This is a genomic window from Streptomyces sp. NPDC048275, from assembly GCF_040652275.1.
Lineage (GTDB): Bacteria > Actinomycetota > Actinomycetes > Streptomycetales > Streptomycetaceae > Streptomyces.
Genome location: NZ_JBEZLR010000082.1, coordinates 1 through 42,870, shown reverse-complemented (window position 1 = coordinate 42,870; position 42,870 = coordinate 1). Strand labels below are relative to the sequence as shown.

The window sequence follows — 42,870 nt, the reverse complement described above, 5'->3', positions numbered from 1 at the left end:
TCACGGAACCAGCGGTACGCAGTACGCGGGGCGATCCCCTGCGCGCGAGCCCATTCCGTCAGGTTCATGCACCTGATCATACATCACTCATGACATCTAAAGGACACTTATGGACACTCATTGGAGAGCAGCTCGAACCCTTTACCCCTTCAGCGCGTCGTACGTGACTCCCGTCAGCCGCTCCGACGCCGCCCAGAGCCGCTCCCCGGCCGTGTCGTTCACGGTCCACCCGGCCCGCCAGGACGTCGCGGGCGAGCCGCGCCACATCGCGAACGAGGGCCCGGTGAAGGAATCGGGCAGCACGCCGGGCGCGGTGGCGGCGTAGAGCGTAGGCAGCGCTCCGGCATCGGCGCTCTGTCCGAAGAACCGATTGCCGATCTCCATGAACCGCTCAGTACCCCTGCGGCCCGCCATCCTCGGCCCGACGGTCTGGAGGTTGGTGGAGGCATACCCCGGATGCGCGGCCGCCGCCACGACATCGGACCCGATACCGGCCAGCCGCCGCGCCAGCTCATGCGTGAAGAGGAGATTGGCGGTCTTGGACCGCGCGTAGGCAACCCAACGCCGATACGCATGCCGCTCGCAATTGAGATCGTTGACATCGATGTTGGCGGCCACATGGACCATGCTCGACACCGTCACGACCCGCGCACCGGGGGTCTGGAGCAACGCCGGGAGCAACAACCCGGTGAGCGCGAAGTGCCCAAGATGATTGACCCCGAACTGCGTCTCGAACCCGTCGACGGTCCGCCCCCGCGGCAAGGCCATCACACCGGCGTTGTTGACCAGCAGATCGAGCCGGCCGTACGCGTGCTCATACGCCACCGCGAATTCCGCCACCGACTCCAGATCCCCAAGATCCAGCCGCAAGAACTCGACATCCGCGCCGGGCACTTCGGTAACGATCCGATCCCCCGCCCCGGCCCCTTTCACCTCACTCCGACAGGCAAGCACCACACGGGCGCCACGCCGGGCGAGCTCACGCGCGGTGACATATCCGATCCCGCTGTTGGCTCCCGTGACGACGACGCTACGCCCACGCTGATCAGGAATGTCGCTCAAGTCCCAGCCGCCCACACCAAGCCCCTCTCCTTTTCATCTGTCACCTCTCGTGAACCCGACGACCGCACCGACCACCGGATATCACACACCGTAGTTGATCAATTGCGATCCGAACCTTTGGTCCATGGATCGCCATCCCATCAGGTGATCCGCAAGCACAAGAAGCACGAGCAACAGGGCCTCGTTACGGTGGGACGCATGAAGCTCTCGCCGCTCGACGCCCGGGAACGTTTTGTTTCCTCGCCCGTCGCTCGGCTGGCGACAGCTGACGCCCACGGGGTTCCCCATGTGGTACCAGTGACCTTCGCCGTCCTGAATGACGTCGTGTATTTCGCGGTCGACCACAAGCCCAAGAGCACATGGGCGCTGCGGCGGTTGCGCAACATCGAGGAGAACCCCTCGGTGACGGTGCTGGTCGATCACTACGACGAGGACTGGTCGACGCTGTGGTGGGCCCGTGCCGATGGCCGTGGGGAAGTGCTGCCGGAGGACGGGCAGGAGCGGCGCGGCGCGGTGGGGTTGTTGTGCGGCAAGTACCAGCAGTACAAGGACTCCCCTCCCCAGGGCCCCGTGGTCGCCGTTCGGGTCGAGCGGTGGAGCGGCTGGGCCTTCACCCAGCCGGCCTTGGCGGGACGGCCGAATGCGAGATGACGTACAGGAAAGAAGCCCAAGAGGGCGGCACCCCCCGCACAGGGGTGCCGCCCTCTCTTGGTGCGCCGGGGCTGTTGCCGTGTCGGTGAGGGTCGGGGTGACCCGGCGACAGCCCCGGGGTTTCGTGAGGCCCTAGCGGTGGTCGCTGCCCGCCGACGAGGACGCCGCGCGGCCCGCCTCCAGGCGAGCCACCGGGATACGGAAGGGGGAGCAGGAGACGTAGTCGAGTCCCACCTCGTGGAAGAAGTGGACCGACTCGGGGTCGCCGCCGTGCTCGCCGCAGACGCCGAGCTTCAGGTCGGGACGGGTTTCGCGGCCGGCCTTGGCGGCGGAGCGGACCAGGGAGCCGACGCCGTCCTTGTCGATGGTCTCGAAGGGGCTGACTCCGAAGATGCCCTTCTCCAGGTACGCGGTGAAGAAGCTCGCCTCCACGTCGTCCCGGCTGAAGCCCCACACCGTCTGCGTGAGGTCGTTCGTACCGAAGGAGAAGAACTCCGCCGCCTCCGCGATCTGACCGGCGGTCAGCGCGGCCCGGGGCAGTTCGATCATCGTGCCGATGGCGAGTTTCAGGGCCGTGCCCGTCGTCGCCTGGACCTCCGCGATGACCTGGTCGGCCTCCTCGCGGACGATCTCCAGCTCCTGGACCGTTCCGACGAGCGGGATCATGATCTCGGCGCGCGGGTCACCCTTGGCGTTCTTGCGTTCGGCGGCGGCCTCGGCGATCGCCCGTACCTGCATGGTGAACAGGCCGGGGATGACCAGGCCCAGGCGCACACCGCGCAGGCCCAGCATCGGGTTCTGCTCGTGCAGGCGGTGGACCGCCTGGAGGAGGCGCAGGTCGTTCTCGTTGGCGTCGCCGCGCGACTCCGCCAGCGCCACTCGTACCGACAGTTCGGTCACGTCGGGCAGGAACTCGTGCAGCGGCGGGTCGAGGAGACGGATCGTCACCGGGAGGCCGTCCATCGCCTCGAAGAGTTCGACGAAGTCCTTCTTCTGGAGGGGCAAAAGCTCCTTCAGGGAGTCCTCGCGCTCCGCGTCCGTGTCGGCGAGGATCAGGCGTTCGACCAGTTCACGGCGGTCGCCGAGGAACATGTGCTCCGTGCGGCACAGGCCGATGCCCTGGGCGCCGAAGCGGCGGGCGCGCAGGGCGTCCTCCGCGTTGTCGGCGTTGGCGCGGACTCGCAGACGGCGGACCCTGTCCGCGTACGCCATGATCCGGTGTACGGCGGCGACCAGTTCGTCCGCGTCGTCGGCACCCGCGTGCATCCGGCCCTCGAAGTACTCGACGACCGGGGACGGGACGACCGGGACCTCGCCCAGGTACACCTTGCCCGTCGAGCCGTCGATCGAGACGACGTCGCCTTCCTCGACCACCAGGCCGCCCGGTGCCGTCAGACGGCGGCGCTTGGTGTCGACCTCCAGCTCCTCCGCGCCGCAGACACAGGTCTTGCCCATGCCGCGCGCGACCACGGCCGCGTGGGAGGTCTTGCCGCCCCGCGAGGTCAGGATGCCCTCCGCCGCGATCATGCCGTCGAGGTCGTCGGGGTTCGTCTCGCGGCGGATCAGAATGACCTTCTCGCCCGAACGCGACCACTTGATCGCCGTGTACGAGTCGAAGACCGCCTTGCCGACCGCCGCACCCGGCGACGCCGCGATGCCCCGGCCGATCTGCTCGACCTTCGCCTCGTCGTCGAAGCGCGGGAACATCAGCTGGGCGAGCTGGGCGCCCGTCACACGCTGGAGCGCCTCCGCCTCGTCGATCAGGCCCTGGTCCACCAGCTGCGTCGCGATACGGAAGGCCGCGCCCGCCGTACGCTTGCCGACACGCGTCTGCAGCATCCACAGCTGCCCGCGCTCGATGGTGAACTCGATGTCGCAGAGATCCCTGTAGTGGTTCTCCAAGGTCTCCATGATCTGCATCAGCTGGTCGTACGACTTCTTGTCGATCGACTCCAGTTCGGCGAGCGGGACCGTGTTGCGGATGCCGGCCACCACGTCCTCGCCCTGGGCGTTTTGGAGGTAGTCGCCGTACACGCCCTGGTGGCCACTGGCCGGGTCACGTGTGAACGCCACGCCCGTACCCGAGTCGGGGCCCAGGTTGCCGAAGACCATCGAACAGATGTTGACCGCCGTGCCGAGGTCGTGCGGAATGCGCTCCTGGCGGCGGTAGAGCTTGGCGCGGTCGGTGTTCCAGGAGTCGAAGACCGCGTGGATGGCGAGGTCCATCTGCTCGCGCGGGTCCTGCGGGAAGTCCCGCCCGGCCTCGGTCTTGACGATCTTCTTGAACTTGGTGACCAGCTTCTTCAGGTCGGCCGCCTCGAGGTCGGTGTCGACCGTGACCTTCTTGGCGTCCTTCGCCGCTTCCAGCGCGTCCTCGAAGAGCTCACCGTCGACGCCGAGGACCGTCTTGCCGAACATCTGGATGAGGCGGCGGTACGAGTCCCACGCGAATCGATCGTCACCGGCCTGCTTGGCGAGGCCCTGGACCGACTTGTCGGAGAGCCCGATGTTCAGCACGGTGTCCATCATGCCCGGCATGGAGAACTTCGCACCGGAACGGACGGATACGAGCAGGGGGTCGTCGGCCTGGCCGAGCTTCTTGCCCATCTTCTGCTCGAGCGCGTCGAGGTGTGCACTCACCTCGTCACGCAGTGCCGCCGGCTCCTCGCCACTGTCGAGGTAGGTCTTGCACGCCTCGGTGGTGATCGTGAAGCCGGGAGGGACGGGAAGGCCCAGGTTGGTCATCTCGGCGAGGTTCGCACCCTTGCCGCCGAGGAGGTCCTTGAGGTCCTTGTTGCCCTCGGTGAAGTCATAGACGAACTTCACGCCCTCCACGCCGCTCTCAGCTACGTGGGGATCTTTGTTTTCCGACACGGGTCTCGACTCCTCGAGGACGCGGTGGCTGCCCTGACGGCCAGGAACATACCCAGATCGAAGGCGCCTGGGTACGTCCACTTGCGCGTCATGCGCCTGTAACCACCCGTCCGCCACTGGATCGAAAGTCAAAGCTTGGCAAGCGTCGACCTGCGGATGTTTTCACTTGTTGAACGAATCAACGCCCACAGATCGCCACATGCGCTCACATGAGCGGGCGTCGGCACGCCTGAGTTCACCCGGTGAACGATCAAGGGGTGGCACTGAGTGCCACCCCTTAGGGAAGTGCACCCGCCCAAGATCCGCTCATCTGAGCATCAACCTTATCAAGCGTGGCGAGAATCACGTCGTGTGGGGCGGCCAGATTTCACCATGCGGACCACGCCGCGGACACGACACACGGATGTCACACGCCCGGCGCCGTCACACACCCAGCGCCGCCACACGCCCGGCGCCGTCACACACCCAGCGCCGTCAGTCGCTGCTCCACCCGCTCCGGCGCGTACAAGTACTCCACGACCAGCGCCCCCGCCCCGACCAGCCCCGCCCGGTCGCCGAGGCGCGAGGTCACTACGTCCAGATGAGCGGTCGAACGGGGCAGCGCCCGCTGGTACAGCAGCTCCCGCACGCCCGTGAGGAAGGGTGTTCCGGCCAAATCCCCGGCGATCATCAGGACGCCGGGGTTGAGCAGCGTCACGACGGTCGCGAGGACGTCACCGACCTGCCGCCCGGCCTCCCGCGCGAGCGCCATCGCTTCCGGATGCCCGGCGGTCAGCAGGTCGCGCACATCCGAGCCGGACGTGGCCCGCACCCCGGACTCGGCCAGCCGACGCGCCACCGCGCCACCGCTCGCGACGGCGGCCAGACAGCCGTACGAACCGCACCTGCACAGCGCGTCGGCGCCGACCCGGATGTGCCCGATGTCGCCGGCACCACCGTCCACGCCCCGATAGATGGCGCCGCCCACGACCATGCCCGCGCCGATACCGGTGGAGACCTTGACCAGCGCGAACGCCGAGCAATCCGGATAACCGGTGCGCTGTTCGCCGTACGCCATGAGGTTGGCGTCGTTGTCGACGAGTACGGGGATCCCGGCGCCGCTCCGGGTTTCGGTCCGGGTTCCGGTGTGCTCCTCGAACGCCCTGCCCAGGCGTCCCCGTATGTCGTAGCCGTCCCAGCCCGGCATGATCGGCGGCTGGACGACCCGGCCGGTGTCGCTGTCGACGGGGCCCGGCACCGCGAGCCCGATGCCGCACACGGAGTCCGCGCTCTGCCCGGCCTTCTCCAGCAACTCGGCGAACCAGTGACCGAGCTCGCCCAGAACGGCGTCGGGGCCGTCCTCGATACGCAGGGTTCCATGGTGCTCGGCCAGGATCTCGCCGGTCAGCGACACGACGGCGGCCCGGCCGTGCCGGGTGTCGAGGTCCGCGGCGAGGACGACGGCGTGCGCGTCGTCGAACTCGAGGGTGATGGAAGGACGCCCGCCCAGCGGCGAGTCCACCGGGCCTCCCGCACCCTCGCGCAGCCAGCCCGCGCGGAAGAGCCGGTCCAGGCGCTGGCCGACCGTGGCCCGTGACAGACCGGTGGCCTGCTGCAGCGCGCCGCGTGTCGTGGCACGGCCGCTGCGCACCAGCTCGAGCAGATCTCCGGCGCTTGCCTGATTCCCGGCCCTCATGGCCTTCGCCGCCCTTCCCGTCATGCGCACCCTCTTGCGTTAACCAACTCTGCATTACATATTGAGTTTTGCGTGTTAAATAGACGTAACCCTACGGTAGCTACTGCCGAACCGGCCGACCGCACGTCTTCGGGGAGACCTGAGTGGACAGCACAACCCAACTCACCGTTCGCCGCACGGGGATCACCACCCCCGTGCGCACCTCGGGCTCACCCTCTCCGCCCGGCTCGCGTGAGATCACCCACTCCGGCGCACATGTATACGATCCCGCCGAATCCACCGGGTCGCTGCACCTCAGGGCGGCCCGCACCCTCGAGGGCAACTGGACGGGAACGTCCACGGTCCCCTCGCGCGGCCTGTACCCGCACCAGTGGTCCTGGGACTCCGCCTTCATCGCGATCGGCCTGCGCCACCTGTCCCCGTTGAGGGCGCAGACGGAGCTGGAGACACTGCTCGGCGCCCAGTGGGGCGACGGTCGGATCCCGCACATTGTCTTCAACCCCTCCGTACCACTGGACGCGTACTTCCCGAGCCCCGACTTCTGGCGCTCCTCCACCGCGGGGCGCGCCGCGGGCGCCCCGCGCACCGTACAGACGTCGGGCATCGTGCAGCCGCCGGTGCACGCGCTCGCCGCCTGGCTGGTGCACCAGGCCGACCCCGGCCTGTCGCGGGCCCGCGCCTTCCTCCCCCGTATGTATCCCCGGCTCGCGGCCTGGCACCGCTATCTCCTGCACCGCCGGGACCTGGGCGGCGGCGGGCTCGCCTCGGTGGTCCACCCCTGGGAACAGGGTATGGACAACAGCCCCTGCTGGGATGCCCCGCTCAGCCGGATCACCCCGGCCGAGCCGCGCACCTTCCGCCGCGCCGACCTCGACCACGGGGCTGCCGAGGACCGGCCGACGGATCTCGACTACGGGCGGTACGTGCGGCTCGCGACGGACTACCGGGACGGGGGGTACGCCGACGGGGGCGGCGAGTTCGCCGTCGAGGACCCGGCGTTCAACGCGTTGCTGATCGCCTCCGAGCACGCACTGGCGGCCATCGCGCGGGAGCTGGGCGCGGCCGGGACCGCACGGCACGCGCGCGCGGAGCGGCTGACGGCCGCGCTGGTGGAGCGGCTGTGGGATCCGGCGGAGGGGATGTTCTTCTGCCGGGATGTGTACGGCGGGGGCGAGAGCGGTGCTCTCGATTCAGAGCGGCGCCCTCGGAGCGGTGCTCACGCTTCGGAACAGCGCTCCCAGGAGCGGCGCCCTCGGAGCGGTGCTCACGCTTCGGAGCAGCGCTCCCAGAGCACCGCTCGCACATCGGAGCAGCGCTCCCAGAGCACCGCTCGCACATCGGAGCAGCGCTCCCAGAGCGGTGCTCTCATTCCCGAGCGCAGTGTCGCCGGGCTCCTTCCGCTCATCCTCCCCGCGCTGCCCCGCGACATCGCCGCCACCGTCGTACGCACGGCGAGCGGGCCGCACTTCGGGCTCGGCGACGTAGCCCGGCTGGTGCCGAGCTACGACCTGACCGGACACGCCTTCGATCCGCACCGCTACTGGCGCGGCCCGGCCTGGTTCAACACGAACTGGCTGCTGGAGCGCGGACTGCGGCTCCACGGGGAACACGGCCGCGCGGAGGAGTTGCGGGCCGCGCTGCTGGAGACCGCCGACGCGTCCGGGTTCGCGGAGTACGTGGATCCGTACACCGGCGAGGCCTGCGGAGCGCTCGGTTTCAGCTGGACGGCCGCGCTGACGCTGGACCTGCTGCACGAGCCCTCCGGGACGGACCAGGCGGACCATGCGGACCAGGTCGTGTCCCACTCGAGGCACGACACTTTGTTCGACACATCACACAGCACCACACCACACAGCACATTCGAGACGGGCGCCAAGGGAGGGGACCGGGGATGACGGACCGGCATCATCTGCTCGTGCACGGAGGGACGTTCGCCGCCGTGGGCGACGGCGGCGACATCAGCGGAGTGCGGGGCGGCAGTTCCCCGGACGGGTTATTCGTACGGGACGCCCGGCACCTCAGCCGCTGGCAGCTGACCGTCGACGGAGCGGTGCCCGAGGCGCTCACTCCGGTCACGGACGGCGACACGGCGCGCTGTGTGCTCGTGCCACGCGGCGGCCGCAACGAACCGCCCGCGTACACGCTCTTTCGTGAACAGGCCGTCACCGACGGCGCGTTCGTGGAGGCGCTGCGCGTCACCAGCAACCGTCCGGCGCCCACCACGGTGCGGATCGCGGTCACGGTGGACGCCGACTTCACGGACCAGTTCGAGCTGCGCTCCGACCACCGTACGTACGCCAAGATCGGCGTCGTACGCAGGCGCCAAGTCCTCGACGACGGGGTCGAGTTCAGCTATCAGCGCGGGGAGTGGCGGTCCTGTACGACGGTCACCTCCGAGCCGCCGCCGGACGGAGTCGAGGAGACCGGCACGGGCGCCCGTCGCCTCGTCTGGACGCTCGACCTCGAACCGCACGCCTCCGCCGAGCTGTCGCTGCGCGTGGCGGCCCGCCCGCACGGCGCCCTGAAGGACCCGGAAGTACCGCTCTCCCCCGCCGCCGCCAACGAGCAACTCCTCGCGTTGGAGGGCGAGTTCGCGGAGGGTGTGCCCTTCCCGACCGGCTGGCCGGAGCTGGCCGCGGCCTGTGCGCGAGGCCTGTCGGACCTCGCGGTGCTCCAGGTTCCGGCGCGCGGCCCGGACGGCGAGGAGCTGCGTGTTCCCGCGGCCGGAGTGCCCTGGTTCCTCACTCTGCTCGGCCGCGACGCCCTCCTCACCTCCCTCTTCGCGCTCCCCTACCGCCCCCAGCTCGCCGCAGCCACGCTGCCCGCGCTCGCCGCGACCCAGGCGGTGGAGGTGGGAGCGGGCGCGGTGGCTCAGCCGGGCAAGATCGTGCATGAGGTGCGGCACGGCGAGCTGGCGCACTTCGGGCAGGTGCCGTACGGGCGTTACTACGGCTCGGTGGACGCGACGCCGCTGTTCCTGGTGCTGCTCGGCGCGTACACGGAGCACACCGGTGAGGTGAGCCTGGCCCGGCGTCTGGAGGCCAACGCCCGCGCGGCGATCGGCTGGATGCTGGACCACGGCGGCCTGACCTCCCGCGGTTATCTCGTCTACCGGGCGGACGGCGGCGGTCTCGCCAACCAGAACTGGAAGGACTCCCCGGGCGCGATCTGCTCGGCCGACGGCAGCCGCCCCACCGGGCCGGTGATGGCGGCGGGCGCGCAGGGATACGCGTACGACGCACTGCGCCGCACCGCGCATCTGGCCCGCACGGTCTGGGACGACGAGGTCTACGCGGCCCTTCTCGAACAAGCCGCCGCCGACCTCCGCGACCGCTTCCAGCGGGACTTCTGGATGACCGAACACGCCTTCCCTGCCCTGGCGTTGGACGGCGACGGCAACCAGGTCGACGCCCTCGCGTCGGACGCGGGCCATCTGCTCTGGTCGGGGCTGCTCGACAAGGAGTACGGCGAACTGGTCGGCCGCCGCCTGCTCGAGCCGGACTTCTTCTCCGGCTGGGGCGTGCGCACCCTGGCCGCCGACCAGCCGGCGTACCACCCATTGTCGTACCACCGTGGCTCGGTCTGGCCGCACGACAACGCGCTGATCACCCTGGGCCTGTCCCGCTACGGCCTGCACGACGAGGCTCGTACGGTCGCCCACGCGCTGGTGGACGCGGCCACCGCCGCCGGTCATCGCCTCCCCGAGGTCCTCGCGGGCTACGGCCGTGACACCCACCGGGAGCCGGTGCCGTACCCGCACGCGTGCGTACGGGAGTCACGCTCGGCGGCGGCTCCACTGGCGCTGCTCACGGCGGTGGGGGGCGCGTAGGTCCTGTCGGTGGTTCCTACGAGGCGGTCATGGCGTCGCGGGCCGCCTCGATGAACTCCGCCAGTCTGCGGCGGAACACTCCGTGGGCCTCGTCGAAGCGTTCGCGGGCGCCCGGGTCGCCCTCCGTGACCCGCCACAGCGCGCTGTTGGCGTCCGCCGCCGCCCGCTGAACGGCTTCGGCCGCGGCACTCCCGGCCGTGTCACCCGCCGGACGTGTCCAGCTCCGCGTCCTCGCTCACGCCCGCGCAGTCGTACGGGTCCTTCAGCCAACCGTCCGGCAGGACGACCCTGTTGTTGCCGGAGGTACGGCCGCGGGGCCCGTCCGCGCCGAGCGGCCACGGCTGGTCGAGGTCCAACTCGGCCAGCCCCTCGGACAGTTCGGCGAGCGATGAGGTGATCGCGAGACGCTTGCGCATCTCGGAGCCGACCGCGAAGCCCTTCAGATACCAGGCCACGTGCTTGCGGAAGTCGATGACGCCGCGCGCCTCGTCGCCGATCCACTCGCCGAGCAGGGTGGCGTGCCGGACCATGACGGCCGCGGCCTCACGCAGCGTCGGACGCGCATAGTCCGTACGCCCCTCGAAGACCGCCACCAGATCGCCGAACAGCCACGGCCGCCCGAGGCACCCGCGCCCGACCACGACCCCGTCGCACCCGGTCTCCCGCACCATCCGCACCGCGTCCTCGGCGGACCAGATGTCGCCGTTGCCGAGGACGGGGATCTCCGGCACATGCTCCTTGAGGCGTGCGATCGCATCCCAGTCGGCGGTGCCGCCGTAGTGCTGGGCGGTGGTGCGCCCGTGCAGCGCGATGGCCGTGACCCCCTCCTCTACGGCGATCCGCCCGGCGTCGAGGTACGTGAGGTGGTCGTCGTCGATGCCCTTGCGCAGCTTCATCGTCACGGGGAGGTCGCCCGCCCCGCTGACGGCCTCGCGCACGATCGCCCGCAGCAGGTGCCGCTTGTACGGGAGGGCGGAGCCGCCACCCTTGCGGGTCACCTTCGGGACCGGGCAGCCGAAGTTCAGGTCGATGTGGTCGGCCAGTCCCTCCTCCGCGATCATGCGGACGGCCTTGCCGACGATCGCCGGGTCCACGCCGTACAGCTGGATCGAGCGCGGCTTCTCGGTCGCGTCGAAGTGGATCAGCTGCATGGTCTTCTCGTTGCGCTCGACCAGCGCCCGTGTGGTGATCATCTCGCTGACGAAGAGGCCCTTGCCGCCGGAGAACTCCCGGCAGAGCGTGCGGAACGGCGCGTTCGTGATCCCGGCCATGGGGGCGAGGACGACGGGCGGCTGCACCGTGTGGGGGCCGATCGAGAGAGAGGGGGCGGGCGCAAGGGCGGTCGTGGACATTCCCCCATTGTCGCGTACGAGGAGAGGTGCCCGCGAGTCGTTAGTTAGGCGCACTATTGACGTCGGCGTACTCTGGTGGAATGCCCGAGCTCAGTCCCCGCCGCCGCCTGCTGGTGCTCGCGATCTGCTGTATGAGCCTGCTGATCGTGAGCATCGACAACACGGTTCTCAACGTCGCCCTGCCCTCGATGCAGCAGGACCTGCACACCGACATGGCGGGTCTCCAGTGGACCATCGACGCCTACACGCTGGTCCTGGCGTCGCTGCTGATGCTCGCGGGCTCGACCGCCGACCGCATCGGCCGCCGCCGGGTGTTCAAGGCGGGCCTGGTCCTGTTCACGATCGGCTCGGTCCTGTGCTCCCTGGCCCCGAACCTCGAATCGCTCGTCGCCTTCCGCATGGTGCAGGCGGTCGGCGGCTCGATGCTGAACCCGGTCGCGATGTCGATCGTCACCAACACCTTCACCGACCCGCGTGAGCGCGCCCGCGCCATCGGGGTCTGGGGTGGTGTGGTCGGCGTCTCCATGGCGGCGGGGCCGCTGGTCGGCGGTCTCCTCGTGGACTCGGTCGGCTGGCGCTCGATCTTCTGGATCAACCTCCCGGTGGGCCTGGCCGCCCTGTTGCTCACCTGGCGCTACGTCCCCGAGTCCCGCGCCCCCAAGGCCCGCCGCCCCGACCCGGTCGGCCAGGTCCTCGTCATCGCGCTGCTCGGCGCGCTGACGTACGCGATCATCGAGGCGCCCAGCTCCGGCGCCCTGAAGATCCTCGTCTTCGGCGCGATCGCCGTCGCCGCGCTGCTCGGTCTGCTGTGGTACGAGCGTCGGCGCGACGAACCCCTCATCGACCTGCGCTTCTTCCGTTCGGCGCCGTTCAGCGGGGCCACGGTGATAGCGGTCAGCGCGTTCGCGGCACTGGGCGGCTTCCTGTTCCTCTCGACGCTCTATCTGCAGAACGTCCGCGGCTTGGACGCACTGCACGCGGGCCTGTGGATGCTGCCCATGGCCCTGATGTGCTTCGTGTGCGCGCCGCTGTCGGGGCGGTTGATCGGCAGCAGGGGACCGCGGCTGCCGTTGCTGATCGCGGGAGTCGCGATGACCGCGAGCGGAGTGCTGTTCGCCGCCTTCGAGGGCGAGACGTCGAACGTCACGCTCGTCATCGGCTACGTCCTGTTCGGCCTCGGCTTCGGCTTCGTGAACGCCCCCATCACCAACACCGCCGTCTCCGGCATGCCCCGCAGCCAGGCCGGTGTCGCGGCCGCCGTCGCCTCGACCAGCCGCCAGATCGGCGCGACCCTCGGCGTCGCGGTGGTCGGTGCGGTCCTCGCCTCCGGCATCGACGAATCGGCGTACAAGGACACCTTCGTGACGGCCGCCGTCCCCGGCTGGTGGATCCTCACCGGCTGTGGCCTCGCCGTCCTCGTCCTGGGCGCGCTGACCACCGGCCGCTGGGCCCGCGGCACGGCCGAGCGCACGGCGCGACAGCTGGAGTCGCCGGAGGCACGGGAAGCGGTGGGCGTGCGCCCCCAGGACGCACCGGCCGCCTAGGCCCTAGCTCCCCAGCCCCGGGCAGGAATTTCTCTCTCACGCTGCGCCGGACAACCAGGATCCGTCCGTGGAACATCGCGACCGCGGCCGCCAGCCGCTGGTCACCCGGGCTGTCCATACGGGCTCCTCGCTCGGGAGGTGTCGGACCTACGATTTTCCGCCGCGGACCGCGATCGGCGCCACCCCCGCAGAGCCCGGTCTCAGGACCCGGTCCCGTCCTCCAGAGCCATGGCGTACAACTTCTCCAGCCCCTCGCGGGACTCCTCGTCGACAGGGGCGTACGTCACCATGCGGGCGCCCATGTCGGGCGCCAGCCACAGGTCGGTGTGGTCGAGGGTGAGAAGCCCGACGTGCGGGTTGAGGAACTGCTTGGTCTTGCTGCGGGCGCCGCCGACCACCTCGTACCGCTCCCAGATCTCGCGAAACTCCGCCGACTCCGTGCGCAGCCGCTTGACCAGCAGCTTCCAGGCCGGTTCGCCGAGGTGTCCGGCCATCGAGGCGCGCAGCTTGGCGGCCATCACCCGCATCGTCTCGTCGAGGAGCACGATCGACTTGCGCCACTCGGGGTTGGTGTAGGCGAGGATCATGCAGTTGCGGTCCTCGGGCGGTACGGCGTCGAGGTCGCTCATCATCAGTCGGGCGTACGTGCGGTTGTACGCCAGGATGTCGTACCGGCTGTTCTGGATGCAGGCCGGGATCGGCTCCAGCTGGGTCAGCACGTGGCGCAACGCCGGGGTGAGGGTGGGACAACGCGCGGCGGGCGAGGGGTCGACAGCTCCGGCGAGCTGGAAGAGATGGCCTCGCTCGCTGGAATCGAGCAACAGAGTGCGGGCCAGCGCGTCGAGGACCTGTTCGGAGACCTGGATGTCACGTCCCTGTTCAAGCCAGGTATACCAGGTGACGCCGACGGCCGAGAGCTGCGCGACCTCCTCGCGGCGCAGGCCCGGGGTGCGCCGACGGCGGCCGCGGGGCAGTCCGACCCGCTCGGGCGTGATGCGTTCGCGACGGCTGCGCAGGAAGGCGGCCAGCTCCTGCCGCCTGATCTCGCTGCCGCGCGGGGCGGCGGTGCCGTGCGGTTGCGGGGCGGCGCTCGTCGCCATGTACGTGCCCGACGTGCCGGCCGTCTCCTGCGCCATCGTCGTCATGCCTCCAGCCTGCCGTCCACCGGAACCTGTTGCCAGTACTGCCTCTACCAGGATAAGGACACTCTGGTACCAGCCTGAGGTCAGGAGAAGGCTGGCGAACGTGACCGAAACCGGAACGACCCTGACAACCACCGCACGCTCCCCCGCCGCGTCACCCGGGCTCGGCGGCCTCGGGCTCTTCACCGTGCTGCTCGGCGCGGCACTGCCCCTCATCGACTTCTTCATCGTCAACGTCGCCCTGCCGACCATCGGCCAGGACCTGGACGCGAGCGAGGCCGTGCTCGAACTCGTCGTCGCCGGGTACGGAGTCTCGTACGCCGTCCTCCTCGTGCTGGGCGGCCGGCTCGGCGACCTCTTCGGGCGGCGCCGGCTCTACCTCGGCGGCATGGCGGCCTTCGGCCTGACCTCGCTGGCGTGCGGGCTCGCGCCGAGCGCCTGGACGCTGGTGGCGGCGCGCGTCGCGCAGGGCGCGGCGGCCGCGGCGATGCTGCCGCAGGTGCTCGCCACGATCCAGTCGGCGACCGCGGGGCCGCGCCGCGCGAAAGCGATGGGCCTGTACGGCGCGACGGCCGGACTCTCCATGGTGGCCGGGCAGATCCTCGGCGGCGTGCTGGTCGCGGCCGATATCGCGGGCACGGGCTGGCGCGCGGTGTTCCTGGTGAACGTGCCCGTCGTGATCCTCGGTCTGATCCTGGCCGCGCGTGCCGTCCCGGAGACGCGCTCGCAGCACCCGGAGCCGATCGACGGACCCGGCACGGTTCTGCTCGCCGTGGCCCTGCTGGCCCTGCTCGCGCCGCTGACCGAGGGCAGGGCGGCGGGCTGGCCCCTGTGGACCTGGCTGTCGCTCGCCCTGTTCCCGCTCGCGGCGGCGGCGTTCTACTTCGTCGAACGCCGGGAGGACCGCGAGGGCCGTACGCCCCTGGTCCCGCCGAGCCTGTTCGCCCTCACGTCGCTCCGCCGGGGCCTCGTGATGATCGTGCCGTTCGCGATCGGCTTCAGCGGCTTCATGTTCGTGATCGCGGTGGCGTTGCAGCGGGGTGCGGGGCTCGGTCCGGTCCCGGCGGGACTGGCGCTCGCTCCGATGGCGGTGGTCTTCTTCGTGGTCTCGCTGTGCGGGCCGCGGCTGGTCGCCCGCTACGGCACCCGGGTCGTCACCGCGGGCGGACTGCTCCAGGCGGTGGGCGTGACGCTGCTGGCACTGACCGCATGGCGGTCCTGGCCGGACGTGGGTATATGGGAGCTGCTGCCGGGGGCCGCGGTGGCCGGCGCGGGCCAGGCGCTCCAACTCCCCGTCCTCTTCCGGATCATCCTCTCCGAGGTCCCGCCCGCCCGGGCCGGCGTCGGCAGCGGTGTCATGATCACCGTCCAGCAGTCGGCCCTCGCCCTCGGCGTGGCCACCTTGGGCACCCTCTTCCTGACCCTCGTCCCGGGCCACGGCATGCGGGACGCCCTCGTGACGACCCTCCTGGTCCAGCTGGCGGGCGTGGCCCTGACGACAGCGCTGAGCCTGCGGCTGCCACGCACGATCAGCTGAGCGCGCGCCTGCGTCAAAGCCCTCACCGCCGAACCCCGGTGACGCGCCCGGATCGTGACGGCGGATGACGGCCCGGCCAACTCGCCGCCGAAGAGCCCCCGTTGATCTTCGCCATGCTGCACACTCCTTGCTGCGAACGCCTTGCCGGGCAAGCGGAGTGGTATCAACTGAGCGGTAGCACCTGGAGGTGGCATGCTGCAGATCAACACGAGCAAGGTAAGCCGCTGGGACCAGCACGGCCGCGAGCACGTCGTACGCGTCCAACGTGCGGGTATGCAGCGCACGATCAGATGCGATACGTGCGGGTGGCGCAAGGGTGCGCAGTTCCTGCCGTGGCTGAAGGCCGAGGAACACCTGGCGGAGGCGCATCAGGCGACGGTGGATCCGTCGGAGGGATAGCCCCTGGCGGTAGACGCTGCCGTGGCTGACGCCGAGCGCGCGGGCCACGCCGCCACGGCGGCCTTGGCGGGGCCGTGGCGGCGCGTCAGCTGTCATCCGTTACCCGTCAGCCGTCATGCGCACGGTGCAGGCCGACTCAGCCCTGCCGCAACGGAATCGCCAGGTCCACCACCCGTCGCCCGCCCGAGAACGAACCAACCGAAGTCGCCTTCCCCGTCAGCAGGTTGACCCGGAACACCTGGCCGCCCGTCACCGCGTACCCGGTGTTCGTGCCGCTGCGCGCTGAGCTGTAGATGTCGAAACCGGAGTTGAGCGGCGCGTCGATGCCGAGTTTGCCCGTGGGGGCGAGGTTGCCGGCGTTGGCGGGCGACTGGACCGACACCTGGTCGAGGGAGGTGTCGAGGTCGAACAGGGTCGTGGCCGTCGTCGCGTCGAGGTCGTTGTTCGTGTACGCGGCTCCCGTCACGCCGAGCGCGGTGGCGCCGGGGTTCGGGGGCACCGGCGGGTTGGTGAGGGTGCCGTCGACGGCGGTGGTGCCCGCGGCGGGGGCGCCCGCCGGGTCGTCGAGGTTGTGCCGGAGGTTCTGCCCGGTGTCGCTGATGACGCGCAGCCGGTTGGCGGCGGGGTTGAAGTCGACGCCGAAGGCCTTGCCCTGGAGGGCGACGGTGAGCTGCGAGACCTTGGTGGCGCGGGCGCCGGCCTCGCGGAGGGTGTAGATGCCGCCGCGGTCGCCGACGCCGTACAGCTTGTTGTTCTGCACGCGGTAGTCGATGCCGATCAGCTTCGCGTCGCCCTTGAGTCCGCTCACCGCGCCGAGCGGGACGGCCACCTTGGGCCGGTCGGCCCGGAAGCTGACGAGCCGCTGGTCGGAGGTGAGCCCGACGACCACGAGCCGGTCGGCGGCCGCCGCGCCGGGAAGCCCGGTCCCCAGGGCCGCCTGCGACCCTACGGCCGTACGGTCCGACCGCTGTCCCCCGTCGCTCGCCGCGACGTAGCCGACGGTCCCGATGGCCAGGGCCAGGGTCGCGACGCCGATGACTGCCTGCTTGCGCATGATGCCCCCGTGAAGGTCCGGCGGCCCACCCCCTGCGGGCCGCGTGACCTGTCCTTCGGAGCGCCGCGGGCCCTGGATTGCAAAAACCCCGGTTCTATTACATCCGTTACGGACGTGACAAAACCGAGGCATTTGAGAGCGGAGACCGCGCGCGACCAGCCACGGGCGGCCCGCAGTCGCGGAACCGCCCGTTTCACTGAGTGCCTAGCAGCCGATCAGTCGGCTGGCCAGGTACCCCTCGATCTGGTCGAGGGACACGCGCTCCTGCTTCATCGTGTCGCGCTCGCGCACGGTGACCGCGTTGTCCTCGAGCGTGTCGAAGTCGACCGTGACGCAGAACGGCGTACCGATCTCGTCCTGGCGGCGGTAGCGGCGGCCGATGGCGCCCGCGTCGTCGAAGTCGATGTTCCAGTTCTGGCGCAGGGCGGTGGCCAGGCCCTTGGCCTTGGGCGACAGCTCCGGGTTGCGGGACAGCGGGAGAACCGCGACCTTGACCGGCGCCAGGCGCGGGTCGAGGCGCAGGACCGTGCGCTTCTCCATCTTGCCCTTGGCGTTCGGAGCCTCGTCCTCGACGTAGGCGTCCAGCAGGAACGCCAGCATCGCGCGGCCGACACCGGCGGCGGGCTCGATGACGTACGGAGTCCAGCGCTCGCCGGCCTCCTGGTCGAAGTAGGAGAGGTCCTGGCCGGAGGCCTTGGAGTGGGCGCCCAGGTCGTAGTCCGTCCTGTTCGCGACGCCCTCGAGCTCGCCCCACTCGTTGCCGCCGAACTGGAAGCGGTACTCGATGTCGGCGGTGCGCTTGGAGTAGTGCGAGAGCTTCTCGGCAGGGTGCTCGAACCAACGCATGTTCTCTTCGCGCAGACCGAGGCCGGTGTACCAGTTCCAGCGCTCCTGCATCCAGTACTCCTGCCACTTCTCGTCCTCGCCCGGCTTGACGAAGAACTCCATCTCCATCTGCTCGAACTCGCGGGTGCGGAAGATGAAGTTGCCGGGCGTGATCTCGTTGCGGAAGGACTTGCCCATCTGCGCGATGCCGAACGGCGGCTTACGGCGGGAAGTCTGCTGCACGGAGGCGAAGTTGGTGAAGATGCCCTGCGCGGTCTCGGGACGCAGGTAGGCGACGGAGCCGCTGTCCTGGGTGGGGCCGAGGTGCGTGGAGAGCAGGCCCGAGAACTGCTTGGGCTCGGTGAAGGTGCCCTTGTTGCCGCAGTTGGGGCAGTTGAGGTCGACGAGGCCGTTCTCCGGGGCGCGGCCGTGCTTCGCCTCGTAGGCCTCCTCCAGGTGGTCGGCGCGGTAGCGCTTGTGACAGGAGGTGCACTCGGTGAGCGGGTCGGTGAAGGTGGCGACGTGACCCGACGCGACCCAGACCTCGGTGGCCAGGATCACCGACGAGTCGATACCGACGACGTCCTCGCGGGAGGTGACCATGTAGCGCCACCACTGGCGCTTGATGTTCTCCTTGAGCTCGACGCCGAGCGGGCCGTAATCCCAGGCGGCGCGCTGTCCGCCGTAGATCTCACTACAGGGGAAAACGAAGCCACGGCGCTTGCTCAGGCTGACGATGGTGTCGATCTTGTCGGCGGCCACGGTGCTCTCTTCATTACGAACGGACGGGAGCGAATGATTCAGGTTACCGGCGCCGCCCACCCCTGTATCAAATCGGTTCGCAACCCAGGGCTTGTTGACAATCGTTTCCAGATTTGTTGAAAATGACTGTCATGAACGTACGACGACGTCTTATATCCGGGTCCGCGGCGCTGGCAGCCACCGCCCTCGGTCTCGGAGCGCTTTCCGCCTGCTCCTCGGACAGCAGCGCCGCGGACGGCAACGGCAGCGGGAAGCTCGACGTCGTGGCGTCGTTCTACCCCATGCAGTACCTCGCCGAGCAGATCGGCGGTTCACATGTGAACGTCTCGAATCTGACCGAGCCCGGCCAGGAGCCGCACGACCTGGAGATCAGCGCCCGGCAGACCGCGCAGCTCCAGGAGGCGGACGCCGTCCTCTACCTCAAGAACCTGCAGCCGGCCGTCGACGACGCCGTGGCGCAGTCCGAGGTCAAGACCAAGATCGACGCCACCTCGCTGACCAAGCTGGAGGAGCACGGCAGCGAGGTCGGCGGCCACGCGGCCGAGCACGACGACGAGCACAGCGAGGAGGAGTCCGGCCTCGACCCCCACATCTGGCTCGACCCGGTGAAGTACGCCGAGGTCGCCGAGGGCGTCGGCAGGGTCTTCGAGAAGGAGGACCCGGACAACGCGGCGGACTACAAGAAGAACACCGCGGCGCTGGTCGAGAAGCTCGACGGCCTCAACACCCAGTTCGAGACCGGGCTCAAGAACACCCGGACCAAGGTCTTCATCACCACCCACTCCGCCTTCGGCTACCTCGCCGAGCGCTACGGCCTCACCGAGGAGGCCATCACCGGCCTCGACCCGGAGTCGGAGCCGAGCGCGAACCGCGTGCGGGAACTCGAGGAGATGGCGAAGGCCGACGGCGTCTCCACGGTCTTCTACGAGACGCTCGTCAGCGACAAGACCGCCAAGACCATCGCCTCGGACGCGAACCTCAAGACGGACGTCCTCGACCCGATCGAGGGCATCACGGACAAGTCCAAAGGCAGCGACTACATCCAGGTAATGGAATCGAACCTGAAGGCGTTGCAGACAGCGTTGGGCACCAAGTGATCTCCAGGAGGACCGCGTGAGCGAGCCCGTCATATCCCTGCGCGGCGTACGTGCCGAGCTGGGCTCGCGCCCCGTCCTGCGGGGTATCGACCTCACCGTGCACGGTGGCGAGGTCGTCGCGCTGCTCGGCGCCAACGGCTCCGGCAAGTCGACCGCCATACGCACCGTCATCGACCAAGTACCGATCAGTGACGGCGAGATCGAGATCTTCGGCACCCCGCGGCGCCGCTTCCGCGACTGGAAGCGCGTGGGCTACGTCCCGCAGCGCACCACCGCCGCGGGCGGCGTGCCCGCGACGGTGACCGAGATCGTCGCCTCCGGCCGGCTGTCCCGGGCCCGCTTCGGCGTACTGCGCAAGGCCGACCACGACGCCGTACGACGGGCCCTCGAACTCGTCGGCATGGCGGACCGGGCGAAGGACTCCGTCAACGCCCTCTCCGGCGGCCAGCACCAGCGCGTACTGATCGCCCGCGCCCTCGCCTCCGAACCCGAACTGCTGATCATGGACGAGCCGATGGCGGGCGTCGACCTGGCGAGCCAGGAAGTGCTGGCACAGACGCTCAGGGAACAGGTGGCGGCCGGTACGACCGTCCTGCTCGTCCTGCACGAGCTGGGCCCCCTGGAGCCGCTCATCGACCGCGCGGTCGTCCTGCGCGACGGCTGCGTCCTGCACGACGGCCCGCCCCCGCGCGCGGTCGGCCAGCACGCGCTGCCCGGCCACGACCACGTACACCCGCACGCGGCTCACGACGCCGAACCCATCCGGACGGGACTGCTGAGCTGATGGAAATCCTCGACTACGCCTTCATGCAGCGGGCCCTGCTCGCCGCCGTCCTGGTCGGCATCACGGCCCCCGCGATCGGCATCTACCTCGTCCAGCGCCGCCAGGCGCTCATGGGGGACGGCATCGGCCACGTGGCGATGACCGGCGTCGGCCTCGGCTTCCTGCTCTCCACCTCGCCGGTGTGGATGGCGACGGCGGTCGCGGTGGTGGGCGCCGTCATCATGGAGCTGATCCGCTGGTACGGCAGGACCCGCGGCGACATCGCCCTCGCCATGCTCTTCTACGGAGGCATGGCGGGCGGTGTGATGCTCATCAACCTGGCGCCGGGCGGCTCCAACGCCAACCTGAACTCGTACCTCTTCGGTTCGCTGTCGACCGTGTCGGAAGAGGACGTGACGGCGATCTGCGTGCTCGCCGCCTTCGTGGTCCTGGTCACCCTCGGTCTGCGTCGGCAGCTGTTCGCGGTCAGCCAGGACGAGGAGTTCGCACGGGTCACGGGCCTGCCGGTGCGCGCCCTGAACCTGCTCACTGCCGTCACGGCGGCGGTCACGGTGACGGTCGCGATGCGCGTCGTGGGCCTGCTCCTGGTCAGCGCGCTGATGGTGGTCCCGGTGGCGGCGGCGCAGCAGCTCAGCCGTAGCTTCGCGGCCACGTTCGCCATCGCGGTGGCGATCGGCGTGAGCGTGACCCTCGGCGGCACCGTGACGTCGTACTACCAGGACGTGCCGCCCGGTGCGACGATCGTGCTGCTGACCATCGGCGTGTTCATCGCGCTCACCATGCTGGCGACACCACTCGCGCGGCGCCGGGCGCGGGCCGCGGCGGCGGCGCAGGCGGCCGGGGACCCGGCGGAGTGCGCGATTCCGGCCACGCGTGGCCCGGAACGCAAGGTCGGCGTCTGACCACGCACAGTCCGGGCTGGCACAATGGCCCGGCAAGGGCAGACGTGAGGAGGCAACGGTGACAACCGCTGGATCGCCCGTTCGGGGCCGTTCCACCCGGCAGCGTGCCGCCGTGGCGGCAGCGCTCGACGAGGTGGACGAGTTCCGCAGTGCGCAGGATCTCCACGACATGCTCAAGCACAAGGGTGACTCCGTCGGGCTCACCACCGTGTATCGCACGCTGCAGTCGCTCGCCGACGCCGGCGAGGTCGACGTGCTGCGCACGTCCGACGGCGAGTCCGTGTACCGCCGTTGCTCCACCGGCGAGCACCATCACCACCTCGTCTGCCGCGTCTGTGGCAAGGCGGTCGAGGTGGAGGGGCCGGCCGTGGAGACATGGGCGGAGGCGATCGCGGCGGAGCACGGGTATGTGAACGTCGCGCACACGGTGGAGATTTTTGGTACGTGTGCGGAGTGCGCCGCCGGTAAGGGGTAGGGGCGCGCGTTTGTGTCTGCGGGTTTTAGGGGCGCCCCTGTGGGCGCCCCTTTTCACGTCTACTCCGGGCGGCCCTTCATGGCCTCTTCCATCGCGAGGAGTTCCTCGTTCGGGACGGCGCCGCCGAAGCGGCGGTCTCGGGAGGCGAATTCGACGCAGGCGCGCCACAGGTCGCGGCGGTCGAAGTCGGGCCACAGGACGTCCTGGAAGACCATCTCGGCGTAGGCGCTCTGCCAGAGCAGGTAGTTGGAGGTGCGCTGCTCACCGCTCGGGCGCAGGAACAGGTCGACGTCCGGCATGTCCGGGTAGTAGAGGTACTTCGTGAAGGTCTTCTCGGTGACCTTGGAAGGGTCGAGGCGACCGGCCCTGACGTCCTCGGCGAGGGCCATCGCCGCGTCGGCGATCTCGGCTCGGCCGCCGTAGTTCATGCAGAAGTACAGGGTCAGCCGGTCGTTGTCCTTGGTCTGCTCCTGGGCGACCTGGAGTTCCTTGGCGACCGACTTCCACAGCTTGGGCATACGGCCCACCCAGCGCACCCGGATGCCCAGCTCGTCGAGCTGGTCGCGGGTCTTGCGGATGAAGTCGCGGTTGAAGTTCATCAGGAAGCGCACCTCGTCGGGCGAGCGCTTCCAGTTCTCGGTGGAGAAGGCGTACAGGGAGATGTTCCGCACGCCGATCTCGACCGCGCCCTGGAGCACGTCGAGGACACGCTCGGCGCCGACCTTGTGCCCCTCGGTGCGGGGCAGCCCGCGCTCCTTGGCCCAGCGGCCGTTGCCGTCCATGACGATCGCCACGTGCTCGGGGACCAGTTCGCCAGGGAGCTTCGGCGCGCGGGCGCCGGACGGGTGCGGCTCCGGTGCCCTGTACTCCCGACGCTGCCGCCCCAGGAACCCGCGTACGACCATGTGCCTCTCGTCTCCTTCTTGCTGCTCTTACTTCTCTTGCTTCTCAGCGTCTTACTTCTCAGCGTCTTACTTCTCGACGTATCGGAGGGAGCGCAGCCCGCGCTCCAGATGCCAGTGCAGATAGGCCGACACCAAGCCGCTGCCCTCCCTGACATACCGCGGCTCGCACGCGTCCGCGGTCTCCCAGTCTCCCGTCAGCAGCGCGCCGAGCAGTTCGAGGGCTCCCGCCGAGGGTACGACGCTGCCGGGCACCCGGCAGTCGACGCAGACGGAACCTCCCGCCGCGACCGAGAAGAACCGATTCGGTCCCGGCATCCCGCACTTCACGCAGGCGCTGAAACTGGGCGCGTAGCCGTTCACGGCGAGGGAGCGCAGCAGGAAGGCGTCGAGGACGAGGTGCGGCTCGTGCTCGCCCCGGGCGAGGGTGCGGAGCCCCCCGACGAGCAGCAGATACTGCTGCACGGCGGGTTCCCCCTCGTGGTCGGTGAACCTCTCGGCGGTCTCCAGCATGGCCGTACCGGCGGTGTACCGCGCGTAGTCGGTCACGATCCCGCCACCGTACGGAGCGATCGTCTCGCTCTGCGTGCACAGTGGCAGCCCGCGCCCGATCAGCTCACTCCCCCGCGCGAAGAACTGCACGTCCACATGCGAGAACGGTTCGAGCCGGGCCCCGAACTTCGACTTGGTCCGCCGCACCCCGCGCGCCACGGCCCGTACGCGCCCGTGACCGCGCGTGAGCAGGGTGATGATCCGGTCCGCCTCACCCAGCTTCTGGGTGCGCAGCACGATGCCGTCGTCGCGGAACAGACTCATGAGGCCCATTCTCGCCTACGGGAGGAGGGGCGAGGGCGGGACCCGTACGGTTGCCCGGCTCTGGGCGATACGGAGGACGCCCCGCTTTACGTCATGACAGCGGCTTCTCCCCCACCCCAGGGGTGCCGGAGACCGTGAACACTTTGAGGGAAAGTGTTCACGGTTTCCGAGGAGGGTGCGCTGGAGGGGTTCAGGGGACCTCACCACGGCTGCGGGCATTCGCATACGCCGTGGCCGCGCACAGCCGCTCCGCCGCCGTCGCGGCGCGCACCGCGTCCAGGGCGCAGTCCCACTCCTTCCCGCCGCCCAGCGGTCTCAGCTGTACGTACGGTCCCTCGTGCCCCATGACCGTGCCCACCTTCCCGGTACGCACGTCCACCGCGTACGAGCCGATCGGCGGCCTCACCGCAGCGCCGCCGCGAGCCGGGCCGCGACCTCGACGGAACAACCGCCCAATTCGATCCGCGGACAAGGCGCCTCTCGCGCCAAACTCGCCGGGTCGATACGTAGTGACGGCAACGTAATTCCTGTTTTCGTGAGCGCCGCCCGCAATTCCTTCACCGTGACCTCCGCCTCTTCGACGCAGCGCGCCGAGTGTTGTGCCCTCACCGTGCTCCCCTTCTTTTTGAGTTTCACGCTTCGCATCCCCAGTGTGACCCTCTGCATCTACACTCGACAGGATTTCGCCCCCTACAAGTGCGGGGCAGTGCACGGGGGTTGACCTGTGGCCAACGGTTCGCGGCAGGCAGCGTGGGAGTTCTTCGGGACCGAGCTGAAACGGCGCCGGGAGGATGCCGGTTTCACCCAAGTGGAGTTGGGGGTACGGGTTTTCGTCTCCGGTGGTTATATCGGACAGTTCGAACAGGCCATTCGGAAACCACAGTTGGACGTGGCCCAGCGAATCGACGAACTCCTGCAAACCGGAGGCTTTTTCGAACGCACGTGGCGAAAGCTGATTGATGACAAACGGTATGCGGATTATTTCGCGGCGGTGGTGGAGCTCGAGCGGACGGCGACGAAGATCTCGACGTTCGCGCCGACTCTCGTACCGGGCCTGTTGCAGACGGCGACCTACACGCGTGCGGTGATGCTGGCGAGCAACCCCTTCGTCACCGACGAGTACATGGACGAGAAGGTGACGGCCCGAAGGGAGCGGGCGCAGATGCTGGACGACGCTGCCGGGCCGGTGTACTGGTCGATCCTGCATGAGCACGTGCTGAAGATTCCGGTCGGCGGTGCCGCAGCGATGGCCGAGCAACTCGACCACATCGCAAACCTGGTACGACAGCGGCAAGTACTGGTCCAGGTGCTGCCCTACTCGGTGGGGGCGTACCCCCTCATGGGTCGCATGGTGCAGCTCATGGAGTTCGAGGACGCCCCGGCAACTGCCTATACAGAGGCGGTGTATTCGGGGAACCTGCTGGACGATCCGGCCCTGGTTAAGCAGGTTCAAGGGACTTACGATCTGCTCAGGGCCGCCGCACTGCCGCCGGCGGAGTCCCTGGCCCTGATCGAATCGGCGGCGGAGGAGCACAGACGATGCGCGAGTACGACCTGAGCCTCGCTCAGTGGCGCAAGACCACCTACAGCGACGACAACGGCGGCGAGTGCCTCGAGGTAGCCGACGGAGTCCCCGGCGTCATCCCCGTCCGTGACAGCAAGGTCGCGGACGGTCCCGTCCTGCTCATCAGCGCCCTCGCCTGGACGGAGTTCATCGGCACCGTCACGGAGTGACCCTGCCGCTGGTTCTCAAGTGACCCTCGGGGCCGCCCGCTTCACCGAGGAACGCCCACCGAACCGCAGTGGCGGGGGACGGTGCCGTTCAGCCGACCTTCCGCAACTCCCCGTCCCCGAACACCGCGACCATCACCAGGCTGCCGAGACTGCGCTCACCCGTGGGACGGCCCGGTCACCCCCAGGTCCGTGCGCATGGTCGCCCGCATCCGGGACAGGTTCTGCCAGCCTTGCTTGATCGCGTCTCGTACGGTCGCGAGGTCGTCGCCCTCGCGGGCCGTGCCGTGGGTGAGGCGGGCCAGGGTGCCGTAGACGGAGCCGAGGCCGCTGTCGACGCGTCTCACCTCCGCCAGCACCGTGTCCGGCACGATCATCTGGGCCTCGGCGTACCGGCGGCGGTAGTCCACGCGGGCCGTCTCGACCGTGGCGAGGGACTCCTGCGCGTCGTATCCGATGCGCAGGACGTGGGCGTGGTCGTTCAGTGTCGCCAGGTAGTGGCGGGCGGCGGCGTTGAACTCCGTGTACGCCGCCCGGCGGGCCTCCCGGCCCGACTCCGCGCGCTGCGCGGTGAGTTCGGCGAGGCGGGTGTGTTCGAGGCGCTCCCACTCCTCGCGGCGGGACGCGTCACCTCGGCGCTGGGTCAGCCAGGCCGAACCCAGCGTGCCGCCCACGCCCACCACCGCCACCAGCAGGCCCGTCAAGGCCGAGTCCATCACGCCTCCCCCGTACCACCAGCCATGGCCGTACAGCCGTACAACCGCACTAGTGTCCCTGACAGGCGAACGCTGCCCACAGTTCCAGGGCGGCCGGATCTCCGTCGTGGAGGATGTCGGCGATCGCGCGGGGCATGTCGTCGGGGGTCCGGCGGTCGGGGTTCAGCAGCCACAACTGGGCCTCGCGCAGGGCCCGTACGGGGGTGGCTCCGGTGCGGAGGCGGTCGTGGAATACGTACATCATGAGGCCGGTGAGGCCGTCGGGGACCTCCCAGCGCGAGCCGACGACCCCGGTGGCCCCGGCGGCGAGGAAGGCCGTGGAGAGGGTCAGGGCCTCGTCGAAGTCGCCGGTGGCGTGGTCGCTGACGCAGGCGTCGAGGACGACCAGGCCGCCGGGGGCGCCGGGCGGGCGGCCCCGGGCCTGGCGGAGGATCTCGCGGACCGGCAGCTGTCCGGTGCCGCCGTCGGCAGGCGCCAGCAACAGGCATGCGTCCAGCGGGGAGTTGCCGGACGGGCGGGCATGGCAGGCCAGGTGGAGGACGGAGGCGCCGGCGCCCTCGCGGCCCGGGAGTGCGGCCAGTACCTCGGCGGGGGTGCCGGGGCCGGACGCGCGGCGCACCTTGCCGAGGAGTTGGCCGCCCGGGTAGAGAGCGGTGTGGATCTGGCGGGCCTCGGTGGTGGCGCCGGGCAGCGTACCGTCGGGGTTGCCGACGATGACCGGGCGGGCGTCGAGCGGCAGGCGGGGGCGGCCCAGTACCTCGTGGAGCTGGCGGGCGGAGGCCGCGTAGGACAGGGCCAGACGTTCGACGGCGCGGACCGGGCGGGTGCCGTGGCGTCGGCCGCTGCTGAGCAGGGCGGCGTGCCAGGGGATCCCGCCGAGGTCGCCGAACGGGACCAGGACCAGGTGGGGTTCGGGGCCCGCCTGCTGGATCAGGGGTGAGCGGGTGAGCGGGGCCATCACCATCGGGCCCGCCCAGTCGCACAGTTCCTCCAGCGCTGAGCGCCAGCGCAGGTGTGCCGCCTCCTGGGCTTCCAGGTCGGCGGGCTGTCGGTCCAGTGCGGCCTGGCGGCGGCGGTGGGCCTCCCGGTAGGTCTCCAGGACGTCGAGGCCCTCGTGCCGCAGCAGGCCGAAGTCGACCGTGCCGACAGCGGCTTCGTGGGTGACGACGACCGCGGTGCCGGCGCGACCGCCGCCGGGCGGCAGGAGATAGACGAGCGCATGGGCCTCGGCCCGGCGCAGGGCGGCGGCGATCTCGTCGACCGTGGGCGGGGTCATCAGGGCGGCGCCCGTACGGGAGCGGGCCAGGGCCGTGAGCGTACGCTGCCGCAGGTCGTCGGGGAGCGGCAGTTCGGCGCCCTCGCCGAGCGCGCCCAGCAGCGAGCCCGGACCGTCCAGCACCTCCGCCAGGTCGACCGGGGCCGGTGCCCGGTGGCTGCCGCCGCCCTCCCACTCCTCGGCCAGGTCCGTCCGGTCGGCCTCGCGCAGCAGCGCGGGCACGTCGGCAGTGGTCGTGGAGGCGTGCAGCACCTGCCCGCGGCCCAGCTCCAGTGCCTCCACGGCACCGGCCAGATCGTCGTCGGCCAGACACCAGCGGGCGATCTGCAGCGCCCGGTCGGAGGCGGTGCGGGCCATCTGGAGCGCCGGTTCCGCGGCGGCCTGGAGCAGTACGACGGTGGCCGCCTCGCGCAGCCCGGCGACACCCGTGCGTCGCCCGGCCTCGTCGTCGCCGGGGGCCGAGCGGGCTCGCAGGGAGTCGGCGAGGACGTTGGTGAGGAGGGTGCCGACCGGGGACGGGGCCCGGTCGGTCATGTGTGCGCGGGCCGCGCGGGCCACCTCGATCGCCCGGTCGGCGTCGGCGGGAGCGCGGGCGTGGAGGAAACGGTTGTGGCACAGGATCGCGTACAGCCCGCTCGCCCGGAGTCCCTCCTGACTCTCAGGTGCCACGGCGGCGATGACGTCGCGCAGCATCTTCTCCGCCGAGTCGACACCCCGCTTGTTGTAGGGCGTGAACGACGTCATCAGCACCGCGCCCGCCGTCCGCAGCAGCAGCCTGGGCCGCTCGGGGTGGCCCTCGGGCAGCGCCTCCACGGTCTCCGACATGAGGACGAGGCCGTCCAGGCGGTCCCGTGCGGTGCCGCCGTAGAAGGAACGCACCATCAGCATCAGGCCGAAGTCCGCGTCGAGCGGGAGGCGCCCCGGGTCGTCCTCGTCGAGGGAGTCCCGCAGCCGGCGCATGGACTCGACGGCCGCCGCCATCCCGGGCTCGGAGCGGGTGTTGATGGCGAGCATGAACTGCAGCTGTGCGAGGCCGTGTTCGAGGTACGGCCGGTCCCGCTCGACCAGGAACAGGTCGATGGGCACGCCGGTGTCGCCGCCGTCGAGGACGGCCCTGACCTCCTGCATGTAGCGGGTGGCGGTCTCCAGGTCCTGGAGGTCCCCGCGCGTCTGGTAGCGCTGGTAGAGGTTGACGGCCAGGTTCTGGAGGTACACCACCCGGTTCACGTCGTCGACGGCCGTCTGCCGGAACGCCGCCGTCAGATGGCGGATCGCCGCGTCCAGGTCGTCGGCGGAGTTGGACAGGGCGTGGCGCTGGCTGAGCGCGGCGGCGTACGCCCCATGGGCCTGCGAGCCGAAGCCCGGCGTCGCGGACGGCACCCGCATGGACTCGTTCAGCACGGCGATCGTGCGGTCGACGCCCTCCAGGTCGCCGCGGCCCCGGTCGTCCCGCACGATGGCGGCGTGCGCAAGCTGGTTGAGCAGGTCGCTGCGCATCGGGTCGTCGGGCGGATACAGCTCGACGGCGCGCTCCAGGTGGCGCAGGGCCTCGTCGTTGCCGTACCGCGTGGGATGGCGCTCGTGCAGGGTGTTCAGCAGACAGCCGAGGACGGCGTGGCTCGGCGGGCGCAGGCCGTCGTCGTCGGCCAGGCCGTCGAGGGCCTCGCGCAGGAGCCCGACCGCCTCCTCGTTCTCCGCCGTCGGCGCCGAACCGGGCCCGGCCGACTCGTCCCGCTCCGCGAGCGCCGCGCCCAGCATCGCCGCCGCCTGGGCATGGTAGGGGCCCTCAGGGTCGAGAAGGCGGTGCAGGTCGCGCAGCCGCGCGAGGTACGCCGGGCGGTCCTCGGGGCGTACGGGGCCGCCGCCGCGCTCACGGTAGACGTCGACCAGGTGGCCGGAGGCGAAGATCCGGGCGGAGTGCTCGTCCGGGAGGGTCGCGGCCAGCAACTCGAGGTGGTCGTGGGCCTGTTGGGTGTCGGCGGCCTCGGGGGACTCCTGGAGCAGCTTGACCAGCCGTACCCGGGCGTCGATCTCCAGCTGGTCGGCCTCGTCCGCCCAGGAGCCCGCACCGGTCTCGGCGGGCTCCCAGCCGGGCGGGCGCAGCGCGTCGAGCACCGTCTCCAGGACGGCCGCCGCGTCCCGCAGGTCGTCGGGGGCGCGGTCGCGGTCGTAGCGGTCGGCGAGCGCGCAGCCGTAGGTGACGAACAGGCCGGGGTGGAGGTCTTCGTCGAGCAAGGGCATGCCGTCGTCGAAGGCGGTGAGGGCCTGGTCGAGGTCGTCGGGGCGGGCGTCGGGGACGGCTGCTTGTCGTACGTCCCCGGCGTCCTCGGCAGCGAGCGCGTCCTCGACGTCGTCGGCGTCGAGCGTGTCCTCGGCCGCGAGCGTGTCCTCGTACCGGGCGTGCAGCAGCAGGCCGAGGCGTACGCAGGCGGTGGGGTACGCCTCGGTGTCCCGCGGCAGGGTGGCTCGGCCGAGGTCGAGCAGGTCGGCCGCCGTGCGCCGGACAGCGGGCGGATCCTGGATGCCGTAGGCCTCGCCGTGCCCGGCCAGGGCCTGCCAGTACCCCACCGAGAGGGTGAGACCCAGCAGGAACCGGGCGCGGGCCAGCGCGGCCGGGTCGGCGTCGGCCGCCTGCCGCTCCAGCAGGTCCCGGGCGCGCAGCAACACGTCCCGACACCGCCGCCATGAACCGCCCGCCTCCTCGGGGCGATCCTGCTCGTCATGGTGTTCGAGCAACCGCTCGGCGTGGTCGAGCAGTTCGAGCGGTCCGGCGCCGGGAGCGATCTCCGGGGAGCCGGGCATGGCCACCGGCGCGGGCGGGATGGTCATCGCGCGGCTCGCCGGGTGCGGCGTACGGCGAAACCGGCCGCGTAGAGGCTCAGCGGCAGGGCCAGGAGCAGGGCTGCCCAGAACGACGCGTGTCCCCAGGTGGCCGCGAACTCGGTGAACAGGTCGGGGAGTACGGGCATGCTCACGGCGCGGGCGGGCTCCACCGGGGGCGGCCAGAGGCCGAGCGCGACGACCACGACGGCGGCCCACTTCAGCACCCGGCGGGCGGCGGCGGGCGAGCCCAGCGCGGCCAGCCCGCAGGCTCCGGCGCAGGCGAGGACGTACTGCGACTGGTACGAGGCGCCCTGCTGCCCGGTCCCCCAGGAGGCGAGGGTGGGGTGCTCCCCGGTGAACGCGACGCGTACCTCGACCGCCGCCCACAACAGGGTGACCAGCGTGAGCAGGGCGGCGAGGGCGAACAGGGCGCGGTCCCGGGTACCGAGCGGGCCGGTGCGCCAGCGCGTCGGGTTCTGGTACGGGCGCCGGGGCAGGCCTGCGCGGGCCCGGCGCTGCTCGGCTCGTTGGCGCCGGAGCCTGGTCTGTTCCCCCTCCGCGGCGCCGGCCTGGCCGAGCAGCCATCGGGTGAGGCTCATGAGCAGCAGGCAGGCCACCGGGAGCAAGAGCAGCGCCGTGACGCCGTTCCAGCTGTGCCAGCCGCCCAGCAGGTGACGCATGCGCTCGGTCAGCCAGTCGGGAGCGTGCAGCGGATCGAGCGGGGGCAGGTCCGGGCGGGCGTAGCCGACGTACGCCGCGAGGGCCGCGCCGAGCGGCAGCAGGCGTGCGGAGACCTGGGCGGGGGCCGCCGCGAAGGCGACCGCGCCGGCCAGCGCCACCGCGCACAGGCCGGTCTGGGTCGCCGCGGCGGCGTCGGCGGCGCGGGCGAGCGGGGCCGTGAGCGTGTCGGCGGGGTCCAGGGCGTCCCAGCCGAGCCCGGTGTCGTGGACGAACCGGAGCATCGCGCCGGACCAGATCATCAGCCAGAGCATCGCGAACAGCGCGGCCGCGGCGGCCAGTCGCCGTGCCAGTGGCTGCCAGGCGGTGGACCACCATTCGCCGAGGGTGACCGCGTGGTCCTGCCCGATCGCGTCGGCGCGCAGCACCCGCGGCAGGAGTACGGCCGCGGCGACCAGTGCCGCCCGGCCCGATACCGTCCGCACGTCGCCGCCCGCCGCCCGCCGGTGCAGGTCGGCCCAGCGCCTCAGGAACGCGGCGTCCTGCCCGCGGCGGCTCAGCGTGGCGCCCAGCCGGTGGCGCAGCGCGCCCAGTCCGGCCAGTACGGCGAGCACACCCACCGGAGCTTTCGCGACGAGGGAGGCGAGCGGGGCGGGCAGTCCGGTGAGCGGGCGGAGGGCCTGCCCGCGCTGCCCGGGGTGCGCGATCAGTGCGGCGGCCAGGCCGTACGCGGCGTTCGTCTCGCGCGCGTCGAGGTCTCCGCCGTTGCCGTTGCCGCCCCGGCGGCCCAGCGTACGGGCCCGGTTGCGGACCTCCTCGATCGTGTCGGGCAGTTCCTTGTCGAGGGTGCGCAGCACCTCGCAGCGGCCCTCGGCGCATTCGGGGTGGGCGCAGCGGAAGCCGGCCGCGATGGTCGGCACTTTCGCCTTGAGCAGCTCGTCGACGAACGCGACCGCGCCCTGCCCCTGGGCGATCCGGGCGATGCCGTCCGCGTCGACGCGACGGCCCCGGTACTGCGGTGACGCGGTGGGCGCGAAGACGGCGACGAAGGCGAGGACGGCGACGGCGGCGCGGACCGGGTCGCGCTTGAGGGCGAGCAGTTGACTGCTGTCGTACGAGGTGTCCTTGAGTTCGTCGCGCAGCCAGGCCGCCAGCCGTGGGCCGTCCTTGCCCATGAGCCACTCCGCGGCCTCCTCGGAGTGCCGGGCCATCTCGGCGGCGAGGCTCTCGGCCTCGTGGTGGGTCGTGCCACGGAAGGTGATGGGTCGGTTGGCGTGGCGGGCGGTGGGTTCGGCGGCCGGGGCTTCCGGCCGGATGACGGGCGGCTGTTCGCCCTTGAGCCAGCGGCGTACCTCGGCCGCGGTCCAGCGGTCGTCGGGGTCCTTGGTGAGCAGGCCCTGGAGCAGCAGGTTCTGCTGGGCGTCGGTGACGGCGGACAGGTCGACCTGGTTGTTGAGGATCAGTCGCCTGGTCCAGGCCTCGTCGGTGATGAGGGCGTCGTCGCTGAGGACGTAGAGGGGGCGTCCGGTGAACACCTGGTAGAGGACGAGGCCGAGGGTCCACCAGGGGGTGGCCTTCAGGTTCTGGTTGACGATCTGTTCGGGCGCCATGTAGAGGGCGGTGATCTGGAAGTCGCGGTAGCTCTGGCTCGCGGTGAACCGTGCGACGCCGCCGAAGTCCGCGACGACGAGCTCGAACCGGCCGCCGTTCCTCCCGCCGCTCTTACCGCCGTTGCTCGGTCTTACCAGGATGTTGGCGGGCTTCAGGTCCAGGGGGTTGCGGTCGATGCGGGTCTGCCAGAAGTCCAGCAGCTCGGCGAGTTCACGTACGGTCCGCTCGGTCTGCGCCCGGTCCTCGCGCGGTTTTCCGTCGCGCAGTCGCCGGGCCAGGTGGTCCTCGAACGTGAGGGGCAGATACTCCATCGCCACCCAGCCGCACACAGTGGGGCCGATCGCGATGTCACCGAACTCGTGGATGCGGGGCACGTGTCGGCGGAACTCGGGGGTCGCGAGGTGTTCCAGGGTGTCCATGTCCATGGCCTGGCCCGGGTGCGCGATCTTCACCGCCGCGTCGGTGCCGTCGGCGAGCCGCCGCACGTGCCAGACGGTGCCCTCGCTGCCGGCACCGGCGATGTTGTGGGGCTCGTAACGGTCGAGCAGGGCCTGGGGGAACTCGGCGCGGGCGGTGTTGTGGGCCTCGCGGCGGGTGGGCGGGTCGGAGTGGCGGGGGTGGACGACACGGGGCGGGGCGTCGGGGTTCGCGGGCTTGGCCGGGGGGCGCTGTTTACGCGTGCGCGGGCTCGGGGGGACGGCGCCGGGGGCCTTGGCCTGTTGGCGGGTCGGGGGGCTCGCGGGCTTCGGAGGGGTGTCGGGCTTCGGAGGGGTCTCGGGCTTCGGGCGGGTGTCGGGCTTCGGAGGGGTCTCCGGCTTCGGACGGGTGTCGGGCTTCGGACGGGTCTCCGGCTTCGGACGGGTGTCGGGCTTCGGGCGGGTGTCGGGCTTCGGGCGGGTGTCGGGCTTCGGGGGTGTGGAGCCCGTCCCTTGCAAGCGGGTCTGGGGGCTCGGCGGTGGAGCGCCTGAGCGCTGCTTGCGGGTCGGCGGGCTCGGTGGCTTTCGCGGCGGCTTGGCGGGGCCTGTCGGCTCCTCGGTCGAGTTGTCGGCCATGCGGGGTCCTCGAAGGGGTACTTGGTGCCCGGCGCGCTGCCGGGCGTCGTGGCGTCGTACGAATACGGATGGCGGTGTTCAACGAGTGCGGCGGTGCGGTGGCGTCGTCGTACGGGTCAGCGCGGCGCGCCGTACTCGTCGAGTTCGACGACGTCCACGTCCACGTCCTCGGCCAGTCGGAGGCGGTGGCCGCCGGGCCAGAGCTGGGTGGGGCGGGTGATGAGCTCGTCGTCGACGTAGGTGCCGTTGGACGAGTCGGTGTCGGTGATGTAGAGGCGGCCCGCGTGCCAGTGCAGTTCGGCGTGGGCCCGGGAGAGCTGGTCGAGCGCGGCCAGGCCCGGCACGTGGGCGCACTCGGGGGCGTCCCGGCCCAGCTGGGTGGGGTCCTGGTCCACACCGCGTACGGGGATCAGCGCACCGGCCAGCACGAGCGCGAGGCAGGGAGCGGCCGGGGCGGGGGCCGCTCTGCGGGACGTGTCCTGGCGGGGGCGGGGCGTGGGGGTGGGCGTCGACTGCAGCCGGGTGGGAGGCACGGCGGGGGTGGATCGGCCGCTGGGTGCGTGGGGGCCGTCGGTGGTCGGACCGGCCGGGCGGGGCGGGCGGTTGCGGCGGCCGTCTCCTTGGCTTGAGGCGGGGCGGTCGCGATGCGGCGCGGGGCGCTCTCGGTTCGGAGCAGTGCTCTCGTAGTTCGGCGCGGGGCGCTCTCGGTTCGGAGCAGTGCTCTCTCGGTTCGGGGCGGTCGGCCCTTGGTTCCGGCGGCCGGGCCCGGCCGCTCGCGCCGGGCCTCCCCTGCGGGCGTCCGTACTCCGGGCGTCCGTGCCGGAGCCGTCGGAGTCGCTCCCGGCCACCCCGGACCCACCGGAACCCTGCCCGGCCGCCCCCGAATCGTCTCCGCCCGGCCCGGATGTCTGTGCCGCGTCGTCCTCCGACTCGGCCACCAGATAGACCCGTTCGGGTACCAGCCGCTCCCACTCGTGGGTCTGGCAGAAGCCGCGGCGTGTCGACGACGGGCACTCGTCGGGGGTCACGGGACAGCGGTAGCGGGTGGTCTCGGTCGTCATGATGTCTTCTCCGGTCGCCATGTGTTCTCCCGGAAGGTCACTCCGCGTCCGGCCAAATCCCGCTCCAAGGCGCTGAGTTCACCAGGCCTGGGGACGCCGACGATGTGGACGGCCCCGTCCGTCACCCGTACCTGCAGCTCGGGACGGTCGGCGGTGCGGCGCAGATGAGGGCTGTAGCGGCGGCGGCCGAGCGGGGTCCGTGGGATCAGCCGCTGGTTGGCCGAGCCGCGCCAGACCAGCGGGGTCGGTTCGCCCGCGCGGTAGCGCCCGGTGATGACGGCGTCGGCGCGGTCGAGGGCTGCCGTGGCCCGCGGCGAGGCGGCGATCTCGGCTTCCTCCCAGCCCGTGTAGACGAGGAGGTCGGCGTCCGCCCGGCCCGCCCCGCGGCGCACCCGGTCGGCCGCGTCCAGCAACGCGGCCAGGGCCTCCGGCTGTTCCAGCGGTTCGCCGCCGCTGACGGTCAGCCCGTCGTAGCCGTCGGCCAGCCCCCGGTGCCACAGCCCTACCAGCCGCTCGACACCGACGTCACGGCCGCCGCGCGGATCCCAGGTGTGGCGGGACATGCACCCGGCGCAGGCGAGCGGACAGCCCTGCACCCACACGCCGAGGCGTCGGCCCGGACCAAGCGCGGTGATGGGCCCGAGCACCTGGGACACGCGCAACACCGGCCCCGGCGCGTCCCGTACGTCCGGCGCCTTCCCTGCCGTACCGTCCGCAGTCTCCCCCGCCGTACCGCCCCTCACATCCATCGCCGTACCTTCACGGTGTACGCCTCGTCCTGGCCGTCCACGGCCTCGATCTCGATGTGCTCCCCGGGCCGGGCGGGCTGGTGGAACAGCTCTCGGGAGAGCGGGTTGACCAGCGCGGACTCCACGGCGGTGACCACGCCGCGCCCGCCGTGGTCCAGGCGGCGGGTGGCCTCGACGCGCAGGACCTCCCAGGGGTCGTCGGCCACCGTCAGTTCGGCGCCGTGCGCTTCCTTGACGCGCCCGATCACGGACGCCAGGGCCTTGTCGAGGATCAGCCGCACCGAGTCGGGCTGGATGAAGTCCATCGGGACGAAGCTGTCGCCGAACCGGTTGCGCAGTTCGGGCCGCCCGATGTGGTCGTTGAAGAAGGTGTCGAACGCTGCTCGCAGGGCCTCGCGCACATCCTCGGGCTTGTCGTGGCGGGAGAGCCGCGACCCCGGCTTGGCCTCGGTGGCCTCCTCGTCACCGCTGCCCTCGCCGCCACCGCCACCGCCACCGCCGTCCGGCTTGGCGCCGCGCCGGCTCTTCGGCCTGACCACCTCCGCCGACACGCCCAGGTTCGAGGTGAAGATGAGTACGCACTCGGTGAAGTGGACCGTGGCGCCCTGTCCGTCGGTGAGCCGGCCGTCCTCCAGGATCTGCAGGAACAGGTCGAACAACCGTGGGTGCGCCTTGTCGATCTCGTCGAAGAGCAGCACACTCATCGGGTGCGCGCGCACCGCGTTGGTCAGCTCACCGCCGGCGCTGTGCCCGACGAATCCGGGCGGTGCCCCGATCAGCCGGTCCCGGGCGTGCTCCTCGGCGAACTCGCTCATGTCGAAGCGGATCGGCCGGGCGTCCTCGCCGAGGATCATCTTGGCGACGCCCTTGGCGAGTTCGGTCTTGCCGACGCCGGTGGGCCCGGACAGGAAGAGCGTGCCGCGCGGCCGGCTCGGTGAACTGGACGACTGGGCGCCGGTCAGTCCGGCCGCCGAGCGCATGAAGATCTCGATGGTGCGCCGTACGGCGTGCGGCTGGCCGATGACCTGGGCGTTGAGGTAGGCCTCGCCGTTGAGGATGTTCTCGCGCACGGCCTGGGTGGCCCAGGGGTTGTCGAGTACGCCGACCCGGTACAGCCGCGCGGCCTCGTCCAGGCGGCTCAGGGGCAGCCCCCGGTCGGCGGCCATCCGGCCGACCGCGAGGATCTCGCCGACGCCCATGCCGTACGAGGAGCGGGCGAGCGCCTCGGTCGCCTGGAGCTGTTCCCCCTCCGCGGCGGGCGCCGCGCCCTCGCCCGTCCGGCGCCGGGCGAGCCGTTCGACCACGAACCGGCCGGCCGCGTGGCGCTGGTCGTGCGGGGGTTCGGGCACGGTGATCACGCGCACCGCCCGGCTGCCGATGGCGAATTCGAGGGGCAGGTCCTCCTGCTTCTCGACCACCCAGAAGATCGTGTTGTACGGCGTCACGCCCCCGCTGCCGCGGACCGGGCGCGCGGTGTGCCCCAGTTCCTCGGCGGCGGCCAGCAGTCGTGCCGCCTCTCCGGCCACGGGGTTGCGCGGCGATCCGAGGCGGGCGGTGTAGGGCATGATCAGGCCGATCGCGGGACCTGTGTGCTGGACCGTTCCGATCATGATCTCGCGCATCCGGGCGATGCCCGCCTCGATGTCGTCGTCGTCCTGGTCGTCGGCGCCGTCGGGGTTCTCGTCGTGCCCTCGTGCGGCGCGGGCGTCCTCCTCGGCCATACGGCGCAGGGCGGGCGGGAGTTCGAACTTCTCGCCGGTGAGCCGCCAGGCGACCACGTGGTCGATCACCATGCTCTGCCGGGCCAGGGCGCCGTAGCCCCGGGTGCGGCAGACCGATTCGATGACCTCTTCCAGGCTGTAGGGCATGAGGGCGTGATCCGGTTCGGGCGCGGCCACCCCGCCCTCGCCGTCCTCGGGCAGCAGGAACACATCGCGGACGTTGCCGGTCAGCAGGATCTGCGGGTACACCGTGAGCGCCATGTCCAGCTCACGGATCCAGGCGGGGGCCAGAGGCGGGGCTGCGGGTGCCGGGGGCTCCTTGTGGAACGGCCCGGCCTTGTCGAACGACCCACCGGCACCGCTGGTTTCAGCGCCCACGCTCCCCCTCCTGTCCGTACGAGGTGCGCCGCGCGGACTTGGCCTTCCTCTTGCGACGCGGCTCCGCCCGTTCCGTCTCGTCCGCCCCGCCCGTCTCCTCCGCCCGTTCCGGCTCGTCCGCCCCGCCCGTCTCCTCCGCCCGTTCCGTCTCGTCCGCCCCGCCCGTCTCCTCCGCCCATTCCGTCTGGTCCACCTGACCCGTCTGGTCCACCCGACCCGTCTCGTCCGCCTGGTCCTCCGTACGGTCATGGGCGCGGCCGGTGTCGGGCCATGAACCGTCCGGTACCACGGCCGTGGGCCGTACCCCGGGCGCCAGCGCGGACTTGGGGGCCAGCCCCACGCCCTGTGCGCGCACCGCGTCCTCGATGGTGGGCAACTGCTCCTCGCAGAACCACTGTTGGACCCGATGGTCGGTCTCGGCCTCGGTCTCGGTCTCGGCCACCAGCGCGGTGGTGAGGCCGGGCCGGTCCGGCGCGAGCGCCACCCGCAGCCCGTAGCCGTCGGGAACCGCCGCCTCGCCGGACGCCTCGGCCGCCGCGCCGAAGGGCACGATGACGCTGCCGTCCTCGGCCAGCAGGTCGGCGAAGTCGTCGCCCACGGCGTAGTCGCGCTCGCGCAGCACCCGCATCACGGTGTCCGCGACGGCGGACCGGTACCGGGCAATGTCCTCGCGCGCCACCGCCCGCTCCACTTCCCGCTCCAGGTGGGCCGGATCGGGAGCCTCGGCGACGGCCGTCGCCAGCCGCTCCCGGTCCTCCGGAGCGGCGTCCTCCAGCCGGTCGAGCAGCGCGGCCCGCAACGCGGCCGTGCGGGCGGCGTTCCGCTGCCGCTGCGTCGATTTGTGTACGAGGACACCGAGGTCGTGGAAGAGGGTCCGGGCCTCCTCGGCTCCGCGTGCCTGCCGCAACGCCTCCAGGCGGCGGGCGAAGACGGGCAGGTCTTCCGGCTCGCAGGCCGGTCCGTCGCGTTTGAGCAGCGCCTCGGCCTCCACCAGGGCCGACGCCCTGGCCCGCGCGGCGCGGTCCTCGCCGGCCCGGTCGGCCGCCACCGGTGCCGGGCGCGCGGCCGGCCGGGACTCCTTGCGCTGCTCGGTCTCGGCGGGCGGCAGGGACCAGACGTCGGCGGCGGCCCGGCTCAGGTCGGCCTCCGCCCGCTGGTTGATCCGGCGGGCCGACTCCAGGGCGGCGGACAGCTCCGTCGAGTCGGCGCCGGAGGCCACGGTGACGACGTACACGTCGATCTTGTCCGTGCCGTAGGCCCGGCGCAGCGACTTGGCCTGTCCGCGCAGGTCGCGTGAGCGGGTGGTCTCCTGCGCGAGCTGGGCGCGCAGGTCCCGGCGCCGTTCGGCCTCGACGTCGACGTAAGTCCACTCGTATGCCGCGGAGTTGCTCAATGACCCTCCCCCAGGGTCGCAGTTGAACCGCGCGGGAGAGAGCTCATCGTCGGTTCGGGGCGGGCCCGGGGCCCGGCCGGCGGGCGATCGACAACGTGCACCGACTCCCTCGGGCGATGCCAGGCGCCCATGATGCATCACGCGGCGCGTGCCCGACTCCGATTCGACGATCCCCGCACGACCTTCTTGCACTGCTGTTACGGTGCCTGCCGGGAGAGGGGGTCGTCGGTATGTCCTTCCTGGCAGACGCCGTTGAGGCGATCCATGCTCACTGGACGGAGCTCTCCGGGCTGTTGGACACGCCCGCACGCGAGGAACTGGCGGAGATCCTGGCGGACGCCGAGTCGGATCCCGTGGCCGCCGCCAGTGACGTACGCGATCTGGTCAAACCGTTCACTCCGCCCGATCACCCCTTGCGCCAGGCACTCGCGCCGCCGGGAGTCCGCTTCCAGCTCGCGCCGCCGATGGCGCAGGACAACACCGATCTGCTCGCGGCACTCCGGGTTCTGCACGGGGACGTGACGGGCCTGGTTCCCCGAGCGCTCGCCTTCTCCGCAGCCCGCGCGGCGGGAAACACCAGCGACGAACCCGACACCGTCCCCCCTTACCGCCCCGACGCCGACGACGCGTGGATCCTCGCCGAACCCTCCCTCCCGGCTGCCTCCCTGGTCCTCCCCCCGGACCAGATCCACGACCTGATCCTGCTGACCGACGAGCACGACGTGGAGCGTGTCCCCGCGTTCCAGCTCGACCCGGCGTTCGGGGCACCGTACGCGGTCGTCGTCGAGATCAACCGACTGCTGTCGGCCGACGTGGACCCCTGGGGTGCCGCCGACTGGTGGCTGGGCTCCAACGTGTGGCTCGACACCGCGCCCGCGAGGCTGCTGGGCACCGGAGTGGACCACGCTCTGCTGTCCGCCGCGCGAGCCGAGATCCCGGAGTGGTGAGCACGTGCCCGACCAGATGATCCCCGCCCCGACCGTCCGGGCGAAGCCGCATCGCCATGTGCTGCCGGCCGGTACCGAGCTGTGGCGTGTGCACAGCTCCCGGCGCGGAGCCACCGAGTTCAAGTCCGTACCGGCCGATCTGCACTGGGACGGCGGACGGTTCTGCCATATCAAGGACGATCTGAGCCCCGAGAAGCTCCCGTATCTGTACGCCGGTCTGTCCCCGCTGACCGCCGTGTGCGAGACCCTGGCCCGTGATCTGCGGCCGCGGCCGGACGGGCGGCGGCGCATCACCCAGCCGAAGGTGCGGGACATGGTGCTGTCCAAGGTGGTCGCGGCCATCGACCTGCCGCTGGTCGACCTGACGGACAACGCCCATCTGGCGGCGGTCCACCAGGACATCTGGCTCGTCCAGTCCGAGGCCCCGGCCTATCCGCGCACCCGCCGCTGGGGCTCCTGGATCCGTGGCCAGGCATCCTGGGCCGTGGGGATGCGCTGGCCGTCGCGCCAGGACTTCGGCCTGGTGTCGGGCGAGGTCTGCGCCCTGTACGAGGCCGAGGACGGCCCCGCCCTGCTCAAGCCGTCGTCGGAACCCCCGCTGGAGCTGAACACCCCGGCGGGCCGCGCCTACCTGAACGACCTGCTCGCACCGCTGCGCATCATGGTCCAACCTCCTCGCAAGCGCGCGTGACCTCACCGGGGCCCCGTATACGGGGACGTCAGCGCCGAGGAGGAGCGCAAGTCAGTCGGCGAAGCGGCGTACGTACCCGCGCTGCCAGGGCGTCTCCACCGCCCGCCGGTCGTAGTGGCGGCGGACGAAGTCCACCGCCTCCTTGGGCGGGACTCCGTCGAGGACGGCGAGGCAGGCCAGGGCCGTGCCGGTGCGGCCCCGGCCGCCGCCGCAGGCGATCTCGACGCGGTCGACGGGCGCCCGGTTCCAGGCCTCGGCGAGTACCGCCCGGGCCTCGGCGCGGTCGGCGGGCAGCCGGAAGTCCGGCCAGCGCAGCCAGTGCGCCTCCCAAGGGACTTCGGGAGGTTGCCTGCCGAGCAGATGGACGGCGTACGTCGGTAGCGGGCCGTCGGGCGGGAACGGCCGGCGCAGGGCACGGCCCCGCACCAGTCGACCGGAGGGCAGGCACAGGACGCCCGCACCGCTCGGGTTCCAGGTCGACTTCACGGGGCCAGAGGTCACGGGCCAGAGTAAACAGGGCGGAGGCACTCCTCCGACACTCCTCCGCCGGTCGAACTTCTGGAAAATACGCCATTCGTGTGCGCTGCCTTGACCGCCCCCACGGACCCTTTTATGTCACGCTGCCCCCTATGACGCCCGACCCCCCGGCGCCGCACCGCCGGTCGTTCCTGAAGTGCACCGGTGCGCTCGGCGCGGCCGCCGCCCTGTCCGCGTCGTCGGCCGCCTGCTCGTGGGGGCCGGAGTCCACGAACGACACCGGTGGTTCCGGCGGCGGCAAGAACGCCACGCTCATGGCGGTCATCGGCTACGGGAACGACGGCAGCTGGGATCCGACACAGACCGCGTCCGCGTTCGCCACGGCCGCCAACAACCACATCTACGAGGGGCTGGTCGACACCGATCCGATCTCGCGCGAGCCGTATGCCGCGCTCGCCACGCGGGTGCCCGCCGACCTCAGCGGCACGTCCTGGACGTTCCGGCTGCGCGCGGGCGCCACGTTCCACGACGGGACGCCGGTCACCGCCGACGACGTGGTCTTCGTCTTCGACCGGATCCTCGACCCGACCACGCAGACCCTCGCGAAGGGCTTCTTCGCCGGCTGGCTGCGGGAGGTCCGGAAGATCGACGCGCACCACGTCGAGCTGGTGCTGAAATTCCCTTTCCCCGACGGGATTTCGCGGCTCACCCTCGCGAAGATCATGCCCCGGCACGTCTTCTCCCGGCCGGGCGCCTGGGACGACGCGATCAGGGGCAAGGCGATCGGCTCGGGCCCGTACCGGCAGACCGCGCACCACCCGAAGTCGAACACCGTCTTCGAGGCGTTCGCCGCCTACAACGGGCCGCGCAGGCCCGCGTTCAAGAAGATGAACTGGCAGACCATGGTGGACGCCGCACCCCGCGTCGCGAAGATCTCCGGGGCCGCCGCCGGCGCGCGGATCGCCGACAACATCCCGTACGCCAACATCGCCCAGCTCACGAAGGGCGGCATGACCGTCCGGGGCGCCGCGGGGATGAACAACCTCTTCCTCATGTTCAACACCCGGCACAAGCCCTTCGACGACTTACGGGTCCGGCAGGCGCTGCACCACGCCATCGACACCGGCACGATGGTCGAGGTGGCCCTGAAAGGGCACGGGAAGCCGTCGACGTCGTTCCTCGACGAGGGCAACCCGAGCTACCGGCCCGCGAAGACCGTCTACTCGTACGACCCCAGGAAAGCGAAGCAACTCCTCGAAGCCGCCGGGGTCAAGGGGCTGAAGATCGACATCCTGGCGGTCAACGTCAGCTGGATCGTGGACTGCCTGCCGACCATCAAGGCGTCCTGGGACGCGATCGGCGTCGAGACGACGCTGTCGCCGCAGGAGACCACGGCCGTCTTCACCAAGATGGACCAGAAGCAGGACTACCAGGTCGTCGTGGCGGCCTCGAACCCGAATCAGTTCGGGCTGGACGCCGACCTGATCATGCACTACAACTACGGCCCCCAGAACCTCTGGATGGGCTACACCCGGTGGGCGGACCACCCCGTGGCGCGGCGGCTCTTCAGGGACATGGACCTGGCGACGCGGGAACCGGACGCCGACAAGAAGAAGACGATGATCCAGGACTACATCGACATCGTCGCCGAACAGGCCGTCCTCTACCCGGTCGTGCACAACGAGCTGATGACGGCGTGGGACGCCAGAAGGCTCACGGGGATGAGGGCACAGCCGTACCCGGGCATCAATCTGCTGCAAGCCAAGTGGGCTTAGACCGACCGGCAATTGGAGGGTGGGAGAAGGAGCGGGGTCTGGTGCGTGCGGCTGCAAGGCGGAGGAGGGAGTGATGGCGGAGCCATCGCGACCGACGACAACGCGGCAG

General features: G+C 71.0%; 34 protein-coding genes. 15 read left to right on the top strand and 19 right to left on the bottom strand.

Annotation, left to right across the window (positions count from 1 at the left end; translation table 11 throughout):
* Positions 1 to 141: 141 nt before the first annotated feature.
* A complete protein-coding gene (locus AB0D57_RS35160; protein WP_362082671.1) occupies positions 142 to 1,077 on the bottom strand; it encodes an oxidoreductase in 936 nt (311 codons plus the stop codon).
* Between the two features lie 183 nt (positions 1,078 to 1,260).
* Between AB0D57_RS35160 and AB0D57_RS35155 the strand changes: the two genes are divergently transcribed.
* Entirely contained in the window at positions 1,261 to 1,713 is a 453-nt protein-coding gene (locus tag AB0D57_RS35155) for a TIGR03668 family PPOX class F420-dependent oxidoreductase (RefSeq protein WP_362082686.1), read from the top strand.
* A 132-nt stretch (positions 1,714 to 1,845) separates the two neighbouring features.
* Here the strand turns inward: AB0D57_RS35155 and ppdK are convergent, their stop codons facing one another.
* Complete coding sequence (ppdK, locus tag AB0D57_RS35150) at positions 1,846 to 4,587, bottom strand: pyruvate, phosphate dikinase (protein ID WP_362082668.1); 2,742 nt, start codon at positions 4,585 to 4,587, stop codon at positions 1,846 to 1,848.
* 457 nt (positions 4,588 to 5,044) lie between these two features.
* Positions 5,045 to 6,286 carry an ROK family protein gene (locus AB0D57_RS35145; protein WP_362082665.1) on the bottom strand — a complete coding sequence of 414 codons (1,242 nt, stop codon included), beginning with the start codon at positions 6,284 to 6,286 and terminating at the stop codon, positions 5,045 to 5,047.
* Positions 6,287 to 6,549: 263 nt separating this feature from the next.
* Between AB0D57_RS35145 and AB0D57_RS35140 the strand changes: the two genes are divergently transcribed.
* Both AB0D57_RS35140 and AB0D57_RS35135 read left to right on the top strand, forming a co-directional pair.
* Positions 6,550 to 8,157, top strand: coding sequence for a hypothetical protein (locus tag AB0D57_RS35140; protein WP_362082683.1), 1,608 nt, complete (start codon positions 6,550 to 6,552; stop codon positions 8,155 to 8,157).
* Entirely contained in the window at positions 8,154 to 10,091 is a 1,938-nt protein-coding gene (locus AB0D57_RS35135) for a glycogen debranching N-terminal domain-containing protein (RefSeq protein ID WP_362082662.1), read from the top strand. Before AB0D57_RS35140 ends, AB0D57_RS35135 begins: the two co-directional genes overlap by 4 nt.
* 200 nt (positions 10,092 to 10,291) lie before the next feature.
* On the opposite strand, the gene dusB is transcribed toward AB0D57_RS35135, so the two are convergent.
* Positions 10,292 to 11,443, bottom strand: coding sequence for a tRNA dihydrouridine synthase DusB (dusB, locus tag AB0D57_RS35130; protein ID WP_362082659.1), 1,152 nt, complete (start codon positions 11,441 to 11,443; stop codon positions 10,292 to 10,294).
* Between the two features lie 80 nt (positions 11,444 to 11,523).
* Between dusB and AB0D57_RS35125 the strand changes: the two genes are divergently transcribed.
* Entirely contained in the window at positions 11,524 to 12,987 is a 1,464-nt protein-coding gene (locus tag AB0D57_RS35125; protein WP_362082656.1) for an MFS transporter, read from the top strand.
* Between the two features lie 200 nt (positions 12,988 to 13,187).
* Here AB0D57_RS35125 and AB0D57_RS35120 read toward each other — a convergent pair whose 3' ends face one another.
* Positions 13,188 to 14,087, bottom strand: a complete 900-nt coding sequence (locus tag AB0D57_RS35120) for a helix-turn-helix transcriptional regulator (protein WP_362082680.1) — start codon at positions 14,085 to 14,087, stop codon at positions 13,188 to 13,190.
* Positions 14,088 to 14,232: 145 nt separating this feature from the next.
* On the opposite strand from AB0D57_RS35120, the gene AB0D57_RS35115 reads away from it, so the two are divergent.
* Positions 14,233 to 15,666, top strand: a complete 1,434-nt coding sequence (locus AB0D57_RS35115; protein WP_362082653.1) for an MFS transporter — start codon at positions 14,233 to 14,235, stop codon at positions 15,664 to 15,666.
* Positions 15,667 to 15,858: 192 nt separating this feature from the next.
* Positions 15,859 to 16,065: a hypothetical protein gene (locus tag AB0D57_RS35110; RefSeq protein WP_362082650.1), complete on the top strand. Its 207-nt coding sequence runs from the start codon at positions 15,859 to 15,861 to the stop codon at positions 16,063 to 16,065.
* 136 nt (positions 16,066 to 16,201) lie between these two features.
* On the opposite strand, the gene AB0D57_RS35105 is transcribed toward AB0D57_RS35110, so the two are convergent.
* Together AB0D57_RS35105 and AB0D57_RS35100 are read right to left on the bottom strand one after the other, a co-directional pair.
* On the bottom strand, positions 16,202 to 17,119 hold the full coding sequence (locus AB0D57_RS35105; protein ID WP_362082647.1) for a DUF4394 domain-containing protein: 918 nt from the start codon (positions 17,117 to 17,119) through the stop codon (positions 16,202 to 16,204).
* A 204-nt stretch (positions 17,120 to 17,323) separates the two neighbouring features.
* A complete protein-coding gene (locus AB0D57_RS35100; protein WP_362082644.1) occupies positions 17,324 to 18,706 on the bottom strand; it encodes a glycine--tRNA ligase in 1,383 nt (460 codons plus the stop codon).
* A 131-nt stretch (positions 18,707 to 18,837) separates the two neighbouring features.
* Between AB0D57_RS35100 and AB0D57_RS35095 the strand changes: the two genes are divergently transcribed.
* From AB0D57_RS35095 to AB0D57_RS35080, 4 genes are read left to right on the top strand one after another with little or no spacing between them, the layout of a single operon-like run.
* Positions 18,838 to 19,803, top strand: coding sequence for a metal ABC transporter substrate-binding protein (locus AB0D57_RS35095; RefSeq protein ID WP_362082641.1), 966 nt, complete (start codon positions 18,838 to 18,840; stop codon positions 19,801 to 19,803).
* A gap of 16 nt (positions 19,804 to 19,819) precedes the next feature.
* A complete protein-coding gene (locus AB0D57_RS35090) occupies positions 19,820 to 20,587 on the top strand; it encodes a metal ABC transporter ATP-binding protein (RefSeq protein ID WP_362082638.1) in 768 nt (255 codons plus the stop codon).
* A complete protein-coding gene (locus AB0D57_RS35085) occupies positions 20,587 to 21,489 on the top strand; it encodes a metal ABC transporter permease (protein ID WP_362082635.1) in 903 nt (300 codons plus the stop codon). The genes AB0D57_RS35090 and AB0D57_RS35085 overlap by 1 nt, the downstream gene beginning before the upstream one ends.
* Positions 21,490 to 21,547: 58 nt before the next feature.
* Positions 21,548 to 21,964 carry a transcriptional repressor gene (locus AB0D57_RS35080; RefSeq protein WP_362082632.1) on the top strand — a complete coding sequence of 139 codons (417 nt, stop codon included), beginning with the start codon at positions 21,548 to 21,550 and terminating at the stop codon, positions 21,962 to 21,964.
* A 59-nt stretch (positions 21,965 to 22,023) separates the two neighbouring features.
* Here AB0D57_RS35080 and AB0D57_RS35075 read toward each other — a convergent pair whose 3' ends face one another.
* The 4 genes from AB0D57_RS35075 to AB0D57_RS35060 all read right to left on the bottom strand — a co-directional run bounded on the left by AB0D57_RS35075 (position 22,024) and on the right by AB0D57_RS35060 (position 24,291).
* Positions 22,024 to 22,869, bottom strand: a complete 846-nt coding sequence (locus tag AB0D57_RS35075; protein ID WP_362082629.1) for an isoprenyl transferase — start codon at positions 22,867 to 22,869, stop codon at positions 22,024 to 22,026.
* A gap of 66 nt (positions 22,870 to 22,935) precedes the next feature.
* Positions 22,936 to 23,682, bottom strand: a complete 747-nt coding sequence (gene recO, locus AB0D57_RS35070) for a DNA repair protein RecO (RefSeq protein WP_362082626.1) — start codon at positions 23,680 to 23,682, stop codon at positions 22,936 to 22,938.
* A gap of 190 nt (positions 23,683 to 23,872) precedes the next feature.
* Positions 23,873 to 24,088, bottom strand: a complete 216-nt coding sequence (locus tag AB0D57_RS35065) for a hypothetical protein (RefSeq protein WP_362082623.1) — start codon at positions 24,086 to 24,088, stop codon at positions 23,873 to 23,875.
* Positions 24,085 to 24,291, bottom strand: coding sequence for a hypothetical protein (locus tag AB0D57_RS35060; RefSeq protein WP_362082677.1), 207 nt, complete (start codon positions 24,289 to 24,291; stop codon positions 24,085 to 24,087). Before AB0D57_RS35060 ends, AB0D57_RS35065 begins: the two co-directional genes overlap by 4 nt.
* 115 nt (positions 24,292 to 24,406) lie before the next feature.
* Between AB0D57_RS35060 and AB0D57_RS35055 the strand changes: the two genes are divergently transcribed.
* On the top strand, positions 24,407 to 25,240 hold the full coding sequence (locus tag AB0D57_RS35055; RefSeq protein WP_362082620.1) for a helix-turn-helix transcriptional regulator: 834 nt from the start codon (positions 24,407 to 24,409) through the stop codon (positions 25,238 to 25,240).
* Positions 25,222 to 25,416: a DUF397 domain-containing protein gene (locus tag AB0D57_RS35050; RefSeq protein ID WP_362082617.1), complete on the top strand. Its 195-nt coding sequence runs from the start codon at positions 25,222 to 25,224 to the stop codon at positions 25,414 to 25,416. Before AB0D57_RS35055 ends, AB0D57_RS35050 begins: the two co-directional genes overlap by 19 nt.
* Before the next feature lie 155 nt (positions 25,417 to 25,571).
* Here the strand turns inward: AB0D57_RS35050 and AB0D57_RS35045 are convergent, their stop codons facing one another.
* The 7 genes from AB0D57_RS35045 to AB0D57_RS35015 form a co-directional block, all read right to left on the bottom strand.
* Positions 25,572 to 26,129: a hypothetical protein gene (locus AB0D57_RS35045; protein ID WP_362082614.1), complete on the bottom strand. Its 558-nt coding sequence runs from the start codon at positions 26,127 to 26,129 to the stop codon at positions 25,572 to 25,574.
* 49 nt (positions 26,130 to 26,178) lie between these two features.
* Positions 26,179 to 30,234 (bottom strand): CHAT domain-containing protein, encoded by a 4,056-nt coding sequence (locus AB0D57_RS35040; RefSeq protein WP_362082612.1) that lies wholly within the window; start codon positions 30,232 to 30,234, stop codon positions 26,179 to 26,181.
* Positions 30,231 to 33,569: a hypothetical protein gene (locus tag AB0D57_RS35035; protein ID WP_362082609.1), complete on the bottom strand. Its 3,339-nt coding sequence runs from the start codon at positions 33,567 to 33,569 to the stop codon at positions 30,231 to 30,233. The genes AB0D57_RS35040 and AB0D57_RS35035 overlap by 4 nt, the downstream gene beginning before the upstream one ends.
* Positions 33,570 to 33,685: 116 nt before the next feature.
* Positions 33,686 to 34,651: an FHA domain-containing protein gene (locus AB0D57_RS35030; protein WP_362082606.1), complete on the bottom strand. Its 966-nt coding sequence runs from the start codon at positions 34,649 to 34,651 to the stop codon at positions 33,686 to 33,688.
* Positions 34,627 to 35,379, bottom strand: coding sequence for a 4Fe-4S single cluster domain-containing protein (locus AB0D57_RS35025; protein WP_362082603.1), 753 nt, complete (start codon positions 35,377 to 35,379; stop codon positions 34,627 to 34,629). The genes AB0D57_RS35030 and AB0D57_RS35025 overlap by 25 nt, the downstream gene beginning before the upstream one ends.
* Complete coding sequence (locus tag AB0D57_RS35020) at positions 35,370 to 37,478, bottom strand: AAA family ATPase (protein ID WP_362082600.1); 2,109 nt, start codon at positions 37,476 to 37,478, stop codon at positions 35,370 to 35,372. The genes AB0D57_RS35025 and AB0D57_RS35020 overlap by 10 nt, the downstream gene beginning before the upstream one ends.
* Positions 37,468 to 38,871, bottom strand: coding sequence for a hypothetical protein (locus AB0D57_RS35015; protein ID WP_362082597.1), 1,404 nt, complete (start codon positions 38,869 to 38,871; stop codon positions 37,468 to 37,470). Before AB0D57_RS35015 ends, AB0D57_RS35020 begins: the two co-directional genes overlap by 11 nt.
* 230 nt (positions 38,872 to 39,101) lie before the next feature.
* On the opposite strand from AB0D57_RS35015, the gene AB0D57_RS35010 reads away from it, so the two are divergent.
* Positions 39,102 to 39,818, top strand: a complete 717-nt coding sequence (locus AB0D57_RS35010; protein WP_362082594.1) for a hypothetical protein — start codon at positions 39,102 to 39,104, stop codon at positions 39,816 to 39,818.
* A 4-nt stretch (positions 39,819 to 39,822) separates the two neighbouring features.
* Complete coding sequence (locus AB0D57_RS35005) at positions 39,823 to 40,509, top strand: RES family NAD+ phosphorylase (protein ID WP_362082591.1); 687 nt, start codon at positions 39,823 to 39,825, stop codon at positions 40,507 to 40,509.
* A gap of 51 nt (positions 40,510 to 40,560) precedes the next feature.
* Here AB0D57_RS35005 and AB0D57_RS35000 read toward each other — a convergent pair whose 3' ends face one another.
* On the bottom strand, positions 40,561 to 40,995 hold the full coding sequence (locus AB0D57_RS35000; protein WP_362082674.1) for a protein-tyrosine phosphatase family protein: 435 nt from the start codon (positions 40,993 to 40,995) through the stop codon (positions 40,561 to 40,563).
* Positions 40,996 to 41,138: 143 nt separating this feature from the next.
* Between AB0D57_RS35000 and AB0D57_RS34995 the strand changes: the two genes are divergently transcribed.
* Positions 41,139 to 42,761 (top strand): ABC transporter substrate-binding protein, encoded by a 1,623-nt coding sequence (locus tag AB0D57_RS34995; protein WP_362082588.1) that lies wholly within the window; start codon positions 41,139 to 41,141, stop codon positions 42,759 to 42,761.
* The last annotated feature ends 109 nt before the right edge of the window (positions 42,762 to 42,870 follow it).

What these genes read in the sequence shown, in the direction of transcription:
- AB0D57_RS35155 (WP_362082686.1), top strand. Translation starts at nt 1,261, where the DNA reads ATGAAGCTCTCGCCGCTCGACGCCCGGGAACGTTTTGTTTCCTCGCCC.
- AB0D57_RS35145 (WP_362082665.1), bottom strand. Translation starts at nt 6,286, where the DNA reads ATGACGGGAAGGGCGGCGAAGGCCATGAGGGCCGGGAATCAGGCAAGC.
- AB0D57_RS35135 (WP_362082662.1), top strand. Translation starts at nt 8,154, where the DNA reads ATGACGGACCGGCATCATCTGCTCGTGCACGGAGGGACGTTCGCCGCC.
- dusB (WP_362082659.1), bottom strand. Translation starts at nt 11,443, where the DNA reads ATGTCCACGACCGCCCTTGCGCCCGCCCCCTCTCTCTCGATCGGCCCC.
- AB0D57_RS35125 (WP_362082656.1), top strand. Translation starts at nt 11,524, where the DNA reads ATGCCCGAGCTCAGTCCCCGCCGCCGCCTGCTGGTGCTCGCGATCTGC.
- AB0D57_RS35120 (WP_362082680.1), bottom strand. Translation starts at nt 14,087, where the DNA reads ATGGCGACGAGCGCCGCCCCGCAACCGCACGGCACCGCCGCCCCGCGC.
- AB0D57_RS35110 (WP_362082650.1), top strand. Translation starts at nt 15,859, where the DNA reads ATGCTGCAGATCAACACGAGCAAGGTAAGCCGCTGGGACCAGCACGGC.
- AB0D57_RS35105 (WP_362082647.1), bottom strand. Translation starts at nt 17,119, where the DNA reads ATGCGCAAGCAGGCAGTCATCGGCGTCGCGACCCTGGCCCTGGCCATC.
- AB0D57_RS35095 (WP_362082641.1), top strand. Translation starts at nt 18,838, where the DNA reads ATGAACGTACGACGACGTCTTATATCCGGGTCCGCGGCGCTGGCAGCC.
- AB0D57_RS35085 (WP_362082635.1), top strand. Translation starts at nt 20,587, where the DNA reads ATGGAAATCCTCGACTACGCCTTCATGCAGCGGGCCCTGCTCGCCGCC.
- AB0D57_RS35075 (WP_362082629.1), bottom strand. Translation starts at nt 22,869, where the DNA reads ATGGTCGTACGCGGGTTCCTGGGGCGGCAGCGTCGGGAGTACAGGGCA.
- recO (WP_362082626.1), bottom strand. Translation starts at nt 23,682, where the DNA reads ATGAGTCTGTTCCGCGACGACGGCATCGTGCTGCGCACCCAGAAGCTG.
- AB0D57_RS35050 (WP_362082617.1), top strand. Translation starts at nt 25,222, where the DNA reads ATGCGCGAGTACGACCTGAGCCTCGCTCAGTGGCGCAAGACCACCTAC.
- AB0D57_RS35045 (WP_362082614.1), bottom strand. Translation starts at nt 26,129, where the DNA reads ATGGACTCGGCCTTGACGGGCCTGCTGGTGGCGGTGGTGGGCGTGGGC.
- AB0D57_RS35040 (WP_362082612.1), bottom strand. Translation starts at nt 30,234, where the DNA reads ATGACCATCCCGCCCGCGCCGGTGGCCATGCCCGGCTCCCCGGAGATC.
- AB0D57_RS35035 (WP_362082609.1), bottom strand. Translation starts at nt 33,569, where the DNA reads ATGGCCGACAACTCGACCGAGGAGCCGACAGGCCCCGCCAAGCCGCCG.
- AB0D57_RS35030 (WP_362082606.1), bottom strand. Translation starts at nt 34,651, where the DNA reads ATGGCGACCGGAGAAGACATCATGACGACCGAGACCACCCGCTACCGC.
- AB0D57_RS35025 (WP_362082603.1), bottom strand. Translation starts at nt 35,379, where the DNA reads ATGGATGTGAGGGGCGGTACGGCGGGGGAGACTGCGGACGGTACGGCA.
- AB0D57_RS35010 (WP_362082594.1), top strand. Translation starts at nt 39,102, where the DNA reads ATGTCCTTCCTGGCAGACGCCGTTGAGGCGATCCATGCTCACTGGACG.
- AB0D57_RS34995 (WP_362082588.1), top strand. Translation starts at nt 41,139, where the DNA reads ATGACGCCCGACCCCCCGGCGCCGCACCGCCGGTCGTTCCTGAAGTGC.